Genomic DNA, 50,261 nt, shown 5'->3' with positions numbered 1-50,261 from the left:
ATGCTCCATCATAAAATGGATAAAATACTTACCTGCCAAAGGAAGTTCATTTGCATTTTTAGCAATAAATCTCATTTTTCGTTTAACAGCCGGCACAATCGGCCTAATCGCAATATGATAATTTGTTTTTCACAGCACCAGTTCCGGCCAAAATACTGACTCCCAGTTCAAGCTCTACCATGGATAGAATAGTCGTCATGCATACGGAGTCGCACTTTGGGAGCCAGCCCGGCTTCCCGAAAGGCTTCCAGAGGGCGGCTGAGACTTCCTTCTTCAATTACAAGAAAAGGCTCGTCGGCAAGCTGTTTCAGGGTAACATGATCCTGTGATACCAAGGGATGATTTTATGGCAAGAGTGCCCGGTATTCTCCCTCTTTCAGGAAGACTGCCATCCCATTGTATACACGCATATTCACAAAACCAAAATCCACTTCTCCGGTTCGTACCCATTCAGGGATCAAATTATTATCCCCCTGATGCAGTATAAATTCTACATCAGGATACTGCTCTCCAAAAGCACGAATTAAAGGGGGCAACCAGTGACAGGAAATACTAGACAGCGTTCCAATTCGGATAATTCCCGTTTTAACCCCTGTACTTCCTTGACAATTTCCTGCATAGAAAGGGATTGCGTGATTGTCTTCTGAATGTCAGGAAATGAAGAAAATAAAATCCCAGATAGTATAAAGGAAAAAATACTGGATACTCCTTTTCAGATACCTCACAGAGTTGTATTTTGTTCGGCTCTACCGTGATGAGAATTTATTTTCTGAAAAACAGATATTTCTGTCGAATTGTCATTATTATATATTACAGGAGGGGAAAATATGAAGAAGTTAGGTTTAATCGGTGGCGTAGGACCGGAATTTACGATTCTCTATTACAGAGGTATTGTCAATGGTGTCATGAACCGGGCAGGCAAACCCCTCCTTCCTCCACTGACCATTGAAAGTCTCAACTGCTTTGAGGTAAAACGTATGAGCAGCATGGGAGATACGGAGGGCCTAACAGACTATCTTTTATCAGGTATTCTTAACCTGGCAGCAGCAGGTGCTGAAATAGGTGCATTGACCTGTAATACGGATCGCCTTGTATTTTATGACCTGCCAAAAAGGTCTCCCATTCCACTCATAAGCATAGTGGAAACTGCCTGTACCGAAGCTAAACGATGCGGCTTACCATTGTTTAGGCCTGATGGGAACAGCCGCTGCTATGGAAACAGATTTCTTTAAATCCCCTTGTTCGTAAGGCAGGGATAGAGGTCATTACCCAAGATGCAGCAGAACAGGCCTATATTGCAGACCACATCTTAAATGAGCTGGAAATGGGAATCATCAGCAGACAGACAACTGCACATATATTAAAAATCATGGAACGCATGAAAAAAGAAGAACAGATTGAAGCCGTCATTCCAGACTGTACAGAACTGCCCCTGCTGTTCGAGAAATGCGCCACCCCGATACCACTGCTGAATACCATGGAGATTCATATAGAAGCTCTCATTGATGCGATTATGGAGAAATAAAATATCAGGATTTTAAATTTATCGCTTAAGTCATTTAAGTGATACTGTGTAAGCGTCAGATCGAAACTATTTTCCACCATGTGAAGGTTCGGAAAATTAAGGATAATAGAGTAAAAACTGAATTATGGATCTCCACAGGATCATCAAATAACCTTAAAAACCAGGATATCTTGTCAAATACACAGGAAATCCATTTCTTCATAGTTAAAGAAGTCCAGGAACTTCAGTTGTCATGATCGTTCCAGGCAGAAGTTTTTCCTAAAAAGAACGGGCACTGTCAGTTCAGGCTTTCTTAAACCTGAGCTGACAGTACCCGTCTATTTTTGGCTTCCCGGAGACTCCAAGGTCCTTATTTTTCCAGCAGACCGTTAATGCAGATCATAGGTCTTCCCTTCCGCATTTCTACATCTGCATCTACATCAAATACTTCCGCAATTGCTTCATGGGTCATGACCTCCATGGGGGGACCATGCCGTTTAATGACTCCGTTTTCCAAAACGAGAAGATCTGTAGAATAACGGACAGCCTGATTGATTTCATGAAGGACCATGACTACCGTCAGGTTTTCTTCTCTGTTAAGTTTGGATACCAGTTCCATCACTTCCAGCTGATGGCAAATATCCAGATAGGTGGTAGGTTCATCCAGAATCAGAATTTTCGGTTCCTGGGCGAGAGCCATGGCGATCCATACCCTCTGTCTTTCGCCGCCGGAAAGGCTGGCAACCAGCCGGTCTTTCAAATGGGTGGTATTTGTTTTTTCCATGACCTCCGCCACCACTTCCCGATCTTTGGTGGAAACGCCGCTCCACCAGTGCTGATAGGGATAGCGGCCGCAGGAAACCAGCTCTTCACCGGTCATATCCTTTGGTACGTCATGAAACTGGGGAAGAAATGCCACTACCCGTGCCAGTTCATTAGCTGAATAGGATGACAGCGGTTTTCCTGCAATTTCTATGGATCCCTTATCCGGCTTCAGATTGCCGGTGACTGTCTTTAACAGAGTAGACTTACCGCAGCCGTTTCGTCCCAGAAAGGTTACAATGCTCCCTTTTCTGATGATGCCGCTGGCACCGCGAAGGACATGATGACTGCCAAAGGATACATGAATATCTGAAATTTTGATAGCTATATCTTGATCAATGGGATTCATCATGCACTCCTCCTTAACAGATACAGAAAGAAGGGGGCTCCCAGAAAGGCCATGATAATGCCGGCCGGTATTTCAATCGGTGAAAACATGACACGTCCAAGAGTATCGCAGAATACGAGAACCCCTGCTCCCAATATGGCGGAGCCGGGCACTACATACTTATAGTCCGTGCCGATAATAAGCCGGACAATATGGGGCACCACAAGGCCTACAAATCCAATCAGTCCTGCAATACTGACAGCCCCGGCTGCCAGCAGGGCCGCTACGGCGGTCATAGAAAACCGCACTTTCTCTACCGGTACGCCAAGCCCCCGGGCGGTTTCATCCCCCAGGCTCAGTATGGTCAGTGCCTTACATCCGGCCAGGGCAAGAACCAGGCCTAATACGGTATAAGGAAAGAGTGCTTCCACCTGAGGCCAGCTTCTGGCAGAAAGTCCTCCCACCATCCAAAGGAGGGCCCCCTGTACTTTATCAGAATAGAAGACGAGGAGAGCGGAAATACCGCTTCCCAGAAAAGCACTGACGGCTACGCCAGCCAAAATAATACGGCTGGGACGGATCCCGTTCTTCCAGGCCAGGGCATACACAGCAGCAGCGGAAAGCATGGCTCCTACAAAAGCCACCGGTGTAAGAAGCAGTGAAGCCTCCGGCATGAAAATCAGCATAATAACCCCTGCCAGCCCTGCGCCGCTGGAAACACCTACAATGCCCGGATCAGCAAGAGGGTTTTTCATAACTGCCTGCAGGATAGCGCCGGAGACGGCCAGATTGGCTCCTACCAGAGCCCCTACGATATTTCTTGGGAACCGGATATTCCAAATGACCATTTCATCGGTGGTTTCCACATTTCCCAAAAGCGTATGCATAATGGTGCTAAAGGAAATATCCGCCGAACCGAATATAAGGCTGAAAACCATGGCAAATACGGTAAAGGCAGCAAATATAAAGATAATCAATATACGCAGACCCTTACTCTTCCCCGTCTCGTTTCTTTTCTCTTCCATACACCCACTCCTTCGTCAGGGAAACATAATAAAAAAGGAAGCAGTGCTGATTCTTTCAATCACTCACTGCTTCCTTAAGGAAAAGCCGATTAATCCAAAAATCCAGTCAGTATTTCCTTAATAGAATAACGTCAAAATATCAGTACTATTTAATTATAGCATCTCTTGATATTAATACAAGAGAAAAATAAAAAGTACATGACTGCTTCAAGTTATGAAAAAAGATGATTTTCATCATTCCACCAGGAAGAAAGGTGACGGCTCCCTAGTCACTGAGGTTTGACTGCGCCCCATTTGGCCGTCAGCTCCCCCGGTGCTCACCAGCCTTCTGAGCTTATTTCTTCCCCTGCACGTAAAGCATATTGTCTCTCTTTACCAGATTGTACATCAGAGCATTGACGCAGGAGGCTACAATGGAGCTGCCGCCTTTGGTTCCTCTTACAGTGATGTACGGACAGGGAGCACGTCTTACCAGCTGTTCCTTGGAATCGGCTGCGCCTACAAACCCTACAGGAATACCGATGATCAGAGCAGGACGGATGCCGTCTTCCTCTACCATGCGGATGGCTTCATAGAGAGCAGTGGGCGCGTTGCCTACGGCAATGATAGAGCCGTTCAGATCTGTGCCGAAAGAGTTCATGGCTGCCATGGAGCGGGCAATGTTCTTTTCTTTGGCAATTCTGGCAATTTCCGGATCTGCCACACGGCAGAATACATCTCCTCCAAGAGCGGCCAGAGCTCTTTTATTAATGCCTGCTTTGACCATATTCACATCACAATAGATACTGCAGCCGCCGGCCAGAGCTTTGATACCTGCTTCTACCGCACCTTTGCTGGTTCGGATAAGATGGCCGTAGTCCACATCGCCGGAAGCATGAATCATGCGGGAGTATACTGTTACTTCTTCCGGAGTCAGATCAATATCACTGATAAACGGATCAATAAGATCCATGCTTTTTTCTTCAATGGCTCTGGGGTTTTTTATAAAATCCATAATGTTCCTCCATATAATGCAGAACGTCTTCGGTACTGCTGAATACCGGAACGCCTGTTAATTTTGCTTTCGGCTTGTCAATAACGATGACGGAAATACCGGCATCCATGGCCGCTTTGAGTTTAGTGTCGCTGCCGCCAATCAGGCCGCTGTTCTTTGTAACCATCACATCGCAGTGATAATCATGAATCATGGCCAGATTCATTTCATAGGAAAAAGGCCCCTGGATGGCCAGAATATTCTTGGCCTTCATCCCCAGGTCTTCGCACATTTTAATCACATTGGACACAGGAAGCACCCTGGCCCAGATGGTCTTATCCTGAAGGGATGGTTCGTGAACGAAAACAGGAAGCGTCTTGGACCCGGTAGTAAGGAGAATACTCTTCCCCAGGCTGCCGGCCAGTTTGGCCGCCTCATATTCATCTGCAGCATGATGAAGCTTATCGTAATCGGGAAGAGGAATCTCCGCCCGTTCATAGCGCACATAATCTATGCCTGTTTCCCGGCAGGCTTCAAAGGCTGTTTCAGAAACAATAGCCGCATAGGGATGGCTGGCATCCAGGATCAGGGTCACGCCTTTCTCCCTGATAACTCGGACCATATCTTCTTTTTTGAAACGGCCTACTTCAATATCAAGGCCCTTATGGGCTGCCAGCACTTTTCCATACTGGCTTACCACGGTCATCAGGATTTCACGGCGGCTGCCTTCCGGCTTTGCCATTTCCCGGTCTGCCAGTTCTGCGCCGATTTCCCTGCCGTCCTGTGTACCGGAAATAATCCAGATCAAACTTTGTACCCCCTTGGTGTAATCATGATGCCGTCGGCTACATAGGTATTGCTGTTGCCGATGATAACGGTGGACTGCATATCCACTTCCGCTTCCGGCAGTTTTTCCAGATTTGTCACTGTGACACTCATGCCCGGACGGCCTGCCTTTCTCACAATGCCTACCGGTGTTTCCGGTTTACGGAATTGAAGTACGATATCCCGGATCTGATCAAGGTATGTAGCACGGCCCCGGCTTTTGGGGTTATAAATGGCTATAACAAAATCTCCTTCCGCCGCCAGACGGGCTCTTTTTTTGATCAGATCCCAGGGAGTCATAAGATCTGACAGGCTGATCACCGCATAATCATGCATAAGGGGAGCACCTAAAGCTGCTGCTGACGTATTGGCCGCAGTCAGTCCGGGAATAATTTCACAGGATGGTCTCTGATCTTCAGGAACCTTCTGGAGCAGTTCAAGTACCAGTCCGGCCATGCCATAGACTCCGGGATCTCCGGAAGAGATAACAGCTACCCGGTTGCCTTCAACAGCCAGATCCACTGCCTTCTGGCAGCGGTCTACTTCCTGACGCATGCCGTTCCCCACGACTTCTTTGTCACCGATGAGATTTTTTACCAGAGCAATATAGGTATTGTATCCTACGATGATATTGGAATCTTCCAAAGCATGGACTGCTTTGGGTGTCATTTCCTCTTCATGTCCCGGCCCGATACCGATGACCCGGATAATCCCAGAGCAATGGCCACCGTGGCACTTGCAAACTTCGTTTTCGGCAGAAGCGTTTTTCCCTTCATTGATTCCATTAACGCTGCTGATTGACATACGTTCCCCACTCCTATCGTGTTTTCTACAAATTTTGAAATCGGTAAACCAAAATCTTCCGCTATGCTCCTAAGTTCCTCTGCCTTATAGAAATGAATGGGAAGATGATGGTGCAAAGCAAAGTCGAGAAGGCCTTTCTCATCGGCCTTGGCATCCACGCTGGCCAGAGATGCCACCTGATAATCATAGGCATTGGCCATGGAAAGAGCTTTTTTATAAGCCGCTTCAATGAGCGCTTCCGGGGTTCCCCGTTTGCAGCCTATGCCAACATAGAGATTTTTAGGTATGAGTCTTACAAAAGGCTTGTCTACATGGATGGGATGATTGGAAATCAGGACACATCCGTCAAATTCTTCTTCAGGAAGATCCGAAAGAGGCAGGAAAGAAATCCCTTTTTCCGAAAGCCTCTGTGCGATGGATGCTGCACCTTCCGTATCCTTATCCAGGAACCAGGCCACTTTCTTTCCTTCCGCAATGAAACTGTTGACCGGCTTTAAAGCCCCTAAAGGCTCTACCCGCATCATCAGCTCCCTGGCCATATCATCCGGCGCCCTCCTTGCATGGACATCGGTGGCAGTGGTAATCACGGGATCCGCTCCCACTGCTGCCGCCACTTCCCGAGCCCAGGCATTGGCTCCGCCCAGATGGCCGGAGAGAAGGGAAATGCAGTGCTTTCCACATTCATCCATCACCAGCACCGCCGGATCAGAAGCCTTGCTCACCACATGGGGAGCTATGGCCCGTACCGCAATGCCGGAGGCCATGATGTAGAGGAGCCCCTCATACCGGGTAAAGATATCCGATGTCAGTGCCAGGGTGCGGTTGAAATACTCTGCCTTTTCCCCGCTTTCTGCGCCTTTTCTCTCATACAGCGTTCCTTCTCCGGAAATCCCCGATTTCACCCGGGTGCCAAGCATGGCCCCTTCCTTGGAGACTGAAATCACTGCGTACTTCATTTTTCATCCGTTCCTTTGCGGAACATGGTGGTAAATTTGCTGTCATACAGTTTGGACAGATCATAATCCGTATCCAGTACTTTTCCTACTACGATCATGGCCTGGCGCACCACACCGGCCTTATGCAGGATATCGGCAATTGTGTCGATGGTACCGCGGAAAATCCGCTGATCCGGCCAGGTAGCCCTTGCAACAATGGCCACCGGTGTATCCCCCGGATACCCCCCTTCTTTCAGGGTTTCCATAACCTTTTCAATGGCATGGACAGAAAGGAAAATGCACATGGTAGCCTGATGGGCTGCCAGAAGAGACAGCTTTTCCTTCGGCGGTACCGGTGTACGGCCTTCCATACGGGTAATAATGACGGTCTGCGAAATACCGGGAAGAGTATACTCCTGTTTTAAAGCAGCTGCCGTAGCCAGGAAAGAGCTTACTCCCGGTACCACGGCAAAGTCTTCATCGGGAATACCGGCGGCCCGAAGACCATCCATCTGCTCCTGGATGGCGCCGTAAATGGCAGGATCGCCTGTATGGACACGGGCAACCATCTTTCCCTGCTTCAGTGCTTCTATCTCTACCTGAAGCACTTCATCCAGGTTCATGGTGGCACTGTTGTAAATTTCGGCTCCTTCTTTTCCATACTTCAGAATCTCCGGATTCACCAGAGAGCCGGCATAAATAATCACATCAGCTTCACCAATCAGGCGCTGTCCCTTCACAGTAATCAGTTCAGGATCTCCCGGACCGGCACCGATGAAATAAAGTTTCCCCATGATAATCCTCCTCAAATTTTTTCTGCGGTAAATATGAAAACAGGACTTAGCGGATCATATAAATGATACCGTCCCAGTTTCCTGAGCCTGTTGACCTGCATCTGGAATCCTTCCAGCCGGAAAGGACGTCCTTCAAATTCCCGAACCACTTCGCCTGTGGTTTCAGCAGTCACTGCTGTCAGCACAATGCGGCCGCCCCTGGAAAGAAGCGCCTCTGCACGATCCAGGATTTCATGCATATTCCCGCTGGATCCGCCGATAATCATTACATCCAGCGGCGGCAGACCATCCATGGCCTCCGGCGCTGCGCCTTCGATGGCATGGATATTCTTCACTCCGAACTTTTCGGCGTTTTCCTCAATGAGCCGAATGCCTTCCGGATTTTTTTCTATGGAATACACATCTCCTTCCGAAGCCGCCAAAGCAGCTTCAATGGAAATGGATCCCGTGCCTGCACCGATGTCGGCCACCCTGTCCTTTGGACAGATTCCCGCCTTGACCATTACCATGGCGCGAATCTCTGCCTTTGTCATCGGTACCTTTCCCCGAATAAACTCCTCATCACGAATACCAAATCTCTGCATCTTACCCTATCACCACCATTACTGATTCACCAAAACCGGAAAGAGAAACCATGTCCTGCAAAGAAGACTGTGAGACATGCTGGTTCTCGTAAGAAATATGTTCACAGGCAGCTGCTTTGGCTGACTGCGGCCATCCATGCTTTATCAGATAATCGGCAATAAAAGCCGGATTATGTTCATAATCTGTTAAAAATGCCAGTTTCTTCCCTTTTTCATAGGCTGTATCCTTTTCATCCGGTATACGGCCATGGAAAGAAAGCCATAAAGCGCCCTGCCAGGGTTCTGAAATCAGGCAGAAAGCTGCCTGTACGGAAGAAATGCCGGGAATCACCTTCACCGGATTGTTCGGGAATTTCTTTTTCAGCCATGGAAGGAGGCTGTAGAAGCCGGGATCCCCGCTCACCATGACCACCACATCATTCAGGACAATCTTCTCTTCCAGCCATTCTGCCAAAAGGGAAAGCTTTCCTGTAATGGGATAGGTCTCCTGCCCTTCTTTGGCATAATCATGAAGTGCCCGTCTCCCGCCTACCAGATAACGGGCATTCTCTATGGCGAAAAGGGCTTTCGGCAGGATATAGTCACGGCCTCCGGGACCGATACCTGCTACGATTAATGTATGATCCATTTGTTTTCCTTCAAAATCTCCTTTGCATGACTGCTCACAGCCTGAATGGTACCGTCCATGGCAGCAAAAATGACGCCTACCTTCGCTTTCCCGAAGATATACCTTTCGGAACGAACCTGGGCCCGTTCCGCCATCTGCCCATATACCATGTCCAGGTGCTCCCGGTGAAGGATAATGGCCGCGCCGTCTGTGGTATTGCAGTCCATGATTTCCTTCACCACAGAAGGAGAGGCCCCATTAACAGCGGCATAGGCAGCCATAGTTTCCATACGGCCGTCGCTGTTCCGGTTATAGGTATGAAAACTGCCGGATGCTACTTTCACCAGTTTTCCCATGTGGCCGATAAGCAGCATCTTATCAAATCCGACTGCTATGCACTGCTCCATCATGAATCCGATAAAATTACTGGTTTCAATGATGGCCTCCGACGGAATTCCCATGATTCTGGCCGCATTTTCCCCGATTCTTCCGGGACAGAGCACTGCTGTGCGGAATCCTGATGCCCATACCACCGACACCTGGGGTGCCAGTGAACGCTTATAGGCATCTTCACTCATAGGTTTGACAATGCCGGTAGTCCCCAGGACAGAAATCCCGCCCTTGACTCCGATGGCAGGATTCAGTGTCTGTTTAGCCAGCTCTTCCCCTTTGGGAATGCTCACTGTTACCGTAATGCCCTGGTTTTTATCGAAAAACTCTTCATACACATAGCGCAGCATGATCTGAGGGCCGGGATTAATGGCCGGTTTTCCCACCGGCACCTGCAGTCCCGGACGGGTCACAATCCCTACTCCTTTTCCTGCCTTCAGTTCCATGCCCGGCTCTTCTTTCAGCTCCACCGTCACAACGATAGGCGTTCCATTAGTACAGTCCAGGTCATCTCCTGCATCTTTAAGGCAGGTAGCGCTTCCCTTTTTCTCATTTCCCTCGGCGGACTCTACAGGAATCACTATTTCCTGCCGCTGAGGCGATAAAACTGTTACCGTTTGGGGAAATTCTCCTCTCATGGCAAGCACTGCCGCTTTCATAGCCCCTGCTGCCGTAGCACCGGTGGTATGCCCCTCGCGCAGTACCTTGCCAATCATTTCCTCTGGTTTCATAATCCCTTCATCTCTTATCTGTAATTGACAAACTGAAGATCAGCTGGAATATCCTGCTGTTTCAGGAATGCAATGCACGCCTGCAGTGCATCCTTATCCCTGCCGCTGATTCTCACTTCATCCCCATTAATTTTAGCAGACACTTTAATTTTAGAAGCCTTCACCCGCTTCACAATATCCTTCGCCATTTCTGAAGAAATACCATTCTGCAGTTCCAGGACCTGGCGGACTGTTCCGCCGGCGGCAGGCTCCTTTTTCCCTTCCTGAATATTCTTCAGGGAAATGCCCCTTTTGACCAGTTTGGTATTTAAAATATCTCTGACCAGTCGAAGCTTGAAATCATCATCACCAATCAGTGTAATATGTCCATCCTCAAGAGACACAGAGCTCCTGCTTCCTTTGAAATCATAACGGGTGCCGATTTCACGGGCCGCCTGATTCACCGCATTCTGTGCTTCCTGTAAATCTGTACGGCATACAACATCGAAAGAATAATCCTTTGCCATCCTGTCCTCCTACTCCGGCAGGAAATGACACAGAAACCTGTGATTTCCGAGCCTTATGAAAGCTGTTTACTGCACCCTATCATTTTACCATATACAGAATGAAAAATGATGAAATTTTATAAAAAAATTAAAAGGAAAGCGCCATACCGTCCGGTAAATCGTAAGAAAAAAGGAATATATCGCTGAAGAATGGATAGGTCCATAAATCAGACCGGCACAGACTGATGGATGAGCCCTGACTTTCGTTCCCATATTTTCTCCTGTACTTTAACAGCCGCAGAAGAAACGGAATTTTTCCCTGCTGCACAAGGTACGGATCCTGCCGCAGTCGACTGCCCTGATTCCATGATGCTGCTTTCGTTCTCCACTTTTTTCGCCTTTCCAAAATCCTCTTCAATTTTCGGTGGAAATCCCGAGGCTCATTCAGTATAATGAAATTAGATTGATGCATAAACTCTTGAAACTCATGCATTTATTTCATACCAATCTGTTTGAAAGGAAGGTTATCACTATGCCGCTTGTAGGAACAACTGAAATGTTTAAAAAAGCCTATGAAGGCCACTATGCCATCGGAGCTTTTAATGTGAACAACATGGAAATCATCCAGGGCATTATGGCAGCTGCCAAGGAAGAAGAATCCCCGGTGATTCTCCAGGCTTCTGAAGGTGCCCGCAATTATGCCGGCCAGGAATACATCGTAGGCCTTGTCAAAATTGCCCTTCAGGATTATCCTGAAATTCCTACGGCTCTCCATCTGGATCATGGTTCCTCCTATGAAATCTGCAAAGCCTGCATTGACGGCGGCTTTTCTTCCGTTATGTATGACGGCTCCAAGCATCCTTTTGAAGAAAACGTAAAGGTTACCAGGCAGATCGTCGAATATGCCCATGATAAGGGTGTAGTTGTGGAAGCAGAACTGGGACGTCTGGCCGGTGTAGAAGATATGGTTAGCGTAGATGCCAAAGATGCTATTTTCACCGATCCTGACCAGGCTGCTGAATTTGTAGAACGTACAGGCTGCGATTCTCTGGCTATTGCCATCGGTACCAGCCATGGCGCCTATAAATATAAGGGCGACCCCTACCTGGACTATGAACGTCTGGAAAAAGTAGGAAAACTTCTTCCCGGATATCCTATCGTTCTTCATGGCGCTTCCACCGTTATTCCGGAATTTGTAGAAAAATGCAATCAGTACGGCGGAAAAGTTATCGGTGCCAAAGGTGTGCCGGAAGACATGCTGAGAAAAGCAGCCACCATGGCAGTCTGCAAAATCAATATCGACACCGATATCCGTCTGGCTATGACAAGTGCCATCAGGGAAGCTCTCTATAAGGATCCTTCCAACTTCGATCCCAGAAATTATCTGAAACCGGCCAGAGCTGCTGTTAAGCAGATGGTCATGCACAAGATTGAAGCTGTTCTTGGTTCTGCCCATACCATTTAAGCGGTTTGATACCACCGGCTATGAATCAGAAAAAGCCTTTGCGCTGCTGAAGCGCAAAGGCTTTTTTGATCCAATCATAAAGCTGCCGGAGATGGATATCTGTAATTTTCGTTAAAGTCAATGAAACTGGTAGTCTGTAACTACAGGCTCTCTGCGCAGGGTCCTGTCTCTGAAATACTCATAGAAGGAAATCAGGAGAAAAGAGCCGGACATATTATAAAGATTCCTGTATCCTCTTCCCTGCAGTGCCCGGATAGCATAGTAGCTTCTCTGGCCGCTGCGGCAGTGAAGATAGACAGGACAATCCTTTGGAATTTCCCGCATCCGTTCCCGCAGCTGGGAAAGCGGGATATTCCGGCTTCCTTTCAGATGTCCCTGATCATACTCTCCCTTTTCACGGACATCTACAATGAATGCCCCTTGTTCCACCAGCTTGCGGGCCATGGAAACAGGCACCTGCCGGTATTCGCCGTGAAGCAGATTGAGCCCCACCATCCCCGCCAGGTTCACCGCATCCTTGGCTGTACCGGTGAGAGGCATGTAGCAGAGCTCCATATCCCTGGCATCTTCCAGAACAGCGCCCCTGGAAATCAGGGCAGCTGCAGTATCCACTCTTCTTTCCGCATCCCCTTTGCTGATGCACTGGGCCCCAAGCAGCCTGCCGGTGATTTTTTCATAAATCAGTTTGAAAAAAAGAGGACAGGCGCCGGGCATAATGCTTACCCGGTCAAAGGGAATCACAATCGCTGAATCATAGGGAATGCCTGCCTCCTTTGCCGCTTTTTCATTGAGCCCTGTGGCAGCGGCATGGTAATCGAAGACTTTGATGGCAAAGGACCCCAGAACGCCGGGATTTCTTAAAGGACTCCCGCAGACAGCCGAAGCTGCCCGTCTGGCTTCCTGCTGCGCCGGTCCTGCCAGCGCCAGTTTGGTCCAGCGGCGGCTTAATGCATGATATACCTCTACTGCATCACCGGCTGCATAGATGAAAGGATCCGATGTCCTTCCGGTGCTGTCCACGGAAATGGCCCCTGTTTCTCCCAAAGCCAAACCTGCCTTTTCCGCCAGTTCCGTATCGGGACGAATCCCTATGGCCAGCACCACCGCATCACAGGGGATTTCTTTTCCGGACTGAAGAAGTACAGAATGGCCCTTTACTTCCTTCACACCATCATTAACGATCAGACGGACTCCATGGTCTAAAAGCTCTTTGTGCAGAATCTGCACCATATCTTCATCGAAAGGAAGCAGAACCTGGGAAGCAGCTTCGCAGACCGTTACGGACTTGCCGCAGGAAACCAGGTTTTCTGCGGCTTCCATACCGATGAATCCACCGCCTATAATCACTACATTCCTGCAGGAAGGTTCCTCTATTTTGGATTGCAGACGGAGGATATCTTCCACATGGCGGATGGTAAACACTTCAGGTCTGTCCAGGCCCTTAATGGAGGCCGGGCGGAGAGGCTTGGCTCCGGGACAGAGAATAAGCCGGTCATAGGATTCTTCATAGATTTCTCCTGTTTCCAGTTTTCTGACCGACACGATTTTCCTGTTTCTGTCAATACGGATAACTTCCTGCCGCACCCTTGCCTCTATATGGTACTGCTTCATAAACTTTTCCGGATTCATGAGGATAAGGGAGCTGCCATCGGCTACCATGCCGGAAAGATAGAAAGGCATGGCGCAGTTGGAAAAGGATACATATCCGCTTTTTTCAAACAGGATAATTTCCGCCGTTTCATCAAGACGCCTCAGTCTGGCAGCCGCAGAACCGCCGCCGGCTACACCGCCTACGATTACATATTTCAAAGGACTTCACCGCCTATTCCTTCAACGCAGCCCTGACAGCCAGTTTAGCCGCAATACCGATGATTCTCTTGCAGTTTCTGGCCCGCTCTTTAGAATGAAATGAAGGATAGGCAATGCAGAGATCCCGGCATTCAATGGTTCCCAGCTCCTGGAAGCACTGACGGATATAGTCCCCGTGGCGGGCGTAAATACCTGTTTCAGGATGATTCAGCTCATCCACCCTTTCTTCAAAGGTAGGCTTTGCATAGGGATTCTTTCTTCCTTTTTCTGATCCGATCACCACCATACCCGCATTGACCGCACCGCAGGTATGGCCGGTGGCTCCCATGCCGGCACCAAAGCCGGAAACAAGGCCTACAATATCATGGGGATAGTCAGTAATGCCAAGATCCAGAAAGCCCTGCAGCACGCATTCTCCGCAGTTCAGTCCATGTTTGAAGTGCTCCATGGCATTTTCCGCAGCTTTTTCAGCCAGCATTTCAATTTCCTCTTCACTGTACTTCTTTGCCATCATACTCCTGCCTTTCTCGAAGATTTCTCCTCGAACTCTGTGCTTTCACACAGAAAGAAAATGATATCTATGATAGAAAGGAAAATATGTTCTGTTCTGAGGAAGCGCCGTAAATGGATTCTTTATTTCTATTATATCATATAATAAACACATGCTTTAATAGCATCAATAAAAAACACCGTTTCCGAAGAAACGGTGTTTTTCTGCATGGAAATTAAGCGTTCTTTGCTGCTTCGCAAATCTTGGTGAAGCCTGCAGGATCGCTGATAGCCAGTTCGGACAGCATCTTGCGGTTAACTTCGATGCCTGCTTTAGCGAGGCCGGCGATAAGCTTGCTGTAGGTCAGGCCGTTCTGACGGGCAGCTGCATTGATACGAACGATCCAGAGCTTACGGAATTCTCTCTTCTTGGATCTACGGTCTCTTCTTGCATAGTAGAGAGCCTTCATCACCAGTTCATTTGCTTTTCTGAACTGAGTGTGACGGGCACCTCTGTAGCCTTTAGCCAGTTTCAGAATTTTCTTATGTCTTGCATGGGCGGTAACACCGCTTTTTACTCTTGCCATTCTCTAATCCTCCTTATTAGCCGTTTGGAAGCAATCTTGCTACGCGTTTGTAATCAGACTTGGAAACCAGTGCTGCTTTCCTGAAGTTTCTCTTTCTCTTCTGGGATTTCTTTTCGAGAATGTGGCTCTTGAAGGCTTTATTTCTCTTGAACTGACCGGATCCTGTTTCGGTAAAACGTTTTGCCGCAGCGCGACGGGTTTTCATTTTCGGCATATCTGTCTCTCCTTTTTATGCTTTTGGGCCAATGACCATGGTCATATTGCGCCCTTCTAATTTCGGTGGCTTTTCGCGAACAATGGAGTCACCGAGCTCTTTTGCAAAGCGATCGAGAACTTCCTGCCCCAGTTCGGGGTGGCTCATTTCTCTTCCGCGGAACATAATGGTCACTTTCACTTTGTTCCCATCTCCGAGGAAACGCTGGGCATTCTTCAGTTTGACAAAGAAGTCATGATCTTCAATATTGGGACGAAGTTTGACTTCCTTAATCTGGAATACCTTCTGTTTCTTCTTTGCTTCCTTATCACGTTTCTGCTGTTCATATCTGTACTTGCCATAATTCATGATACGGCACACCGGTGGACGGCCATTAGGCGCCACCTCGACGAGATCAAGTCCTTTATCTTCCGCAATGCGGATTGCTTCATGAAGCGTCATGATCCCCAGCTGTTCGTTTGTATCACTGACTACACGGACTTCTCTTGCCCGAATCTGTTCATTGATACTGAGTTCTTTACCTATTCTTTTCACCTCCGAAATAGAAATCATTGCAAGTAAAAAGCGGACAGCATACACTGTCCGCCTCAAGTACATACGTAAAACCTTAGTAGCCTGCGCCTTGTAAGGTGAGAAGCGGATGACTTCTGCTTGCAATCAATTACAAGATATATACTACATCATACAGATCAATCTGTCAAGTCATTTCGTAAAACCCGATGGGCCAATCCAATGGTCACTTCGTTGAAATGGAGCACCCCTACCCCTACAAATACAGCTACGCAGAGATGTTCTTTCCACCGTGCGATTCCGATCTTTCCACCAACATTCATGCCGATAGCCATAAGCTTGACCTGTTCGATTGCAGATTCCATCGCACCAAGCACAGAGCCATCCCCCACATGGGTATCAGAAATGACATGCTGCCTCTGGGCAGCTACAATGGCGGATTCAAAAATCTTTGGAAGGATTTCCGTAAATTTACCGCCAAAATTAACCGCTACGGAACGGATTCCCTGCGCTGCCAGCTGTTCCCGCAGCTCATTTTCATCCGCCCTCGTTTCCGACAAAGCCATGCGCACAGCAGCCCTTGCTACATCAGCGCTCTGAAATTCTTTCTGCATATCAGCATTCCTTGTTCTTAATCTCACGAATCAGGTTAGCTACGAACATGGGAACCATCTGGGAACCGATATCCCCTGCTTTGCGGCTTCTGATAGAAACAGTATGAGATTTCATTTCCTTGTCGCCTACGATCAGCATATACGGAACTTTTTCCATCTGTGCCTTGCGGATCTTGTAGCCCAGGGTTTCATTGGCTTCTTCCACTTCTACGCGGATATCCGATTCAGACAGTGTCTTTGCCACAGATTTAGCATATTCCAGATGATTTTCTGTAACCGGAATAACCTTGACCTGTACCGGTGCGATCCAGGTGGGGAATGCGCCGGCAAAATGTTCAATCAGGATGCCGATGAAGCGTTCCAGGGAGCCGTAGCCGGCACGATGCAGCATAACGGCACGGTGTTTTTCACCGTCTTCGCCGATATAGTTCACATCGAACCGTTCCGGCAGCTGCATATCCATCTGAATGGTGCCGCACTGCCAGGTACGTCCCAGGGAATCCTGTACATGGAAGTCAAGCTTCGGACCGTAGAATGCGCCGTCCCCTTCGTTAATCTGATAGGGAACACCGGTCTTTTCAATAGCTTCCCGGAGAGCGTTGGTAGAAATTTCCCAGAGTTCATCGCTGCCCATGGAATTTTCCGGACGGGTGGACAATTCCACATGATATTCCAGTCCAAATACACCGTACATCTTCTTGTACATAGCCATGCACTTGATGACTTCGTCCTTCATCTGATCCTGGGTCATGAAAATATGAGCATCATCCTGGGTGAAGCAGCGTACACGGAAGAGTCCATGGAGTGCGCCGCGGAGTTCATGACGATGAACAATACCGAATTCACCGACTCTCATAGGCAGATCCCTGTAAGAACGCTGCTGGGTCTTGAAATAGAGAATTCCGCCGGGGCAGTTCATCGGTTTAATTGCATAATCTTCATCATCAATCTTGGTGAAGTACATATTTTCTTTATAGTGATCCCAGTGGCCGGACTGGATCCAGAGCTGCTTGGACAGGATAATCGGGGTCATGATTTCTACATAGCCGAATTCCTTGAACAGTTCTCTTTCATAGTCCATCAGTTTATTTCTGAGAACCATTCCCTTTGGATGGAAGAATGGGAATCCGGGACCTTCATCATGGAAGGAGAAGAGATCCAGCTGTTTGCCCAGTTTTCTGTGATCTCTCTTTTCTGCTTCGCTGCGGACATAGAGGAAATGATCCAGATCTTCCTTCTTGAAGAAGGCGGTTGCATAAATGCGCTGCAGCATTTTATTCTTGGAATCGCCGCGCCAGTAAGCACCGGCTACCGTCATAATCTTGAAAATCTTCACCTTGCCGGTGGAACGCATATGAGGGCCTGCACAGAGATCAGTGAAATCTCCCTGTTCATACAGAGAAATTTCTGCATCTTCCGGCAGATCGTTGATCAGCATGACCTTGTAGTCCTGTCCTTTATCCTGGAAGAATTTCAGTGCTTCGCTGCGGCTGACAACTTTCTTGACCAGAGGAATATTTTCTTTGGAAATCTTTGCCATTTCTTTTTCAATGGCTGCGAAATCTTCCTGGCTGAATACATGATCAGAATCCAGATCATAATAGAATCCATCATCAATAGCCGGGCCGATTGCAAATTTAGTTCCCGGGAAAAGGTGCTGAATGGCCTGAGCCATCACATGGGAAGCTGTGTGGCGCAGAGTAAAGAGTCCTTCTTTATCTTCCTTTGTGAAAAATTCTACTTCTGCTCCATCCACAATGGGATCACGGAGATCGGTGAGTTCACCGTTCACCTTAGCTACAACAGCATCTCTGCCAAGGCTGTTGGAAATTGCTTTGGCTGCATCAGCCAGGGAAACAGCGGATTCAAACTGTTTTTCCTTGCCGTCTTTAAGTTTAATTGTAATCATGCAAATCTTCCTTTCCTCTATCGTTTCCACAGCTGCTGGGGACAGCCTTCACGGAAACATAGTAATAAAAAAACTTCCGTCCCACTAAGGGACGAAAGTTATCTTCCGCGGTTCCACCCAAATTAAAGCTTGCGCTTTACTCTAAGGCTCGTAACGGCAGCCGGCCGGGAGGATTTCAATCCTTCTGTTCGGGAGCGGTAATCCATTCGTTATCCTATCTGCTCACACCGGCCGCAGACTCTCTGAAAAGACTGTCGAACACATCATGTCTCCGTCATCACATGTATGCACTTACTATAGTACGGCTGAAGCCGTTTGTCAAGAAATTTTTAAGAAAAGGATCCTGAGAACAGAAGAACAATGCCTGCATGTGAAGACCGATTATAGTTCACTTCATTCATAGGCTGCCATGAAAAGGTGACAAAGTTTCTTTGCAGCCTTTGAGTCATAGAGAAAACCTGAAAATGAAAGACATTCGATTTTACTGCTTATTGGGAGGAAGATTCCTCAACTCCGCTTCCCTGCACTTGAAATGACGAAGGAGCAGAAGAGCCATTTCCCATGCATGCCTGCTGCCTTTTGACACCGATCTTCTGCATCTCTGTTTTTATACTGCCTTTCCTCCCTCTCCTTCATTCTTCATCAATGGGTCAAGAACTTTTATGTATCCGCGGTGTCACCGTTTCTTTATCTTTCACCTCCAGACCTGCTATGCTTCTATGTCCCACCTTTACTCCCCTTCTGCTGATGCAGAAGCTGACAGTATTTCAGGAGCCAGGGAGAATGCCGGCATTTAACCGCTCCTTTTATCCTCTGTTTTCTCCTTTCAATTCATAGGATCTATCCTATCAATCTGTATTTCTGACTTTTCCTGTCTTTATCTTGCTTTATTCTATATTTTTAGGCCATTTTCATAGATAATAAATTATAATTATTTGTCTATATTATAGTTTTTAAGTTATTAATATTGACTATTTTTGTATTATTCATCTATCAATTAATTGGCTATAATCATGCCAAATGAAGGAGTGCTTCCGTGCTCCAAAGGGATGGTACCGCCCTGAAATTTATGTTGAAAGGATTTTCTTATGGATACACCAACCATTAATCTTTCCGATTATCTCTCCTTAGGCCAGAATGCCATGGCCACCAGAGTCATCCAGCATGAGGATGCAGCAGATAATTATTCCAATGATTTCAAAAACCTTCTTGCCACACCCCGTCTCATTCACTGGGCCATTGATGCTTCCATCGAAGCCATCGACCCTTATCTTCCGGAGGAGTATGCCAGCATAGGGCTTTCCATTAATTTCGTCCATACGGCTCCCTCCAGTCTTGGCATGACCGTGACTGTCCACGCCTCCATTATCGCTATCACTGACAGGGATGTGACGCTGGCCATCAAGGCCTGGGACGAGCAGGGTGAAATCGGCCACGGCCTTCTGAAACGTTCCATTGTGTTAAAGAAAACTGTTTTAGATAAAGCAGAAGAAAGGACAAGACTGCTCCTTATCCGTCAGGCCAATGAGCAGATCAGAAATATGAACATATGATGACATTACCGGATAATCTTACAGGTGCACTGATACTCTCAGTGATTGACTTTTTCCTCAGTTTTATTTTTATTTCCTTTATAGGACTGATTCTTCACTTTTTCCCCCTTCTCAATAAACTGGGAAGCATTGCTGAACGAAAGGACTGAATTCCATGGACTCTCTCATGAGTACTCTCCTGACTGAACTTTTTTATCAGACCGGGCTTTCCTTCCTTTCCCTGGGAAATCTGGTCATGATCATTGCCGGACTGGTGCTTCTCTATCTGGGAATCGTCAAAAAATACGAACCCTTCCTGCTGGTAGGCATAGGATTTTCCTGCATTGTAGCCAATGTTCCCGGTTCTACTCTCACATCAGAAGGCGGGCTTTTCTGGTATGCCTACCAGGGGGTGGAAAAGCTGATTCTTCCTCCCCTCATTTTTCTGGGTGTAGGAGCCATGACGGACTTCGGACCTATGATTGCCAATCCCAGCCTGGTCATTCTGGGCGCTGCTGCCCATCTGGGCATTTTCGTAGCCCTCATCGGTGCCGATGTTCTCGGCTTTACCCTGGGAGAATCCGCTTCCATCGGAATCATCGGCGGCGCCGACGGTCCCATGGCTATTTACACCACCATGAAGCTGGCGCCCCACCTCCTGCCCCAGATTTCTGTAGCCGCCTATTCCTACATGGCTCTTATGCCTCTCATCCAGCCTCCCATCATGAAGCTCCTCACCAGTAAGGAGGAGCGGAATATTATGATGAAGCAGCCCCGTTACGTATCCCGGCTTGAGAAAATCGCCTTCCCCATTGTCATGGCCTTCATTGTCAATCTTTTCCTCCCGCCGGTAGCTCCCCTCATTACCATGCTCATGCTGGGCAACCTCCTCCGGGAATGCCTGGCGGTTACCAAGCTGGCGGAAACGGCGTCCAATGCCCTGCTGAACATTGTGACTCTGGTGCTGACTGTAGCAATCGGTTCTACCATGGCAGCAGATACCTTCCTGACGCCCAGCACTCTTCTCATTATCCTTCTTGGCCTTGTGGCCTTTGCCTTCGGCACCGGCTCCGGCGTCGTCTGCGCCCGTATCATGTGCCGTCTTTCCGGCGGGCGAATCAATCCGCTCATCGGTTCCGCCGGTATTGCTTCCGTTCCCATTGCTGCCCGTGTTTCCCATCTGGTGGGACAGAAAGAAAACAGAAGAATATTCCTCCTCATGCATGCCATGGGCCCGAACCTTTCCGGTGTATTCGGTACTGCCATTTCCGGAGGCATCATGCTGGCCCTGCTGGCAAAATAACAGATTTCACATTAAAAAGGACTCCTTGTGGAGTCCTTTTTAATGATTCAAAAAATCACAGGGAATGGTCAAGATGCCGACAGAAAACCTTTTTCCGTTACGGCTTTGCCTCCAGCAGATCATAGAGAACCCCGACCACATCTCTGGCACTGTCGGGATGGACATCTCCGCAGGATGAAGCCATACGGCTTCTAAGGGCAGGATTGCGCAGAATGCTTCTCACAGTCTCTGCCAGTTCGCCCCGCTTAACCCATTCAGCGCAGCCCTGTTTCTTCATATGAAGCGCATTGGCCCGTTCCTGTCCAGGCAGCGTATTGACAAGCACCATGGGAAGATGCATAACCATGGCTTCCGTACAGGTCAGAGCGCCCGGTTTGGTAACAAGAATTTCGCTTCTTGCCATGATTTCAGCCACTTTATTGGTATAGCTGTGGAGCTCCACCGGATGGTGCAGTTTATCGGACAGTGCAGCAATTTTCTCGTAAAGGCTGATGTTTTTCCCGGTAATTACAATAAATTTGGAAATTTCTTCCACTTCATCCAGTCTGACGATATTGTCTACCACATTACCCAGCCCCAGGCCGCCTCCCATAACCAGGACACGGCCCTTTTCAAAAGGCTTTCCTGCCGCAGCCTGCTCATAGAAGGAACGGCGCACAGGAATACCGGTCACATGAATCATGCTTCCGGGAACATCATAGCTTTCCATAAGCTCTTTCAAATCCGGGGTTGCTACGCAGAAAGCATCCAGATAATGGTCTACCCAGAGCTGGTGAATATCAAAATCTGTAATCACGCCCAGAAGGGGAACGCTGATTTTTCCTTCCGCCTTTAAAAGATCTGCCGCACCTGCCGGGAACGGATGGGTAAAGACCACTGCATCCGGTTTCAGGGTATTCACCAGATTCCTCATTCTCCGCTTGAAGGTCAGCGAGAGCATGAGCTGGGACACCTGTCCGAACCGGCTGTTCTGCGAATCACTGTATAAATGATCGTACATAGAAGGAAATACATCAATCATCTTGAGATAAGTATCCTTGATGATGTGATCCACTGACAGCCGGTTATTGGAAACGAAATCAAGAACACTGACAGAGTCGGAAGGATGGGAAGACTGGATCGCTTCCGCAATGGCCCGGGCTGCCTGACTGTGTCCTGTTCCTATACTGGCTGTCAATATAATAAACTTGCGTGGTTTGTCCGACATGGCCCCTCCCCTTTTCTGTACTCTTCCGATAAATTATATCATAGCCGGCGGTGGGTGTGTATATTTTATTTGAGGGAAATGAGGAAACAGCGATACCGGTTCAGCAGGAAATATCTGCCCGGCCTTAGACTTAAAGCGTGATACATCCTGCACTGCTGCCTGCTGAAGTTTCTTACTCCTGCCGGCTTTTCTCCGCACTGTTTCGGAAAGAGCAGGGATTCCTCGGAAATTTCACTATTTCCTGATTCCACAAAAAAAGTACCCTCCCGGGGGAAGGTACTTTCGTATCAAATAATAGAATCAGCGGTCAGCCAGGTGTGCATCGAACATGTAGAGCAGGCCTTCGCAGTCCTTTGCCTTTTCAAAGCCGGCTACATTGTCGCGGGCATTTACTTCTTCCTCAATCTGTTCTGTAATGAACCACTGCAGGAAAACTTCAGTCTCTATATCGCCTTCTTCTCTGGCCAGCTTGAAGAGGTGGCGGATAGAAGCGCTTACTTTTTCTTCATGAGCCAGGGAATCTTTGGCAGCATCCAGCGGTTTGTCATAATGTTTCTTTACCCCTTCAATGGATTTGAAATCAACCACGCCGTCCCGGTCTTCAATGTAGGAAATAATCTTGAAGGCATGTTCCCGTTCTTCTTCGTACTGCTTGTCCAGCCATTTGGAATAGCCGTTCAGCGCCAGATTTTTCATATCATGAGCCATAGAACGGTACAGATAAGCAGAACCGAATTCCATATTCACCTGATCATTCAGAGCCTTTAAAAGTTTGTCAGATAATTTCATAAGAATTTCTCCTTTGTTTTCAACACGCAGGGAGGCTCGTTATCGAACCTCTTCGATGTTTATATTATAGCATAGATATTTATCGAAGTAAAGGTAATTAAAAATAATTTTCTGTAAAGTTAATATGATGGCGAAACAAATCATCATGACTGATGGCCCGGTCGATACAGGCCAGCAGAAATCCCTCAGCTATCTGCTCCTGCTTTCTTTCCCATCAAAAAAATCACGGCTCCCTTCGGGAGTACCGTGATTTTTTACTGTCTTTATTTGACCTTTGCTGCTTCTTCCATGGCTCTGCCGGCTGCCTTGATGGTCTTTTCAATGTCCTCTTCGCTGTGGGCGTAGGACATGAAGAGTGTTTCAAAGGGAGAAGGCGCCAGATAAATGTGCTGATCCAGCATGGAGAGGAACCATGCCTTGAAGCGGGCTGCGTTGGCACTGCAGGCATCCTGGTAGTTGAGCACATCTTTATCGGAGAAGAAAATGCCGAACATGGAACCGGACTGATGGCATACGAGAGGAACACCGGCCTGATCAGCCGCCTGTTTCCAGCCTTTCAGAAGGGTTTCCGTCTTCTTTTCCAGAATTTTGTCAAAATCAGGAATTGCCATCATCTGCTTCAGCGTTTCAATCCCTGCTGTTACAGCCAGAGGATTTCCGGAAAGAGTGCCTGCCTGATAGACGGATCCGTCAGGAGCAATGCAGTTCATGATTTCTTTTCTGCCGCCATAGGCTGCTGCAGGGAGACCGCCGCCGATGATTTTACCGAGGCAGGTCATATCAGGGTGGATATGGTAGCGGGCCTGGGCACCATGGAAAGTGGTGCGGAAGCCGCACATAACTTCATCAAAAATGAGGACAGTGCCATGCTTTTCCGTTTCCCGGCGCAGTGCTTCCAGGAAGCCTTCCACCGGCGGCACGCAGCACATATTGCCGGCTACCGGTTCTACGATAACGGCAGCAATTTCATCGCCCTGTTCATCCATCATCTTTGTAAAGGCGGGAATATCATTATAAGGAACCACCAGGGTATCTTTGGCTGTGCCTTTAGTCACGCCGGCACTGTCAGGACTTCCAAAGGTAGCGGCGCCGGAGCCGGCCTTCACCAGAAGGCTGTCGCCATGTCCATGATAGCATCCTTCAAATTTAAGGATTTTATCCCGTCCTGTATATCCCCGGGCTGCCCGGAGGGCACTCATGGTTGCTTCCGTACCGGAATTAACCATGCGCATCTTTTCAATGGACGGATAGATTTCATGAATCAGCTCTGCAATTTCCGTTTCCATAAGGGTAGGAGCGCCATAGCTTGTACTCCGTTCTGCCGCCTGCTGAATGGCATGAATCACAGCAGGATGAGCATGTCCCAAAACCATGGGGCCCCAGGAGCCTACATAATCAATGTAGGTATTACCGTCAATATCGGTAATGTGGGAGCCGTGCGCTTCGCGGATGAAAGGCGGCGGGCATCCCATATGCGGATAGGAACGGACAGGACTGTTCACACCACCGGGCATATATTTCCGCGCTTCTTCAAAGGCGGCTTTAGACTTGGCAAGATCGATCATTTTCCTGCTTCCTCCTTCATCCATTTTGCTACGTCAGGAGCATGGTAGGAAATGATAATATCGGCACCGGCCCGCTTCATGCAGAGCAGGGATTCCATGACAATTCTCTTTTCATCGATCCAGCCTTTGGCAGCAGCTGCCTTGACCATGGCGTATTCGCCGGAAACGTTGTAGGTTGCTACCGGGCGGTTGATATGGTCTCTGACCTGGCGCACAATGTCCAGATAAGCCAGTGCCGGCTTAACCATGATGATGTCGGCGCCTTCTGCCATATCCAGATCCACTTCTTTCATGGCTTCCCGGCTGTTGGCAGGATCCATCTGGTATCCTCTTCTGTCACCGAACTGGGGAGCGGAGTCAGCCGCATCGCGGAAGGGGCCATAATAGCCGGAAGCATATTTTACAGCATAGGACATGATGGAAACATTCTGAAGGTCATTGGCATCCAGTGTTTCTCTGATTTTAGCCACACGGCCGTCCATCATATCGGAAGGTGCCACAATGTCGGCGCCGCATTCAGCCTGGGAAAGAGCTACCTTGGCCAGAAGTTCCAGCGTGGGATCGTTATCCACTTCATGGCCTTTCAGCTGGCCGCAGTGACCGCTCTTTGTATACTGGCAGAGGCAGACATCGCCCACAATGACCAGATCGGGCACGGCGTCTTTAATGGCGCGGATTGCGCGCTGTACCGGACTCTTCATATCCCAGGCAGAGGAACCGATATCGTCCTTGTATTCAGGAAGTCCGAAGACTTCCACTGCCGGAATGCCCATTTTATAAACTTCTTCTGCCACCTTGACCGCATTGTCTACGGAAAGATGGTACTGTCCGGGCATGCTGGGGATTTCTTCTCTGATGTTAGTGCCGGGCACTACGAAAATAGGATAAACAAAATCATTCAGTTCCAGGGAATTTTCTCTGACCATGGAACGGATAGCTTCCGTTCTTCTCAATCTTCTTGGGCGAAGTGTGTTTAATTTCATTTCTTTTCGACTCCTTTTTCAATCGCATTGACAAGGCCATCAATCGTAAAGACATCAGAAATGATAGATGGTTCCAGATTATATTTTCTGCATGTAGCGGCAGTAACAGGTCCGATGCATGCCAGGGTAACACCTTCCAGAAGCTTTGTCTGTCCGTCAATCTGGTTCATCAGATTGTACACGGTGGAAGAGCTTGTGAACGTAATGATGTCGGCACCGTGATGCTGCAGCACATCCAGCAGAACTTCCCGGTTTTTCACATCCGGTTCCGTGCGGTAGGCTTCCACCACATCCACCCTGCAGCCCATAGTGCGGAGCCCTTCGGGCAGAATGCTCCTTGCCACCTTGGCCCGGGGGATAAGGATCTTTTCATATCCTTTCAGCAGGGGCTTCATTTCCGCCAGGAGATTTTCCGCCTTATACTTTTCCGGTACACAGTCTGCATGAAGTCCGTAGCGGGTAAGCTCACGAGCCGTAGCCGGCCCGATGGCACCGATTTTCAAATGGCCTAAGGCCCGGGTGTCTTTCCCAAAGTGATACAGGCGGCGGAAGAAGGAATCCACCCCGTTCTGGCTGGTAAAAAGAAGCCAGTCATACATTTCCAGACGATCAATGGCTTCATCCATACCTTTGAAATCATCGGACGGTTCTTCCAGGGAAATGGTTGGAATTTCCAGGGTTTCCGCTCCTTTTTCATTGAGCACATCCACCAGACGGGATGCCTGGCTGCGGGAACGGGTGACGATAATCCGCTTGCCAAAGAGCGGGCGGTTGTCGAACCAGCGCATTTCCTCTCTCAGGTTCACCACATCTCCCACGATGAAGACAGCGGGAGGCTGAATGCCCAGCTTTTCTACATCCTCAGCGGCTTTACCCAGGGTGGTGGTATAGGTTTCCTGATAGGGACGGGTGCCCCAGCGCACAAAAGCAGCCGGTGTGTCGGCACTCCGACCATATTTCATCAGCTGGGAAGCAATGAGAGCCGTATGCCCTACCCCCATGAGGAAAATCAGGGTGTCCACACCGCCGGCCAGTTTATCCCAGTGAATGGATGACTGATCCTTGGTAGGATCCTCATGACCGGTAATGACTGCAAAAGAAGCAGCTACACCGCGGTGGGTCACCGGAATACCTGCATAAGCCGGTGCAGCGATGGCACTGGTTATACCGGGTACTTCCTCAAAAGGCACACCTTCTCTGCGAAGGACTTCGATTTCCTCTCCTCCTCTGCCGAAAACGAAAGGATCCCCGCCTTTGAGACGGGCCACAATTTTCCCTTCTTTTCCCTTTTCCGCCAGCAGGAGGCTGATTTCATGCTGCTTCATGGTATGGCAGCCTGCTTTTTTCCCTACATAGACGTATTCTGCGCCCGGACGTGCATAACGAAGAAGCCGTTTATCTGCCAGGTAGTCACCTACGATGACATCCGCTTCTTCCAGGCACCTTTTCCCTTTCAGTGTCAGAAGCTCCGGATCTCCCGGTCCTGCACCGATTAAATAGACTTTCCCTTTTTTCATGTAAAATCTCCCCACTTCAATTATATCTTCTGCAGTTTTTCCAGCACCGCCCGTCCGCCTTCATCAAGCAGACGGCCTGCTATGGCGCTTCCCAGCTCTTCCGCCCGGGAAATGGAACCTTCCGACTCACCGCGGTAGAGCTGCTTTCCATCGGGCGCTGCAATGAAGGCTTCCACATGGATAGTCTCTTTTCCCTGAGGTACTGCATAAATGCCTGCAGGCACCTTGCAGTCTCCCCCTACCCGGGCCAGGAAAGCCCGTTCTGCACGGATGCAGGAGGCTACCCTGCCGTCATGAAGGAAGGAGAGAAGGGACATTGTTTCCTTATCATCGCTTCTGGCTTCTACCGCCATGACGCCCTGACCGGCAGCGGGAATGCTTTCTTCTGTAGAAATATAGGAGGTAATCCGATCCTGCAGTCCCAGACGCTTGAGACCTGCCGCTGCCAGGATGACCGCATCAAAATCTCCTTCATCCAGATGGCGGAGGCGGGTCTGCACATTGCCTCTGAGCGATTTGATCTGAAGATCCGGCCTGTAGTGAAGAAGCTGGGCCTGCCGGCGCAGGCTGGAAGTTCCCACCACTGCATGGGGAGGCAGTTCATCCAGAGAATGATACCGATTGGATACAAAAGCATCTCTTGGATCCTCCCGGGCCGTTACGGCGGCGATGGTCAGCCCCTCAGGACATTCTGCAGTCATATCCTTCAGAGAATGGACCGCAATATCCGCCTTTCCCTCCAGAAGAATCACTTCCAGTTCTTTAATGAAAAGTCCTTTCCCTCCGATTTCCACCAGGGGGCGGTCCAGAATCTGATCTCCCTTAGTGGTGACAGGAAGAAGTTCCACCTCCAGCCGGGGATACTGTTCCTTCAGCCGATCTGCAATATAATGGGCCTGCCAGAGTGCCAGAAGACTTTCTCTGGTGGCAATAGTCAATTTATTTTTCAAGCTCCTGCCCCTTTCTTACGTCCAGTTTGAACAGACGGGCTACGGCAGACTTGTCTTCCGATTCCCATTCCGTACCTGCATATTCATTCAGATGGATCATGGGTTCCCGAAGGATCTTGCGAACGATCATATGGGTCATGTGGGAAAGCACCTTTCTGTCCTCATCTGTAAGGCCTTCAATTTTAGCCATGCCTTTTCTGAGTTCCCGCTGCCTGATTTCCTCAGCCTTGTCGGAAAGAGAAACCATAACGGGACGGGTGCTCAGATATTTGAAGCGGTCTTCAATGGAACGGATTTCCTCTTCTACGATCACTTCCGCCCTCTGTGCTTCCTCTTCACGGAAGCGGATATTGCTGGCTACAATTTCCTGCAGGTCATCAATATTATAGAGAGTTACATGGCGGATATTGCCTACCTCCGGCTCAATATCGCAGGGCACTGCGATATCAATGGCAACCAGAGGACGGCTGCCACGGCGCATCATCAGATTTCTGATATCCCAGGCTTTGACAATGTACTGGGAAGCACCGGTGGCTGTAACAATGATATCCACATCATCTGCATGAGACAGGGCAGAATGGAAGGGAACCGCTTCGCCATGAATTTTGGCAGCCAGATCCTCTGCCTTATCCATATGACGGTTGGTAACGATTACTTTTTTCAGGCCTTTGCCCATGAGGTTTTTCACCAGAAGCTCTGCTGCTTCTCCGGCGCCAAACACCATAGCTGTCCTGTCACCCAGCCCGCCCAGAATCTTTTCGGCCAGCTTCACTGCTGCATAGCTGACAGATACGGCGCTGTAGGAAATCCGTGTTTCCGTGCGCACCCGTTTCCCGGTGGTAATTGCCCGATGAAACAGGGTATTGAGAACGGTCTTTGTCGCTTTTTCTGAAAGAGCCATGGTGTAGGCTGTCTTGATCTGGTTCAGGATCTGGCTTTCGCCGATTACCATGGAATCAAGGCCGGAAGCCACTTCAAACAGATGGCGGATGCAGGCCTCTCCTTCAAAATAGAAGAAATATTCTTTTTTAGCTTCACTGTTGCCGGAAAGAGCCAGGAAAAAGTTTTCCAGCGTCTTTTTTGCACTGTGGTCCTTCAATACGGCATAAATTTCGGTCCTGTTGCAGGTGGACAGCACCACTGCCTCCTGAATGCCGTCCTGCTCATCCAAATGACGCAGTCCGCTTCTGGCGCTTTCCTCCGAAATCGCAAACTGCTCACGAATATCTACAGAAACGGTCTTATGGTTCAGACCTAAAACAACTAACTGCATTACGCACACGCTCCTCTGCTTCGTCCAACTTCCCTGAAATAACAAGATCCATGATCCTGTCGTCAAATACAGTATGCCAGAATTCTTCCCGCATCCGGCTGTGAGATTCCTCTTTTTTTAATTCTTCCCGGATGTCTCCCACCCGGTCCAGCCAGGCACCAAAAGAAGGGGGGATTTGCCCTTTCAGCCAGTTCTTGACATATTTAGCCATAGCCGGAGACCGGCCATCGGTAGAAACGGCAAAATGGATGCCCCCCGTCTCAAAAGCTGCAGGAAGAGAACAGTTTCCCAAAGAGGGAAAATCTGCAGCATTATATAAAAATGAATCATGAAGAGATTCCTCATGCACCCATTCAGCCACCTGGCGCACACCGCAGGCCGTAACCACAAAGTGATAGCCCCTGGCGTCTCCGGGCTGATAGGATGCTTTTCTCCAGGAAATACGCTTTTCCCTGAAGAGCCGCTCCATTTCTTCTGTCAGTACAGGAGAAATCACGGTCACTTCTGCGTCTTCCCCCAGCAGCCTTTTCACCTTCCGGAGTGCTACATGCCCTCCGCCGATGACAAGACAGGGAACCCCTTTCATAGTCAGATTGACAGGATACAAGAAAACCTCCATCATACATAAAACGGCGCAATAAGACAGATTAACCATCTTATGCCACAATTAAAATTGTAGCACCGTAGCAAGCCAGTGACAACAAAAGCAGGTCCTCAAAAGATAGTTCTAATGTTGTTAAATGCTGGCATAATTTTTACTCATCTGCCTCTATTGTATTTGGTGTTTTTATATAAAAACTATTCATTATATACTAACTTCATGAAATAGAGAACAGCTGTCAGGCCGCAGCGGAACCTTTATATAATATTGGAAAACCGTTCCACTGCCTTGGCAAATTTGGCAATCGTCTCATCCGCATCTCCGTGCTCGATGCCGTCACGGACGCAGTGCTGCAGGTGCCCTTCCAGAATAATCTGTCCCACCTTGTGCAGAGCGGATTTAGCCGCATTGACCTGGCTGATCACATCCTCACAGGGAATATCCTCATCAATCATCCGGTCAATGGCCTGTACCTGGCCGACAATCTTTTTCAACCTGCGGTGAAGATTTTCTGAATCCATACATTGTTTCATTGCCATTCCTCCTGCTGTAAAAAATGAAAAGAGAACCTTCTCCCATTTATCTGTCCAATATCATGCTTTTCACCGGTTCAAAGCTTTTCCGGTGAATGGGTGTAATGCCCAGATTTCTTATAGCTTCGATATGTTCTGCTGTGCCGTATCCCTTATTCTGGGCAAAACCATAGCCCGGGTATTTCTGATCATACTCATCCATGAGATGATCCCTGTATACCTTAGCCACAATGGAAGCAGCCGCTACAGAAGCACTCCTGGCATCTCCATGAACCATAGATACGGTAGGAAAAGGAAAATGGAGGGGCATGGCATCTACAATAACCGCCTCCGGCTGCACCTTGAGATTTTTCACCGCCTGATACATGGCCAGCATGGTAGCCTGATAAATATTCAAGGCATCAATTTCCTCCGGAGGAAGACTGACAATGGAAATATCCACAGCCTCCCGGTGGATTTTTTCAGAAAGTTCCTCCCTGTGCCGGGGCGTGACCTTCTTGGAATCATTCAGTCCGGCAGCAAACCAGTGGGGCTTTAAGATCACTGCCGCCACCGTGACCGGTCCTGCCAGCGGGCCTCTTCCCACTTCATCGATTCCGGCCACATAGTGGATTCCCTTTTTATAGAATTCGCTTTCTACCTGATAGAGGGACTCCACCCGGAGCCTTTCTCTGCTTTCCCGTTCCAGCCGGCGCATGTAGGAAGAAACCAGGGTCTGCACTCCTTTTCTGGGATCCGCCAGGATTTCCTTCATCACTTCATCCGGCACGTCTCCCTGCTTCAGGATGTCCCGTATGTCTGCTATCTTCATTTTTCTTCCTCTCCCGGCACCGGATCCAGCGTGATTCTGCCCAGTTTTCCGCTGCGGAAATCATGAAGGACCGCCGTTTCCGCCCGGTCATAATCGATGGCGCCGCCGGGAAGGAGGCATCCCCGTCTCCGCCCTGCCGCTTCCAGAAGAAGCTGGGGATCCTGATGCACATCCTCAATATGATATACATCCTTTAGGATCTGCGGTTCCGTCTCAGCCAGAGAGGACAGAAGCACCGGCACCACTTCATCCGGATTAAAAACATCTCCTGCAATAGCGCCTGTAGCCGCCAGCCGCAGAGCTGCCGTCTGGTCATCAAACTTCGGCCAGAGCACCCCCGGCGTATCCAGAAGATCCAGTCCTTCCGACAGGCGCACCCACTGCTTGCCCCGGGTATGACCGGGTGTATTGGCTGTCCTGGCTGCAGCCGTACCGGCTATAAAATTGATGAGGGACGATTTTCCCACATTGGGAATGCCCAGAATCATCAGGCGGACAGAACGGTTCTTCAGCCCCTTCTTATACCATTTATCCAGAATCGGCTTTGCCGTTTCCCGAATCAGGGCCATCAGCTTCTTCTTGTTCTTTCCGTTTCCTACACTCATGGGCACTACGGGAATATTCCTTTTCCTGTAATAGGAAATCCACTGGTCTGTCTTCTTCGGATCAGCCAGGTCCGCCTTGTTTAAAATGACGATCCGGGGCTTTCCCTTCACCAGTTCTTCCACCATGGGATTGGCACTGGATGCGGGAATTCTGGCATCCAGCAGTTCAGCCACTACATCCACCGCCTTCAGATGATCCTCAATCATCCTCTTCGTTTTCGTCATATGGCCAGGGAACCATTGAATTAACATATACACCTCCCGGTATACCCATCCCGGGTTACCTATACGAGTACTATTTTAACATAAATTAAAGAAATAAGATATATTTGAGAATCATTTGCTAATGATAATGCGAGGCGTAAAAACAGAAAGCCGGTCTGCCGCCGGGCATAAAAAAAGCACCGCAGCTTCTGCGATGCTTTTCTTAAACAATATTCTTTACAGTATATGTTTAATAATAAGGTAAACCAGTGCGCCTACCGCCGCCGTACAGGGGATTGTCATAATCCAGGCGGAAACCATCTGGTAGGCTACACTCCAATGAACGGCACGGAAGCGGGTAGCCCAGCCCACGCCCATAATGGATCCTGTGACCACATGAGTAGTAGAAACAGGAAGATGGAGCATGGTGGCGGAGAAGATGGTAATGGCGGAATTCAAGTCTGCTGCCAGACCGTTAACCGGCTGCATGCGGAAAATCTTATTTCCCACAGTACGGATAATACGCCAGCCGCCTACGGAAGTACCGGCACACATAGCCATGGCGCAGGCCACTTTGACTTCCCAGGGCACCTCGAGCTGTCCGATATAGCCGCCGGATAAAAGAGCCAGGGTAATAATGCCCATGGATTTCTGTGCATCATTGGAACCATGGGAAAAAGCCATAAGCGCTGCCGATACCATCTGGATATGGGTAGCCACATAATTCACCCGGGATTTCCCCACATTGCGGAAGGCAATGTAAAGAATGGTCATCATGATATAGCCTGTTGCCAGAGCGCATACAGGAGAAAGGACAAGCCCCAGTACAATAGTCATAACGCCGGCCAGATGAATGGCGCCGGTGCCGTAGGAAATAATTACGGCACCGATAACACCGCCGATGAGGGCATGGGAAGAACTGGACGGCATTCCGATGCGCCAGGTAAAAAGATTCCATATAATGGCGGAAGCCAGCGCAGAGGAAAGAACCACAGAGTCCACCATATGAGGAGACGTTACGATCTCTCCGCCGATGGTCTTGGCAACGCCTGTTGAAATCATGGCGCCTACGAAATTCAGAATGGCCGACATAATAATGGCGACCTTAGGACTCAGGGCACGGGTGGCCACACAGGTGGCAATCGCGTTGGCGGTATCATGAAATCCATTAATGAAGTCAAAGCAGAGTGCCAGGACAATCACAATACCGATAATGTAGATATCAGGCATATTTCATGACCACCTCTTTAATCAGGTTGCCCACCTTCTCCACACGGTTGGCCGTATCTTCCATAGCTTCCATGATTTCCTTCCAGCGGATGATTTCCATCACTTCATGGGTGCCGTCAAAAAGGTCAGAAATGGCGTTTCTGTAAATTTCATCTCCTTCACTTTCCAGCGCATTAATCTTCCTCGTTCTCTCTCCGATTTCCATCTCATTCTTGTCAATATCCTTCAGAAGACGGAACAGAACAATGAGCTCGGAAGACATTTCCACCAGGATATCTGCCATGCGGACCGGCAGCTTGGATCCAATGCCTGCATGGTAGAGCTTCAGACTCATAACCACATCCTGAATATCATCTACGCAGTCATCCAGCGTGGTGGTCAGCAGAAAAAAATCTTCCCTGTCAATGGGCGTAATAAAAACATGGCGCATCTTTGCTGAGATCTCGTGGGTTACTTTATCAGCGGAATGTTCCAGAGCCTTGACATCCTTGACATACCTTTCCAGCTTGGACGGATCCTGCAGCACTTCCCGGGACATGAGCGTTCCCTTGTGAAAGTATTCTGCATTGGTAACAAGAAAATCAAAAAACTCTTCGTGCTTGTTGACAAGACTAAACATGGTGCCCTCCATAAAAAACGCACAAACTGTTAGATTTATGGTAACTCACGAATGTAAAGAAAATGTAAAGTTTGTAGATAAAAGATAAAGAAGCATCAAATTCTCTATATGTATTATGGATGATTATATAGATTTTGAAAATAGTGTATCCTATTAAATTTACATGAGAGATAAATTTCTGATTTCTGTATCAAAAACCGTTTTTTTCTGTCAACTTTCCCTTTCCCTGTCTGTCCTGTCCGGAAAAACCGGATGAGCGGATATCATCGAAACAGCATCTTCTAGAAAATCCTGCTTCTTCACAAAAAAGCAGAGAAATTTCCGGTCTAATATCCACAATCTTTTATTTGGCATGCTTTATTTATTTTATTAATATACTTAAATTATTAAGAAGATAGTCCTATATTTATTAGGCTAAGCAATATAAATTTTACCCATTTGACTTTTTTCTTTAATGCTCCTATACTTAAAGTGTATGCAGGCGAATGCAAAAACTGATGAATGATCCTGCGATTATTAAAGGAGGATTTATTATGGATGAAGCAAAAGTGTTAGAAGAAATGAAAAGACTGAAAGGCACCCAGACCGAAAAGAATCTGCGTGCTGCTTATGCCGGTGAATCCCAGGCTCATGTAAAGTACAACCTGTTTGCCAACGAAGCAGAAAAGGATCCGGAATGCTCCCGTCAGATTGCTGACCTTTTCAGAGAAACCGCCAACAATGAAAGAGCTCATGCCAAGATCTGGTTCTGGCTGGTAGGCGACCTGAAAAAGACCACCGCTGAACATCTGAAGATGGCTGCAGAAGGCGAACATGACGAATGGACCTCCATGTATCCGGGATTTGCTGAAACAGCTAAAAAAGAAGGCTTCCCCCAGATCGCTTTCCTCTTCTCCAAGGTAGGAGAAATCGAAAAATCCCACGAAGCCCGTTATAAACTTCTTCTGGCTAATGTAGAAAACGGCCAGGTATTCAAGAAGGGCGAAAAGAAACTGTGGATGTGCGCTAACTGCGGCTATACCGTTGAATCCGTAGAAGCTCCGCAGGAATGCCCGGTATGCGGCCATCCGAGAAGCTTCTTCGCTATCAAAGCAGAAAACTATTAATCTTTTCCATCAAAAAAGGACAGCCTCATGGCTGTCCTTTTTTTGATGGAAAAAGAGCGGCGCCTTCCGGTGCCGCTCTTTCTTTTATTCCACCGATACCAGTTCGATTTTGAAATTCAATTCCTTGCCTGCCATTTCATGATTGGCATCAAAGGTAATGGTGGTTTCTGTCTTTTCCGTTACTTTCACAGGGAAACGCTGGCCCATGGGATCTGTCAGTACCACCCGGGCTCCCACCGGAAGTTCGGAAGAGCCGGGCATCTGGCTCATATTGATGGTGAGGATATTCCGCGGATCCGGCATGCCGTAGGCTTCCTCCGGCATAAGGTGGATATTTTTGATTTCTCCCACTTTCATTTCCTTCACTGCTTCGTCAAAGCCCTTGATCATCTGGCCTGCGCCGCAGATAAATTCCAACGGTTCTCCCCGGTCATAGGAAGAATCAAATTTGGTTCCGTCATTAAAGGTACCTTCATAATGGACACGGCACTTCTTATTTACATTACTCATACAATAACTCCATTCTTTATAATCCCTCAAAAGGGTGAAACACTTTTATCATTATACTATAGGCCCCCTGCAATGAAAAGGGAAATCCGGGGATTCCCTTTTTACGGCAGACAGAAAGGGCACCCATGCCATAAAAAACAGCCTTCCCTTTTCAGGGAAAGGCTGTCTGATGAAATTCCCCTATTCTTCCGATTCCGTTTTTTCCGGCTTCGGATTACCAGAGACGAACGGCCGGCTTGGGATCGCCGAAACGATGGATGGTGTCTACAAAGCGGACCGTGCCGGTCTTATAGCGGAGAACCAGGGTGCTGGTTCTTGCGCCGCCGCCGAAATAGCGAACGCCGCGGAGCATAGCGCAGTCTGTAATGGCTGTTTCAGAGAAAATGCAGTCATCCCCTTTAACCAGATCATCCAGTGTCAGTACCTTATTGGGATCATCAATGCCCATTTCATGGAGCCGTCTCAGTTCCTCTTCCGTATGGGGAAGGAGTTTGGCCTGCATATCGCCGCCAAGGCATTTCAGACCTACTGCAGAAAGCACGCCTTCCGGAGCGCCGCCGGAGCCCAGTACCATATGAATGCCGCTGCCCTGGATACCGCAGTCAATGGACGGAACCACATCGCCGTCGGTAATCAGACGGATGCGGGCACCTGCCTTGCGGGCTTCCCGAATAATCTTCTCATGTCTTTCTCTGTCCAGAATGACTACAGTAAGATCAGAAACTTCACGATCCATGGCATCTGCCACATTTTTCAGATTTTCCGTTACCGATGCATTGATGTCAATGCGGCCCTTGGCTCTCGGTCCTACGCAGATTTTCTGCATATACATATCCGGTGCATGAAGCAGGCATCCCTTCGGAGCAATGGCAAGAACGGCAATAGCACCATTCTGTCCTTTGGCTACCAGGTTGGTTCCTTCCACCGGATCCACGGCAATATCCACTTCTTCTCCGCCTGCACCTACATGTTCGCCGATGTAAAGCATAGGCGCTTCATCGATTTCCCCTTCACCGATAACCACTGTGCCGGAAACGGGAGTCTTGGCAAACTGTTCATGCATGCCGTCAACGGCTGCCTGGTCAGCGCCTTCCTTATCCCCTACGCCCATAAGGCGGCCGCTCTTCAGTGCAGCCTGTTCCGTGATTCTTACAAATTCCATAGAAAGTTGTCTGTTCATTGTATGCCTCCACAATAGTATACTTTCTCTTTCACAGTTGTTCTTATTGTATCATATTTAACCGAAAAATGGAGTATACATTTTTATTTTTTTACAGAGGTTTCTCTGAGGCCGGGTACAGAAGACAGCGGCGGACTCACTCACCGGTTTAACCGGCGCCGGAAGCAGGAAACTCTCTGCTGTCCTAAGAGCTGTCTTTGCTAAGCGATATATTTTACAGCCAGCCTCACGCATGAATCTTCCCACTTTCCGTTATTCTGAGCGCAGCGAAGAATCTCGTTACCCGGTTAAATGACTCTTATCAGCCTGCCAGCTTAACAGTACGCCGGTTCACCAGTCCCACCAGTCCACTAAATAAAATAAACAATGATGCACATTCAGCAGAGGGATTTCTCGACTCCGCTCCGCTTCCCTTGAAATGACGAGACAGAGAAATGCAATCCGGTAATCTGCAGCTGGGAACCAGCCACTCAGCATTATATGGAAAGGAGATTCCCCGACTCCTCTTCCGATCCTCAAAATGACCGGGCCGCTGTACTTCCGAAAGAACCTTCGTCCTATTCCAATGACAATAAAAAACCTGCTCCCATGAGAGCAGGTTTTTGCAGTTATTCCAGAATATCCAGCAGTTCGCTGACACCTTTTTTACCGAAATGGACATCATTTTCATTCACAATGAGACAGGGAACGCTCATGATGTGATATTTCTCCTGCAGTTTCGGATAATGGGCCAGGTCATACACATGGACAGTGACCTGATCATTTTCTGCCGCAATCCGTTCGGCGGCCGCCACCAGATCGGGGCACATGGTGCAGGAAAGGGAAACCGCAATGGTCAGATCCTTTTTCTGCTTCAGGGCGCGGATCCGTTTTTCGCTTTCCTCTCCCACATCCTGCCCCGGGCCGGCTGTGTTGTACATGGCCAGGATGAAGGAATTAAACTCATGTCCTCCCGGCACCCCATGGAAGTATAGGCCCGCTTCTTCGCCGTTCTGTTTCACAATGGAAAGGGTATGCTCCAGTCCGGGCACTGCGTCTTTGACTTCATAGGACACCTTGTCCGACAGGGATGCCAGTTCCTTCATAAGCTTTTCATCTTCAAAGGAAAGCTCTGTATCATCCTTGTAGAGGCGAAGAACAATAGGATGCACAAAGCGGTCCAGTACAGGCTTCAGTGCCTGCCGGGTATCATTATCCAGGAAAGCCCCTTCCTCTGCTTCTGCAGCATTGGCCTTCGGTTCTTCCCGAACCTCTACCTTCTTCACATAAGTGCGCTTCATGTTCAGTTTCCTGTACTGACTGCCAAGATACTTCTCCAGAGAAGTGGCTGCCACGGCACCGTCGGATACTGCCGTTACCACCTGGCGGAGATTCTTCACGCAGATATCACCGGCCGCATAGACACCGTCAATATTGGTTTTCTGGTCTCTGTCCGTGATCACATAGCCTCGGGGATCCAGGTCCACCTTTCCCTGCAGCAGCCCGTTTTCCGGCGCATAGCCTACGAAAACGAAAACGCCGTAGAAATCACCGGAATCCGCTGTATAAACCTTTTCTTCTCCCGTTTTCCGGTCCTTCAGCGTCACCCTGCGGACAGCGCTGTCTCCTTCCACCTTTTCCACCTGGGTATGGTAAAGAATTTTGACATGGGGATTTTCTTTCAGTTCTTCCACTGCAGCGGAGGAAATAGAGAAATCATCTCCCCGGATCACCATAATAACTTCTTTTCCATACTTCGTCAGGAAAAGTCCTTCTTCCACCGCCGCATAGCCGCCGCCTACCACAAATATGGTACGTCCGGTGAAAAATTCTCCATCGCAGGTAGCGCAGTAGGCTACCCCATGGCCTCGGAATTCCGTTTCCCCGGAAAATCCCGCCAGCCGGGGATGGGCGCCGCCGGCGTACACAATGCCCAGGGTTTTGAAATCGCCGCGGCTGGTATGGACGGTTTTGAAATCTCCTTCCATCTCAAGGCCGGTCACTTCGGCAGAAAGGAATTCAGCGCCAAAGGCCTTGGCCTGGCGGATCATTTCAGAGGTCAGCTTTTCCCCGTTGGTGGAGAAAATCCCGGGATAATTAACCACTTCCGCTGTAATGGTAATCTGTCCGCCCATCTTTTCCTTTTCAATCACCAGTACATGAAACCGGGCTCTTGCCATATAAATAGCGGCGGAGAGCCCTGCCGGTCCTCCGCCTACTATAATGGCATCATATACGTTATTCATGATGCCTCCGTTTCTTATAATTTGCCAACCAGATCAAAAGACGGTTTCAGGGTCTTTTCACCGGGATGCCATTTGGCCGGGCAGACTTCATCACCATGTTCGTAAACAAACTGTGCAGCCTCTACCTTGCGGAGCAGTTCATCAGCATTGCGGCCGATATTGCCTGCGCTTACTTCATACAGCACTACTTCACCCTTCGGGTTGATGACAAAGGTGCCTCTTTCAGTCACGCCTTCTGCTTCAATGTAGATGTCCAGATCCTTGGACAGCTTGCCAGTGGGATCGCCGATCATGGGGAATTCTACCTTCCCGATACGATCGGAAGATTCATGCCATGCTTTATGAACATAATGGGTATCGCAGGATACGGAGTAAATTTCGCATCCGATTTTCTTGAATTCATCATATTTGTTCTGGAGATCTTCCAGTTCTGTAGGACATACAAAGGTGAAGTCTGCCGGGTAGAAGAAAAGGACGCTCCATTTGCCCAGAAGATCCTTGTCGCTTACATCAATGAAATCCCCGTTCTGGTAAGCTTTCACCTGAAATTCGCTGATTTTCTTTCCATTTAAAGACATACTTGTTTCCTCCTTGTATAAATATATACTCACTTCTGCCTGCCATCGTATTCACAATTGGCGAAGCATATTTAACTTTCTGAAAGTATTATACCATGCATATCTGTAAATTTCAATATACTTTAGGCAATAAAAATAATTTTTTATTGGATCGATACATAGCCCCGGTTCAAAGGGTTCAGCAGCTTCGCTGCAGCCTTTGACAGCCGACGCTGCGAACTGCCCTTTCCGGCCCGGCATTCTGAGAAACTAAGAATAACCTCATGCAGGGTACAGATGATGCTCACCGGATCTCCGATTTTCCTGACAAATTTCGAAAGGCAGAAAAGAGCCGGCAGCTCACGATTAACCGGAAACTCTTTCTATTTTCCATGAATCTTTTTCATCCATCCGTTCCACCAAAAAGAGCCTCCCTCTCGGGAAGCTCCTTTGGCTTACAGTATGTATTTCTTTAACAGGTATACCACAGCCCCTGCTGCCAGAACGATGGCTCCGCCCACCACGATAAAGTAGGCAGCGGCCACGGCGAGTACCAGGAATATGACCACACAGGCCAGTAGTCCCAGGACAAAAAGGGCTTTTTTCCAGAAAGGAATCTTTTTCAGGCTGAAGCTGCTGATATGGATGGTGTATCCGTCATCCGCTTCTTCCTTCTTTTCTTCCTTTCCTTCCTCGTTCAGCGTGAGTCCCTGGTAGTCATGCACGTCATCCTGGCTCATGACTCTGGGTTCTTCACGAACTTCACTTTCTTCCCTGGTCTTTTCGGAATCGTTCATAAGGATTGCAGTTTCTTATTTAACAGCTCGTTGATGACTCTCGGGTTGGCCTTGCCCTTTGTGGCCTTCATGATCTGGCCTACCAGAGCGCCTACGGCCTTTTTCTTGCCTGCCTTGAAGTCTTCTACGGCTTTGGGATTGCTGCTGACAACTTCGTCCACCAGTTTCTGCAGTTCTCCTGTATCGGAAATCTGTACCAGACCCTGGGCTTTGACGATATCTTCCGCCTTTCCGCCTTCCTTCCACATGGTGGCAAAGACTTTCTTGGCAATTTTGCCGGAAATGGTGCCCTTGGAAATGAGCTTCAGAAGACCGGCCAGATTTTCTGCGGATACCGGAGCCTTGGCAATTTCAATGCCATCGCTGGAAAGCTGGCTGGCAAATTCGCCCATGAGCCAGTTGACAGCTGCCTTGGGATCAGCGCCGGCAGCGACGGCTGATTCAAAGTAATCGGCAGTGGCTTTATCATTGGTCATGAAGACGGCATCCTCAGAGGACAGGCCGAATTCCTTCATGTATCTTTCTTTCCTTGCATCCGGCAGTTCCGGAAGGGATTTACGGATATTTTCAATATATTCATCGCTTACGGTGAAAGGTACCAGATCCGGTTCCGGGAAGTAGCGGTAATCGTTGGCTTCTTCCTTGGTACGCATGCTCTTGGTAACCCCTTCCTTTTCATCCCAGGTACGGGTTTCCTGTACCACCTTGCCGCCGTCTTCCAGCAGTTCTGCCTGGCGCATGGCTTCGTATTCGATGGCTTTTTCTACGCCCTTGAAAGAGTTGATGTTCTTGATTTCCGTCTTGGTGCCCAGTTCCTTCTGTCCTACAGGACGGACAGATACATTGGCATCGCAGCGAAGGCTTCCTTCTTCCATACGGCAGTCGGAAATGCCCACATACTGAAGGATGGCGCGCATTTTTTCCATGTAGGCCACCGCTTCCTTGGCAGAGCGCATATCCGGTTCCGATACGATTTCAAGAAGAGGCGTGCCGGTACGGTTGTAATCTACCAGAGAGTAGTCGGAATCCGTAATGGATGTGCCGTGATGAACCAGCTTGCCTGCGTCTTCTTCCATATGGGCGCGGGTAATGCGGATGCGTCTCTTTTCTCCCTCTACTTCCACATCCAGATAGCCGTGCTCGCAGATCGGCAGATCAAACTGAGATGTCTGGAAATTTTTGGGAAGGTCAGGATAATAATAATTCTTGCGGTCGAATTTGCTGAACCGGGAAATTTCACAGTTCAGGGCAAGGCCGGCTCTTACAGCATATTCCAGCACCTTCTTGTTCAGTACAGGAAGCACGCCGGGCAGGCCAAGGCATACCGGGCAGACGTTGGTGTTGGGGTCTGCGCCGAAGGATGTCCTGCAGCTGCAGAAAATTTTGGTTTTTGTCTGGAGTTCTGTATGTACTTCCAGTCCGATGACTGCTTCGTATTTCATTCCGTAATTTCTCCTTTCGGCGCTGTTCTTGTGAATTCCGGATGCGCCTGCTCAAAGGTGTAGGCAGCCCGCAGAATGGTTTCTTCTCCCAGGGTCTTTCCGATGAGCTGCATGCCCAGAGGCATGTTATCTTTAAATCCTACAGGGATACTGATGGACGGTGCACCGATAAGGTTGACCGGAACGGTGCAGATATCTTCCATGTAAAGAGACAGAGGATCGGAAAATGCACCGAATTTAAAGGATGTGCCGGAAGCGGAAGGTGCCGCAATGACATCGCATTTCTTGAAGGCTTCATCAAATTCCTGTTTCAGGAGGGTGCGGACTTTCAGAGCCTTCAGGTAGTAGGCATCATAGTATCCTGCAGAAAGAACGTAGTTGCCCAGCATAATACGGCGCTTGACTTCTTCGCCGAAGCCCTGGCTTCTGGTCTTGATATACATATCAATAATATCTTTTCCTTCTGCCCGGAAGCCGTAGCTGACGCCGTCATAACGGGCCAGGTTGGAGCTGGCTTCTGCAGGAGCGATGATATAGTAAACGGATACGCCGCTGTTGATATGGGGAATGGAAACATCCACGATTTCAGCGCCTTCCTTTTCATAGAAGGAAAGGGCCTTCTCAATGGCTTCTTTGGTTTCCGGCTTAATGCCCTTTCCGAAGAATTCCTTCGGAACGCCGATGCGGAATCCCTTCACATCGCGGACAAGAGCCTTCTTGTAGTCCTTCTTTTCCTGCGGAATGGAAGTGGAATCCCTTTCGTCATGACCGGCAATGGCATTTAAAACGATAGCCGCATCGGTTACGTCCTTTGTCAGAGGTCCGATCTGGTCCAGAGAAGAAGCAAATGCCAGAAGACCGTAGCGGGATACCAGGCCATAGGTGGGCTTCAGTCCCACAATACCGTTGAAAGAAGCAGGCTGACGAATGGATCCGCCGGTATCCGATCCCAGGGACCAGATGGCTTCCCCTGCAGCTACAGCAGCTGCGGAGCCGCCGGAGGAACCGCCGGGCACATAGTCCGTATTCCAGGGATTGCGGGTGGGACCGAAGGCCGAACGTTCCGTAGAAGATCCCATGGCAAATTCATCCATGTTTGTCTTGCCCAGGGAAATGAAATCCTCTGCCTTCAGCTTTTCAATGACCGTAGCATCATAGGGCGATACCCAGTGTTCCAGCATTTTCGAAGCGGCAGTGCAGAGCTGTCCCTGAATACACATATTATCCTTAATAGCTCCGGGAATACCTGCAAGGTCGGAGATCGTCTCTCCCGCGGCAATCTTGGCATCCACCCGGGCTGCTGTTTCCAGCGCAGTTTCATCACTGGTAGACAGGTAGGCATGGATTTCACCATCTACCTTGTCCCTGTGAGCTATGATTTTCTTTGTCAGTTCAACAGCAGATATTTCCTTATTAACCAGCTGTTCATGCAGTTCATGAATCGTATAACCCACTGCGTTTCCTCCTTAAATAATTTTCGGCACCTTGAAATAGCCGTCCTCAGCGTCCGGTGCATTCATCAGTGCTTGTTCATTGGTAAAAGATGTATGCGGTTCATCTTCCCGCATGACATTGTACTGTTCCACCGCATGAACGGTAGGCGCAACGTCAGTCGTATCATACTGGTTCAACTCTTCCATATAGGTAAGAATGCTGTTCATGGAATCACGCATCTTCTCCAGATCTTCAGGAGAGAATTCCAGACGGGAAAGAAGAGCAATCTTCTTCGCTTCTTCGGTGGTAATTTTCATAGATACACTTCCTTAATCAATCATTCTGATACAAAAAATCCTTTTCAATTATATCACACATAGTCAGCGAGTGAGAAGAAGGGGCTTCGCCGTAGAGTATTGCAGTCAGCGTTAGGATCTGGCCTTTCCTCTTCACATAGCCATTTTAAGCACAGCAAAAAATCTCGGCACCTGACCGAACCAGCTCCTATCAGCCTGCCGGTTTACCGGCCCATCAGCTCACTATATTTCCTCCACATAGTTTACGCCATGGATCTGGCGGATCTGCTGCACAAAGGCTTCATGGTCTCCGTGGTGAGGCATTTTGACTGTGACCGTGGCGGCAGGAGACATGACGGACTCTCTCTGTTTATATATGCTGAAATTGGACACCTTTACGCCCTGGCTGCGGAGATCTGCAATGACCCGGTGAATGGAGTCCAGATCCTGGAATTCCATATAAAGGTCAAAATCCCTGGACCTGGCACGAAGCTTTTTATCCATGGGCTCCAGCACGCGCAGCACAAAAATGACAAAAAGGAGAGCCAGCAGAGTGCCCTTCACAAATCCGATGCCTGCCGCCAGCCCGATGCCGGCGCACACCCACAGCCCGGCAGCGGTGGTCAGGCCCTTCACCTCATTCCGTCCGGTGACAATGATGGTGCCTACGCCCAGAAAACCGATACCGCTGATGACCTGGGCCCCCATTCTGGCCAGATCCGTATTGGATCCGGGAAATGTGCGAAGGATGAATTCATTGACAATCATAGAAAGAGCTGCACCGATGCAGACCAGAGCATGGGTCTTGATGCCGGCTCCCTTATTCTTATATTCCCTGTCCATGCCGATAATCACCCCGGCCAGGGTAGCCAGAAAAAGCCGGCTGGCTATGCCTCCCATAGTCCAGGACTGGCAGAATCCGATAAAATCATCCAATGGAATCCCTCCTCAGTCAATGGATCGGCGAAGTGCCTGCAGGGCGTGAAAAAGCTGTCCAAAGGGACTGTCCACGTCCTTTTCCGCCACCCACCGGCAGAACACCCTGCCCATCCGAAGCTCGCAGCGGGTATACCTCTTGATCGGTCCGTATTTTTCCCTTTCATAGGCATCGGTGTTCACTTCCATAGACTTGGTATTGGTCACAAAATGGGTCTGCGGCAGGGTCAGAAGGAAAGACGCCTCTTTCACAAAGGCCTCTTCTGCCCCGGGCGCCAGCTTTCCCTTCGACACCACGGGAACCCCGCTTCTCCAGTCGTTTCTTTCCCATGTGCCGGAAGCAAAATCAAACACATAGTCAAACTGTCCACCCTTTTCCGTAAGGTATCCGTCAGTAATGGAAAAGCGGAAGGACATTTTTCGCATCGCCTGCTCCGCCTCTGCAGGGCTCAAAGCAGGAGACGAAGCACGGTTCACCACACCTGCTTTCTCTGCCAGTTCATCAAAATGGTAATCTGCCATAGGTTCTCCTTTCGTACCGGGCCTGCCTTGCAGGCCTTCTTCCTCCCATTATACTACATGAAATGAGAGAAAAATGAAAAAGCACCTGCCTCAGCAGGTGCTCCTGATTCTGTTTCCTTATCTTACGCTCTTTACTTTCATATGTCTTTCCAGCACTCTGAGGCACATGGATACAAAGAAAGTCATAATGAAATAGTAGAGAGCTACAATCACCAGCGGCGGGAACGGCTGGAAGCTGATGCCCTGAATGGTGGTGGCTGTGTACATGAGGTCAGCCATGCCGATGACGGAAACCTGGGACGATTCCTTGATCAGGGTAACGAATTCATTGCCGATGACCGGAAGGATATTCCTGATGGCCTGCGGAATGATGATCCGAATCATGGATTCCCATTTGGAAAAGCCAAGTGACATGGCTCCTTCCAGCTGCCCCTTCGGAATGGACTGTATGCCGGACCGCACGATTTCGCATTCATAAGCGCCGGAATTGATAATAAGCGCCAGCACGCCGGCGGAAAGCCTTTCAAAATCCACGCCCATGATCTGGAAATTGGGGAAATGAATACCCAGGAAGGGAAGGCCGAAGAATACCAGGGAAATCTGTACCAGCACAGGAGTGCCGCGGATGACCTCCACATAAACTGCTGCAATAGCCTGCAGGATCTTAATGCCGGAAATCTTCATGAAGGCAAGCACAATGCCCAGAAGAAGTCCGAAGAAGCAGGACAGAATTGATATGATAATTGTAATTTTGACGCCTGACATAAATATGTCATTATATTTGACCGCCGTGTCTATGACCATTTCCATAGATGTCATCTCCTTAAATATCAGCATGAAGCAGACGCTTCAGGAATGTCTGTGTTCTTTCCTCTTTCGGATGGGTAAAGATATCTTCCGGATTTCCTTCCTCCACAATATATCCCTTATCCATGAACACCACATGACTGGAAACGCTTCTTGCAAACTGCATTTCATGGGTAACTACGGCCATGGTCATGCCGGCCAGGGCTACTTCCTTCATAACGGTCAGTACATCGCCTACCAGCTCCGGATCCAGAGCCGACGTCGGTTCATCAAAAAGAAGCATTTTCGGCTTCATGGCCAGCGCCCGGGCAATGGCTACACGCTGCTGCTGCCCGCCGGAAAGCTCACCGGGATAATAGTCCGCTCTTTCCGCAAGACCTACCCTGGCCAGAAGCTCCATGGCTTCCTCTTTGGCCTGGGCTTTCGGCAGCTTTTTAATATGGATCGGTGCATACATGACATTTTCCACTGCCGTAAACATGGGAAACAGATTAAAAGACTGGAAGACCATGCCCACATCCCGGCGAAGCATCTTCACATCCGTCTTTTCATTCACCCTTTTTCCTTCAAACCAGAGCTCCCCGCCTGTCGGTTTTTCCAGCAGGTTGAGGCACCGGAGAAATGTACTCTTCCCGGAACCGGAAGGTCCGATGATGGTACATACTTCCCCGTTTTCAATTTTCATGCTGATATCTTTCAGCACTTCCACCTTTCCGAATGATTTGCGGAGGTGCTTGATTTCATAAATAATTTGTTTATTCTCTGCCATTTGACTCACGCCCTTCTATTTATTCAAGATTCTAGCATAATTATACATTTAAGTCAAATTTTTTCTGCATAAATTGCATAAAAAATGCACTCCCTCCGGGCAGGGAAGGAATGCATCTGAAATAGGGAATACTCACGATTTTTCCGTGTAAAAGCAGGATTTTACAGAAAAGAAAATTCCTGTATTTCCTGTAATGCATAAGAATATGCAGTATATTTATACAAAGGTGTATACCCGTTAAAGGCCGAACCGTTTTTCCAGAAGGCTCCGGTAGGTCTCAAAAAGACGGACCGCTTCCTTTTCATTCTTCCCTTTCAGGGAATAATAAAATTTGATCTTCGGCTCCGTGCCGCTGGGACGGACAGCGATCCAGCCGCCATTCTGCAGCCGGTATTTCAGCACGTTTTCCTTCGGCAGGCCATTGATTCCTTTAGCAAAGTCAAGAGTTTCCACCGTTTCCGGAATGAGAGACTTCATATCCATATGGCGGGCTTCCTCCATAATGGCTGCAATCCTTCCGGCCCCTTCCACGCCCTTCAGCGTATAGGAAAGGCTCTTGTCATAATAGAAGCCATAGGTTTCATACAGGCTTTCCAGCACATCCGTCAGCATTTTGCCCTGAGCCCGGAAATAGGCCGCCATCTCGCAGATCAGCATGGCCGCCGTAACTGCATCCTTATCCCGGGCATGGGTGCCTGCCAGATATCCGTAGCTTTCCTCATAGCCGAACACAAAACGGTGGCCGGGATCCCCTTCCCACTGGGTCATCTTTTCACCGATGTACTTGAAGCCTGTCAGCGTTTCCACCACCTGCACATGGAAGCTCCGGGCAATATCTGCTCCCAGCTCGCCGGTCACCACCGTTTTAACCATGGTGGATGCAGGTGTCAGCCGGTCTTTCGCTGTAGAAAGGAGGAAATACAGGAGCAGCGCTCCCATCTGGTTTCCTGTAATCAGGGTAAAATCATTCCCATTTCTCACAGCAGCGCCGATGCGGTCGCTGTCCGGGTCTGTACCAATCACAAGATCAGCCCCCACCTTTTTCCCCAGAAGGATGCCCAGAGAAAGGGCCTCCTCATTTTCCGGGTTTGGCGAAGACACGGTGGGGAAACTGCCATCGGGCAGCTCCTGTTCTTTCACAATGTGCACATCGGTAAATCCTGCCCTGGCCAGAATCTTTCGTACAGGAATATTGCCGCTGCCATGGAGAGGAGTGTACACCACAGAAAGAGGCGGAGGATTTCCCTTATACCGGGACTCCCTGAAAATCGCCTCAATGAAAAGATCCACCACATCCTGGTCCAGCCAGGTGATGAGGGACTCCACTTTCCTGTCATCAATATGGGCCAGGTCCGTTACGGCCTCCACATAGCCCGTCAGCACGTTCGCCTTGGACGGAACCAGCTGTCCCCCATCCGGTCCATAGACCTTGTATCCGTTATATTCCGGCGGATTGTGGCTGGCGGTAATGACAATGCCCCCCAGGGCATGGAAATGGCGCACAGAGAAAGAAAGCACGGGAATAGGCTCCAGCTCCCTGAAAATCCGTACCGGAATCCCGGCAGCTGTCAGCACGCCTGCCGCCTCCTCCGCAAACTCCCGGGAATGATGCCTGGAATCATAGGCAATCACCACACCTCTTTCCAGCTCTTTCGGAAAGACAGCCTTCAGGTAATCTGCAAATCCCCGGGAAGCCCGGGCTACCGTATATCGGTTCATCCGGTTCGAACCGGCTCCCATGATTCCCCGCAGGCCGGCCGTGCCAAACTCCAGATCCTTATAAAACCGGTCTTCGATTTCCTTCTCATCCTGAAGGGCGGCCAGTTCCTCCTTCGTTTTCTCGTCGGCCCAGGAGAGCCAGTCCTTATATGTTTCCTTATATCCCATTTCTGCTTCCTTCTTATGTATATATGTTGAAATATGTGAATGCCGATGTGCCAGCCCGGCTGTATGGTTTTCCAAAGGCACAGTAAAGTCTGTTTTCCCCGGGCAAAGCCCCCTATAAAGGGAGTACATAAACCGGCGCCCTCATCGTTGAAAAACACCGCCGCAGTATGCCGCATCAAGCGGCGCCCCTGCGGAAAAGCTGCCTTACCTTTTGTCTTCCATGAACCTTTCCAGCGATGACAGCGCTCTTTCCGCCAGCTTCTGATTCTTCTCCTTCTTCGGCACCTTTTTCTCCAGGGGAGGAATCAGACCGAAATTGACGTTCATGGGCTGGAAATTCTTCCCTTCAAAGTGGGAAATATAGTAGCAGAGAGCGCCGATGGCCGTTTCTCTGGGGAACGGCTCCGGCTCCCTTCCCAGGAAGCGGGCAGCAGCACTCCAGGCTGCCACAATGCCGGAAGCAGCAGACTCCACATAGCCCTCTACGCCGGTCATCTGTCCCGCAAAGAAAAGGCCCTGCCTCTTTCTTGTTTCCATGGTACCGTTCAGCAGATCCGGGGAATCCATGTAGGTATTCCGGTGCATGACACCGTAGCGGATAAATTCCGCATGGGCCAGTCCGGGAATCATGCCGAATACTCTTTTCTGCTCTCCCCATTTGAGATGGGTCTGGAAGCCTACGATATTGTACAGCGTATCCTCCTCATTATCCTGGCGAAGCTGCACCACCGCATAGGGATCCTTTCCTGTTCTCGGATCCGGAAGTCCCACCGGCTTCATGGGTCCGAAGCGCATGGTGTCCTCGCCCCGGGCTGCCATAACTTCGATGGGCATGCAGCCTTCAAAGACCTTTTTATTTTCAAATCCGTGAACCGGTGCCATTTCCGCCTGGCACAAAGCCTCCCGGAACGCCTTGTATTCCGCCTCGTTCATGGGACAGTTCAGATAGGCCGCCTCCCCCTTATTGTAGCGGGACATGCGGTATACCACATCCATGTCCAGAGACTCTTTTGTCACAATGGGCGCAGCGGCGTCATAGAAATGGAAGCCCTCCCCGCCGCAGAATTTCTCAATATCTTCTGCCAGAGGCCCTTCGGTCAGGGGACCGGTGGCCACGATGACAATGCCGTCTTCGGGGATGGACGTCACTTCTCTTTCCACCACAGTGACCAGGGGATGCTCCCGTACCAGACGGGTCACTTCCTCCGCATAGCCCATGCGATCCACCGCCAGTGCTCCGCCTGCAGGCACCGTATGGCTGTCAGCCGCCTTCATGATGACAGAATGAAGCCGTCTCATTTCCTCCTTCAGCAGTCCCACTGCATTGGTGAGGGCTGCCGCCCGGAGGGAATTGCTGCACACCAGCTCCCCGAAATAGGAGGTATGGTGAGCCGGTGTCTGCTTCAAGGGCCTCATCTCTATAAGCTCTACGGGAATGCCCATTTCCGCCAGCTGATACGCCGCCTCGCTCCCTGCAAGACCGGCACCGATAACTGTTACATGATCATTCAATTCGCTTCTCCTGTATCCTTCTTACTTTTTCTTCCCCGTTTCACGACAGGCTTTTCTTCTGCCGTTTCCTTAGTGTCCTTCGTTTCCTTAGCTTTCTTTTTCTTCGGATTGGTGGGACAGTCCGGATTGGAGCAGAAAATGAGCTCCTTTCCGTT

At 49.1% G+C, this 50,261-nt stretch carries 51 protein-coding genes, 1 pseudogene and 1 other annotated feature; of the genes and pseudogenes, 6 read left to right on the top strand and 46 right to left on the bottom strand.

What is annotated here, in order from left to right:
* Positions 1-167 precede the first annotated feature (167 nt).
* A pseudogene (locus ACI4N7_RS04220) lies at positions 168-575 on the bottom strand (LysR family transcriptional regulator substrate-binding protein).
* A gap of 252 nt (positions 576-827) precedes the next feature.
* Here ACI4N7_RS04220 and ACI4N7_RS04215 point away from each other — a divergent pair.
* Together ACI4N7_RS04215 and ACI4N7_RS04210 are read left to right on the top strand one after the other, a co-directional pair.
* Positions 828-1,232 (top strand): aspartate/glutamate racemase family protein, encoded by a 405-nt coding sequence (locus ACI4N7_RS04215; protein ID WP_439732118.1) that lies wholly within the window; start codon positions 828-830, stop codon positions 1,230-1,232.
* 137 nt (positions 1,233-1,369) lie between these two features.
* The gene (locus ACI4N7_RS04210) at positions 1,370-1,525 is read left to right on the top strand and encodes a hypothetical protein (RefSeq protein ID WP_439732117.1); all 156 of its coding nucleotides are present in this window, start codon (positions 1,370-1,372) and stop codon (positions 1,523-1,525) included.
* Positions 1,526-1,874: 349 nt separating this feature from the next.
* On the opposite strand, the gene ACI4N7_RS04205 is transcribed toward ACI4N7_RS04210, so the two are convergent.
* From ACI4N7_RS04205 to ACI4N7_RS04155, 11 genes are all read right to left on the bottom strand, one after another.
* Entirely contained in the window at positions 1,875-2,678 is an 804-nt protein-coding gene (locus ACI4N7_RS04205) for an ABC transporter ATP-binding protein (RefSeq protein WP_439732116.1), read from the bottom strand.
* Positions 2,675-3,679 (bottom strand): FecCD family ABC transporter permease, encoded by a 1,005-nt coding sequence (locus tag ACI4N7_RS04200; RefSeq protein WP_439732115.1) that lies wholly within the window; start codon positions 3,677-3,679, stop codon positions 2,675-2,677. Before ACI4N7_RS04200 ends, ACI4N7_RS04205 begins: the two co-directional genes overlap by 4 nt.
* 334 nt (positions 3,680-4,013) lie before the next feature.
* Positions 4,014-4,673 (bottom strand): precorrin-8X methylmutase, encoded by a 660-nt coding sequence (locus tag ACI4N7_RS04195; RefSeq protein WP_439732114.1) that lies wholly within the window; start codon positions 4,671-4,673, stop codon positions 4,014-4,016.
* Positions 4,642-5,460: a precorrin-6A reductase gene (gene cobK, locus ACI4N7_RS04190; RefSeq protein WP_439732113.1), complete on the bottom strand. Its 819-nt coding sequence runs from the start codon at positions 5,458-5,460 to the stop codon at positions 4,642-4,644. Before cobK ends, ACI4N7_RS04195 begins: the two co-directional genes overlap by 32 nt.
* Positions 5,457-6,146, bottom strand: a complete 690-nt coding sequence (cobJ, locus tag ACI4N7_RS04185) for a precorrin-3B C(17)-methyltransferase (RefSeq protein ID WP_439732112.1) — start codon at positions 6,144-6,146, stop codon at positions 5,457-5,459. The genes cobK and cobJ overlap by 4 nt, the downstream gene beginning before the upstream one ends.
* Positions 6,143-7,237 carry a cobalt-precorrin 5A hydrolase gene (locus ACI4N7_RS04180; RefSeq protein ID WP_439732111.1) on the bottom strand — a complete coding sequence of 365 codons (1,095 nt, stop codon included), beginning with the start codon at positions 7,235-7,237 and terminating at the stop codon, positions 6,143-6,145. The genes cobJ and ACI4N7_RS04180 overlap by 4 nt, the downstream gene beginning before the upstream one ends.
* On the bottom strand, positions 7,234-8,010 hold the full coding sequence (gene cobM, locus ACI4N7_RS04175) for a precorrin-4 C(11)-methyltransferase (RefSeq protein WP_439732110.1): 777 nt from the start codon (positions 8,008-8,010) through the stop codon (positions 7,234-7,236). The genes ACI4N7_RS04180 and cobM overlap by 4 nt, the downstream gene beginning before the upstream one ends.
* Positions 8,011-8,021: 11 nt before the next feature.
* On the bottom strand, positions 8,022-8,594 hold the full coding sequence (gene cbiT, locus ACI4N7_RS04170; protein ID WP_439732109.1) for a precorrin-6Y C5,15-methyltransferase (decarboxylating) subunit CbiT: 573 nt from the start codon (positions 8,592-8,594) through the stop codon (positions 8,022-8,024).
* 1 nt (position 8,595) lies between these two features.
* A complete protein-coding gene (cbiE, locus tag ACI4N7_RS04165; RefSeq protein WP_439732108.1) occupies positions 8,596-9,222 on the bottom strand; it encodes a precorrin-6y C5,15-methyltransferase (decarboxylating) subunit CbiE in 627 nt (208 codons plus the stop codon).
* Positions 9,207-10,322, bottom strand: coding sequence for a cobalt-precorrin-5B (C(1))-methyltransferase CbiD (gene cbiD, locus ACI4N7_RS04160; RefSeq protein ID WP_439732107.1), 1,116 nt, complete (start codon positions 10,320-10,322; stop codon positions 9,207-9,209). The genes cbiE and cbiD overlap by 16 nt, the downstream gene beginning before the upstream one ends.
* Positions 10,323-10,336: 14 nt before the next feature.
* Entirely contained in the window at positions 10,337-10,828 is a 492-nt protein-coding gene (locus ACI4N7_RS04155; protein ID WP_439732106.1) for a YajQ family cyclic di-GMP-binding protein, read from the bottom strand.
* Positions 10,829-11,339: 511 nt separating this feature from the next.
* Between ACI4N7_RS04155 and fba the strand changes: the two genes are divergently transcribed.
* Positions 11,340-12,272 (top strand): class II fructose-1,6-bisphosphate aldolase, encoded by a 933-nt coding sequence (gene fba, locus ACI4N7_RS04150; protein WP_439732105.1) that lies wholly within the window; start codon positions 11,340-11,342, stop codon positions 12,270-12,272.
* Positions 12,273-12,389: 117 nt separating this feature from the next.
* Here the strand turns inward: fba and ACI4N7_RS04145 are convergent, their stop codons facing one another.
* The 7 genes from ACI4N7_RS04145 to thrS form a co-directional block, all read right to left on the bottom strand.
* Positions 12,390-14,081, bottom strand: coding sequence for an FAD-dependent oxidoreductase (locus ACI4N7_RS04145; RefSeq protein ID WP_439732104.1), 1,692 nt, complete (start codon positions 14,079-14,081; stop codon positions 12,390-12,392).
* Between the two features lie 13 nt (positions 14,082-14,094).
* Complete coding sequence (locus ACI4N7_RS04140; protein WP_439732103.1) at positions 14,095-14,595, bottom strand: C-GCAxxG-C-C family protein; 501 nt, start codon at positions 14,593-14,595, stop codon at positions 14,095-14,097.
* A gap of 211 nt (positions 14,596-14,806) precedes the next feature.
* The gene (rplT, locus tag ACI4N7_RS04135; RefSeq protein ID WP_439732102.1) at positions 14,807-15,157 is read right to left on the bottom strand and encodes a 50S ribosomal protein L20; all 351 of its coding nucleotides are present in this window, start codon (positions 15,155-15,157) and stop codon (positions 14,807-14,809) included.
* Positions 15,158-15,173: 16 nt separating this feature from the next.
* On the bottom strand, positions 15,174-15,371 hold the full coding sequence (gene rpmI, locus ACI4N7_RS04130) for a 50S ribosomal protein L35 (protein WP_439732101.1): 198 nt from the start codon (positions 15,369-15,371) through the stop codon (positions 15,174-15,176).
* 15 nt (positions 15,372-15,386) lie between these two features.
* Positions 15,387-15,923 carry a translation initiation factor IF-3 gene (gene infC / locus ACI4N7_RS04125; RefSeq protein WP_439732100.1) on the bottom strand — a complete coding sequence of 179 codons (537 nt, stop codon included), beginning with the start codon at positions 15,921-15,923 and terminating at the stop codon, positions 15,387-15,389.
* 137 nt (positions 15,924-16,060) lie between these two features.
* Positions 16,061-16,495 (bottom strand): HutP family protein, encoded by a 435-nt coding sequence (locus ACI4N7_RS04120; RefSeq protein WP_439732099.1) that lies wholly within the window; start codon positions 16,493-16,495, stop codon positions 16,061-16,063.
* Position 16,496: 1 nt separating this feature from the next.
* Positions 16,497-18,404, bottom strand: a complete 1,908-nt coding sequence (gene thrS, locus ACI4N7_RS04115) for a threonine--tRNA ligase (protein WP_439732098.1) — start codon at positions 18,402-18,404, stop codon at positions 16,497-16,499.
* A gap of 84 nt (positions 18,405-18,488) precedes the next feature.
* Positions 18,489-18,691, bottom strand: a binding site (T-box leader).
* Positions 18,692-19,492: 801 nt separating this feature from the next.
* On the opposite strand from thrS, the gene ACI4N7_RS04110 reads away from it, so the two are divergent.
* Entirely contained in the window at positions 19,493-19,957 is a 465-nt protein-coding gene (locus ACI4N7_RS04110) for a thioesterase family protein (protein WP_439732097.1), read from the top strand.
* A gap of 166 nt (positions 19,958-20,123) precedes the next feature.
* Positions 20,124-21,239 (top strand): sodium ion-translocating decarboxylase subunit beta, encoded by a 1,116-nt coding sequence (locus ACI4N7_RS04105; RefSeq protein ID WP_439732096.1) that lies wholly within the window; start codon positions 20,124-20,126, stop codon positions 21,237-21,239.
* Between the two features lie 97 nt (positions 21,240-21,336).
* On the opposite strand, the gene ACI4N7_RS04100 is transcribed toward ACI4N7_RS04105, so the two are convergent.
* From ACI4N7_RS04100 to ACI4N7_RS04040, 13 genes are all read right to left on the bottom strand, one after another.
* Complete coding sequence (locus ACI4N7_RS04100; protein ID WP_439732095.1) at positions 21,337-22,446, bottom strand: MGDG synthase family glycosyltransferase; 1,110 nt, start codon at positions 22,444-22,446, stop codon at positions 21,337-21,339.
* Positions 22,447-22,746: 300 nt separating this feature from the next.
* On the bottom strand, positions 22,747-23,235 hold the full coding sequence (locus ACI4N7_RS04095) for a ferritin (protein WP_439732094.1): 489 nt from the start codon (positions 23,233-23,235) through the stop codon (positions 22,747-22,749).
* A 263-nt stretch (positions 23,236-23,498) separates the two neighbouring features.
* The gene (gene hemL / locus ACI4N7_RS04090) at positions 23,499-24,800 is read right to left on the bottom strand and encodes a glutamate-1-semialdehyde 2,1-aminomutase (protein WP_439732093.1); all 1,302 of its coding nucleotides are present in this window, start codon (positions 24,798-24,800) and stop codon (positions 23,499-23,501) included.
* Positions 24,797-25,783 (bottom strand): porphobilinogen synthase, encoded by a 987-nt coding sequence (gene hemB, locus ACI4N7_RS04085; protein WP_439732092.1) that lies wholly within the window; start codon positions 25,781-25,783, stop codon positions 24,797-24,799. Before hemB ends, hemL begins: the two co-directional genes overlap by 4 nt.
* Complete coding sequence (gene cobA, locus ACI4N7_RS04080) at positions 25,780-27,300, bottom strand: uroporphyrinogen-III C-methyltransferase (protein WP_439732091.1); 1,521 nt, start codon at positions 27,298-27,300, stop codon at positions 25,780-25,782. The genes hemB and cobA overlap by 4 nt, the downstream gene beginning before the upstream one ends.
* 20 nt (positions 27,301-27,320) lie before the next feature.
* The gene (gene hemC, locus ACI4N7_RS04075; protein ID WP_439732090.1) at positions 27,321-28,250 is read right to left on the bottom strand and encodes a hydroxymethylbilane synthase; all 930 of its coding nucleotides are present in this window, start codon (positions 28,248-28,250) and stop codon (positions 27,321-27,323) included.
* The gene (gene hemA / locus ACI4N7_RS04070) at positions 28,240-29,523 is read right to left on the bottom strand and encodes a glutamyl-tRNA reductase (RefSeq protein ID WP_439732089.1); all 1,284 of its coding nucleotides are present in this window, start codon (positions 29,521-29,523) and stop codon (positions 28,240-28,242) included. The genes hemC and hemA overlap by 11 nt, the downstream gene beginning before the upstream one ends.
* The gene (locus tag ACI4N7_RS04065; RefSeq protein ID WP_439732088.1) at positions 29,492-30,145 is read right to left on the bottom strand and encodes a precorrin-2 dehydrogenase/sirohydrochlorin ferrochelatase family protein; all 654 of its coding nucleotides are present in this window, start codon (positions 30,143-30,145) and stop codon (positions 29,492-29,494) included. Before ACI4N7_RS04065 ends, hemA begins: the two co-directional genes overlap by 32 nt.
* Before the next feature lie 236 nt (positions 30,146-30,381).
* Entirely contained in the window at positions 30,382-30,657 is a 276-nt protein-coding gene (locus ACI4N7_RS04060; protein ID WP_439732087.1) for a metal-sensing transcriptional repressor, read from the bottom strand.
* Positions 30,658-30,703: 46 nt separating this feature from the next.
* The gene (locus ACI4N7_RS04055) at positions 30,704-31,468 is read right to left on the bottom strand and encodes a ribonuclease HII (RefSeq protein ID WP_439732086.1); all 765 of its coding nucleotides are present in this window, start codon (positions 31,466-31,468) and stop codon (positions 30,704-30,706) included.
* Complete coding sequence (ylqF, locus tag ACI4N7_RS04050) at positions 31,465-32,325, bottom strand: ribosome biogenesis GTPase YlqF (RefSeq protein WP_439732085.1); 861 nt, start codon at positions 32,323-32,325, stop codon at positions 31,465-31,467. Before ylqF ends, ACI4N7_RS04055 begins: the two co-directional genes overlap by 4 nt.
* Before the next feature lie 189 nt (positions 32,326-32,514).
* On the bottom strand, positions 32,515-33,507 hold the full coding sequence (locus tag ACI4N7_RS04045; RefSeq protein WP_439732084.1) for an inorganic phosphate transporter: 993 nt from the start codon (positions 33,505-33,507) through the stop codon (positions 32,515-32,517).
* Positions 33,500-34,126: a DUF47 domain-containing protein gene (locus ACI4N7_RS04040; RefSeq protein WP_439732083.1), complete on the bottom strand. Its 627-nt coding sequence runs from the start codon at positions 34,124-34,126 to the stop codon at positions 33,500-33,502. Before ACI4N7_RS04040 ends, ACI4N7_RS04045 begins: the two co-directional genes overlap by 8 nt.
* Positions 34,127-34,659: 533 nt before the next feature.
* On the opposite strand from ACI4N7_RS04040, the gene rbr reads away from it, so the two are divergent.
* Entirely contained in the window at positions 34,660-35,232 is a 573-nt protein-coding gene (rbr, locus tag ACI4N7_RS04035; protein ID WP_008858934.1) for a rubrerythrin, read from the top strand.
* 84 nt (positions 35,233-35,316) lie between these two features.
* Here the strand turns inward: rbr and ACI4N7_RS04030 are convergent, their stop codons facing one another.
* The 14 genes from ACI4N7_RS04030 to trmFO all read right to left on the bottom strand — a co-directional run bounded on the left by ACI4N7_RS04030 (position 35,317) and on the right by trmFO (position 50,106).
* Positions 35,317-35,742, bottom strand: a complete 426-nt coding sequence (locus ACI4N7_RS04030; protein WP_439732082.1) for an FKBP-type peptidyl-prolyl cis-trans isomerase — start codon at positions 35,740-35,742, stop codon at positions 35,317-35,319.
* Between the two features lie 214 nt (positions 35,743-35,956).
* Positions 35,957-36,922, bottom strand: a complete 966-nt coding sequence (gene glpX / locus ACI4N7_RS04025) for a class II fructose-bisphosphatase (RefSeq protein WP_439732081.1) — start codon at positions 36,920-36,922, stop codon at positions 35,957-35,959.
* A 608-nt stretch (positions 36,923-37,530) separates the two neighbouring features.
* Positions 37,531-39,147, bottom strand: a complete 1,617-nt coding sequence (locus ACI4N7_RS04020) for an FAD-dependent oxidoreductase (protein WP_439732080.1) — start codon at positions 39,145-39,147, stop codon at positions 37,531-37,533.
* Between the two features lie 14 nt (positions 39,148-39,161).
* Positions 39,162-39,725 (bottom strand): alkyl hydroperoxide reductase subunit C, encoded by a 564-nt coding sequence (ahpC, locus tag ACI4N7_RS04015; RefSeq protein WP_439732079.1) that lies wholly within the window; start codon positions 39,723-39,725, stop codon positions 39,162-39,164.
* 434 nt (positions 39,726-40,159) lie between these two features.
* Positions 40,160-40,501 (bottom strand): hypothetical protein, encoded by a 342-nt coding sequence (locus tag ACI4N7_RS04010; protein ID WP_439732078.1) that lies wholly within the window; start codon positions 40,499-40,501, stop codon positions 40,160-40,162.
* Positions 40,498-41,943 (bottom strand): Asp-tRNA(Asn)/Glu-tRNA(Gln) amidotransferase subunit GatB, encoded by a 1,446-nt coding sequence (gene gatB / locus ACI4N7_RS04005; RefSeq protein ID WP_439732077.1) that lies wholly within the window; start codon positions 41,941-41,943, stop codon positions 40,498-40,500. The genes ACI4N7_RS04010 and gatB overlap by 4 nt, the downstream gene beginning before the upstream one ends.
* A complete protein-coding gene (gatA, locus tag ACI4N7_RS04000; RefSeq protein ID WP_439732076.1) occupies positions 41,940-43,397 on the bottom strand; it encodes an Asp-tRNA(Asn)/Glu-tRNA(Gln) amidotransferase subunit GatA in 1,458 nt (485 codons plus the stop codon). The genes gatB and gatA overlap by 4 nt, the downstream gene beginning before the upstream one ends.
* A gap of 12 nt (positions 43,398-43,409) precedes the next feature.
* On the bottom strand, positions 43,410-43,694 hold the full coding sequence (gene gatC / locus ACI4N7_RS03995; RefSeq protein WP_439732075.1) for an Asp-tRNA(Asn)/Glu-tRNA(Gln) amidotransferase subunit GatC: 285 nt from the start codon (positions 43,692-43,694) through the stop codon (positions 43,410-43,412).
* A gap of 222 nt (positions 43,695-43,916) precedes the next feature.
* Positions 43,917-44,609 (bottom strand): MgtC/SapB family protein, encoded by a 693-nt coding sequence (locus tag ACI4N7_RS03990; RefSeq protein WP_439732074.1) that lies wholly within the window; start codon positions 44,607-44,609, stop codon positions 43,917-43,919.
* 12 nt (positions 44,610-44,621) lie between these two features.
* A complete protein-coding gene (locus tag ACI4N7_RS03985) occupies positions 44,622-45,131 on the bottom strand; it encodes a hypothetical protein (RefSeq protein WP_439732073.1) in 510 nt (169 codons plus the stop codon).
* 117 nt (positions 45,132-45,248) lie between these two features.
* A complete protein-coding gene (locus ACI4N7_RS03980; protein WP_439732072.1) occupies positions 45,249-45,941 on the bottom strand; it encodes an amino acid ABC transporter permease in 693 nt (230 codons plus the stop codon).
* A gap of 13 nt (positions 45,942-45,954) precedes the next feature.
* Positions 45,955-46,707 (bottom strand): amino acid ABC transporter ATP-binding protein, encoded by a 753-nt coding sequence (locus ACI4N7_RS03975; RefSeq protein ID WP_439732071.1) that lies wholly within the window; start codon positions 46,705-46,707, stop codon positions 45,955-45,957.
* A gap of 237 nt (positions 46,708-46,944) precedes the next feature.
* Positions 46,945-48,594 carry a phospho-sugar mutase gene (locus tag ACI4N7_RS03970; RefSeq protein ID WP_439732070.1) on the bottom strand — a complete coding sequence of 550 codons (1,650 nt, stop codon included), beginning with the start codon at positions 48,592-48,594 and terminating at the stop codon, positions 46,945-46,947.
* 204 nt (positions 48,595-48,798) lie between these two features.
* Positions 48,799-50,106 (bottom strand): methylenetetrahydrofolate--tRNA-(uracil(54)-C(5))-methyltransferase (FADH(2)-oxidizing) TrmFO, encoded by a 1,308-nt coding sequence (gene trmFO, locus ACI4N7_RS03965; protein ID WP_439732069.1) that lies wholly within the window; start codon positions 50,104-50,106, stop codon positions 48,799-48,801.
* Positions 50,107-50,261: the final 155 nt, after the last annotated feature.

It is taken from the genome of Dialister sp., assembly GCF_051885895.1.
In the GTDB taxonomy this organism is placed as follows: Bacteria; Bacillota; Negativicutes; order Veillonellales; family Dialisteraceae; genus Dialister.
The sequence above is the reverse complement of the archived record's forward strand: the minus strand, read 5'-3'. Positions and strand labels throughout refer to the sequence as shown.

Coding starts and splice junctions, on each gene's coding strand:
- ACI4N7_RS04045 (WP_439732084.1), bottom strand. CDS start 33,507: ATGCCTGATATCTACATTATCGGTATTGTGATTGTCCTGGCACTCTGC.
- cobA (WP_439732091.1), bottom strand. CDS start 27,300: ATGAAAAAAGGGAAAGTCTATTTAATCGGTGCAGGACCGGGAGATCCG.
- ACI4N7_RS03985 (WP_439732073.1), bottom strand. CDS start 45,131: ATGGCAGATTACCATTTTGATGAACTGGCAGAGAAAGCAGGTGTGGTG.
- ACI4N7_RS04205 (WP_439732116.1), bottom strand. CDS start 2,678: ATGATGAATCCCATTGATCAAGATATAGCTATCAAAATTTCAGATATT.
- fba (WP_439732105.1), top strand. CDS start 11,340: ATGCCGCTTGTAGGAACAACTGAAATGTTTAAAAAAGCCTATGAAGGC.
- ACI4N7_RS03970 (WP_439732070.1), bottom strand. CDS start 48,594: ATGGGATATAAGGAAACATATAAGGACTGGCTCTCCTGGGCCGACGAG.
- ACI4N7_RS04110 (WP_439732097.1), top strand. CDS start 19,493: ATGGATACACCAACCATTAATCTTTCCGATTATCTCTCCTTAGGCCAG.
- rpmI (WP_439732101.1), bottom strand. CDS start 15,371: ATGCCGAAAATGAAAACCCGTCGCGCTGCGGCAAAACGTTTTACCGAA.
- ACI4N7_RS04010 (WP_439732078.1), bottom strand. CDS start 40,501: ATGAACGATTCCGAAAAGACCAGGGAAGAAAGTGAAGTTCGTGAAGAA.
- rplT (WP_439732102.1), bottom strand. CDS start 15,157: ATGGCAAGAGTAAAAAGCGGTGTTACCGCCCATGCAAGACATAAGAAA.
- thrS (WP_439732098.1), bottom strand. CDS start 18,404: ATGATTACAATTAAACTTAAAGACGGCAAGGAAAAACAGTTTGAATCC.
- gatC (WP_439732075.1), bottom strand. CDS start 43,694: ATGAAAATTACCACCGAAGAAGCGAAGAAGATTGCTCTTCTTTCCCGT.
- hemL (WP_439732093.1), bottom strand. CDS start 24,800: ATGATCGATCTTGCCAAGTCTAAAGCCGCCTTTGAAGAAGCGCGGAAA.
- ACI4N7_RS04120 (WP_439732099.1), bottom strand. CDS start 16,495: ATGCAGAAAGAATTTCAGAGCGCTGATGTAGCAAGGGCTGCTGTGCGC.
- ACI4N7_RS04155 (WP_439732106.1), bottom strand. CDS start 10,828: ATGGCAAAGGATTATTCTTTCGATGTTGTATGCCGTACAGATTTACAG.
- ACI4N7_RS03975 (WP_439732071.1), bottom strand. CDS start 46,707: ATGGCAGAGAATAAACAAATTATTTATGAAATCAAGCACCTCCGCAAA.
- cobJ (WP_439732112.1), bottom strand. CDS start 6,146: ATGACACCCAAAGCAGTCCATGCTTTGGAAGATTCCAATATCATCGTA.
- ACI4N7_RS04200 (WP_439732115.1), bottom strand. CDS start 3,679: ATGGAAGAGAAAAGAAACGAGACGGGGAAGAGTAAGGGTCTGCGTATA.
- ACI4N7_RS04195 (WP_439732114.1), bottom strand. CDS start 4,673: ATGGATTTTATAAAAAACCCCAGAGCCATTGAAGAAAAAAGCATGGAT.
- glpX (WP_439732081.1), bottom strand. CDS start 36,922: ATGAACAGACAACTTTCTATGGAATTTGTAAGAATCACGGAACAGGCT.
- ACI4N7_RS04180 (WP_439732111.1), bottom strand. CDS start 7,237: ATGAAGTACGCAGTGATTTCAGTCTCCAAGGAAGGGGCCATGCTTGGC.
- cobM (WP_439732110.1), bottom strand. CDS start 8,010: ATGGGGAAACTTTATTTCATCGGTGCCGGTCCGGGAGATCCTGAACTG.
- ACI4N7_RS04105 (WP_439732096.1), top strand. CDS start 20,124: ATGAGTACTCTCCTGACTGAACTTTTTTATCAGACCGGGCTTTCCTTC.
- hemA (WP_439732089.1), bottom strand. CDS start 29,523: ATGCAGTTAGTTGTTTTAGGTCTGAACCATAAGACCGTTTCTGTAGAT.
- ACI4N7_RS04030 (WP_439732082.1), bottom strand. CDS start 35,742: ATGAGTAATGTAAATAAGAAGTGCCGTGTCCATTATGAAGGTACCTTT.
- cbiT (WP_439732109.1), bottom strand. CDS start 8,594: ATGCAGAGATTTGGTATTCGTGATGAGGAGTTTATTCGGGGAAAGGTA.
- ACI4N7_RS04100 (WP_439732095.1), bottom strand. CDS start 22,446: ATGTCGGACAAACCACGCAAGTTTATTATATTGACAGCCAGTATAGGA.
- ACI4N7_RS04060 (WP_439732087.1), bottom strand. CDS start 30,657: ATGAAACAATGTATGGATTCAGAAAATCTTCACCGCAGGTTGAAAAAG.
- ACI4N7_RS04020 (WP_439732080.1), bottom strand. CDS start 39,147: ATGAATAACGTATATGATGCCATTATAGTAGGCGGAGGACCGGCAGGG.
- ACI4N7_RS04215 (WP_439732118.1), top strand. CDS start 828: ATGAAGAAGTTAGGTTTAATCGGTGGCGTAGGACCGGAATTTACGATT.
- ACI4N7_RS04040 (WP_439732083.1), bottom strand. CDS start 34,126: ATGTTTAGTCTTGTCAACAAGCACGAAGAGTTTTTTGATTTTCTTGTT.
- ACI4N7_RS04055 (WP_439732086.1), bottom strand. CDS start 31,468: ATGAAGATAGCAGACATACGGGACATCCTGAAGCAGGGAGACGTGCCG.
- infC (WP_439732100.1), bottom strand. CDS start 15,923: ATGATTTCTATTTCGGAGGTGAAAAGAATAGGTAAAGAACTCAGTATC.
- ACI4N7_RS04095 (WP_439732094.1), bottom strand. CDS start 23,235: ATGAAATTATCTGACAAACTTTTAAAGGCTCTGAATGATCAGGTGAAT.
- ACI4N7_RS04065 (WP_439732088.1), bottom strand. CDS start 30,145: ATGATGGAGGTTTTCTTGTATCCTGTCAATCTGACTATGAAAGGGGTT.
- gatB (WP_439732077.1), bottom strand. CDS start 41,943: ATGAAATACGAAGCAGTCATCGGACTGGAAGTACATACAGAACTCCAG.
- ACI4N7_RS03980 (WP_439732072.1), bottom strand. CDS start 45,941: ATGGAAATGGTCATAGACACGGCGGTCAAATATAATGACATATTTATG.
- ahpC (WP_439732079.1), bottom strand. CDS start 39,725: ATGTCTTTAAATGGAAAGAAAATCAGCGAATTTCAGGTGAAAGCTTAC.
- ACI4N7_RS04140 (WP_439732103.1), bottom strand. CDS start 14,595: ATGATGGCAAAGAAGTACAGTGAAGAGGAAATTGAAATGCTGGCTGAA.
- hemB (WP_439732092.1), bottom strand. CDS start 25,783: ATGAAATTAAACACACTTCGCCCAAGAAGATTGAGAAGAACGGAAGCT.
- cbiD (WP_439732107.1), bottom strand. CDS start 10,322: ATGAAACCAGAGGAAATGATTGGCAAGGTACTGCGCGAGGGGCATACC.
- ylqF (WP_439732085.1), bottom strand. CDS start 32,325: ATGTTAATTCAATGGTTCCCTGGCCATATGACGAAAACGAAGAGGATG.
- rbr (WP_008858934.1), top strand. CDS start 34,660: ATGGATGAAGCAAAAGTGTTAGAAGAAATGAAAAGACTGAAAGGCACC.
- cbiE (WP_439732108.1), bottom strand. CDS start 9,222: ATGGATCATACATTAATCGTAGCAGGTATCGGTCCCGGAGGCCGTGAC.
- ACI4N7_RS04210 (WP_439732117.1), top strand. CDS start 1,370: ATGGAACGCATGAAAAAAGAAGAACAGATTGAAGCCGTCATTCCAGAC.